52 protein-coding genes, 1 pseudogene and 1 riboswitch (1 of these 54 running past the window's edge) are annotated in these 57,671 nt (G+C 52.2%); of the genes and pseudogenes, 21 read left to right on the top strand and 32 right to left on the bottom strand.

The genetic code is table 11. The annotated features are described in order from the left end of the window. Together ftsI and rlmA are read left to right on the top strand one after the other, a co-directional pair. Window positions 1–1,121: the 3' portion of a peptidoglycan glycosyltransferase FtsI gene (gene ftsI / locus M2374_RS04150; RefSeq protein WP_181689011.1), read on the top strand. The gene continues 625 nt to the left of window position 1, outside the view; only the last 1,121 of its 1,746 coding nucleotides appear in the window; its start codon lies beyond the left edge, outside the window; it ends in the stop codon at window positions 1,119–1,121. Between the two features lie 63 nt (window positions 1,122–1,184). Further along, on the top strand, window positions 1,185–1,994 hold the full coding sequence (gene rlmA / locus M2374_RS04145; RefSeq protein WP_181689012.1) for a 23S rRNA (guanine(745)-N(1))-methyltransferase: 810 nt from the start codon (window positions 1,185–1,187) through the stop codon (window positions 1,992–1,994). On the opposite strand, the gene mntP is transcribed toward rlmA, so the two are convergent. From mntP to manX, 5 genes are all read right to left on the bottom strand, one after another. Continuing rightward, complete coding sequence (mntP, locus tag M2374_RS04140) at window positions 1,991–2,557, bottom strand: manganese efflux pump MntP (protein ID WP_181689013.1); 567 nt, start codon at window positions 2,555–2,557, stop codon at window positions 1,991–1,993. The two genes, rlmA and mntP, sit on opposite strands and share 4 nt — an antisense overlap. 116 nt (window positions 2,558–2,673) lie before the next feature. Further along, a riboswitch (yybP-ykoY riboswitch) is annotated at window positions 2,674–2,774 on the bottom strand. A gap of 197 nt (window positions 2,775–2,971) precedes the next feature. Then, window positions 2,972–3,430: a DUF986 family protein gene (locus tag M2374_RS04135; RefSeq protein ID WP_115258242.1), complete on the bottom strand. Its 459-nt coding sequence runs from the start codon at window positions 3,428–3,430 to the stop codon at window positions 2,972–2,974. A 61-nt stretch (window positions 3,431–3,491) separates the two neighbouring features. Next, window positions 3,492–4,343, bottom strand: coding sequence for a PTS mannose transporter subunit IID (locus tag M2374_RS04130; protein WP_096756708.1), 852 nt, complete (start codon window positions 4,341–4,343; stop codon window positions 3,492–3,494). Between the two features lie 12 nt (window positions 4,344–4,355). Continuing rightward, entirely contained in the window at window positions 4,356–5,156 is an 801-nt protein-coding gene (locus tag M2374_RS04125; protein WP_096756709.1) for a PTS mannose/fructose/sorbose transporter subunit IIC, read from the bottom strand. A 58-nt stretch (window positions 5,157–5,214) separates the two neighbouring features. Further along, a complete protein-coding gene (gene manX, locus M2374_RS04120) occupies window positions 5,215–6,177 on the bottom strand; it encodes a PTS mannose transporter subunit IIAB (protein WP_096756710.1) in 963 nt (320 codons plus the stop codon). Window positions 6,178–6,440: 263 nt separating this feature from the next. Here manX and M2374_RS22315 point away from each other — a divergent pair, with 263 nt between their 5' ends. After that, window positions 6,441–6,650, top strand: coding sequence for a protein YoaL (locus M2374_RS22315; protein ID WP_115258243.1), 210 nt, complete (start codon window positions 6,441–6,443; stop codon window positions 6,648–6,650). Further along, window positions 6,638–8,197, top strand: a complete 1,560-nt coding sequence (gene yoaE / locus M2374_RS04115) for a CNNM family cation transport protein YoaE (RefSeq protein ID WP_181506903.1) — start codon at window positions 6,638–6,640, stop codon at window positions 8,195–8,197. The genes M2374_RS22315 and yoaE overlap by 13 nt, the downstream gene beginning before the upstream one ends. Before the next feature lie 6 nt (window positions 8,198–8,203). Here the strand turns inward: yoaE and M2374_RS04110 are convergent, their stop codons facing one another. The 4 genes from M2374_RS04110 to pabB form a co-directional block, all read right to left on the bottom strand. After that, entirely contained in the window at window positions 8,204–9,805 is a 1,602-nt protein-coding gene (locus M2374_RS04110) for an EAL domain-containing protein (protein WP_115258244.1), read from the bottom strand. A gap of 130 nt (window positions 9,806–9,935) precedes the next feature. Continuing rightward, window positions 9,936–11,300, bottom strand: coding sequence for an L-serine ammonia-lyase (gene sdaA, locus M2374_RS04105; RefSeq protein ID WP_115258245.1), 1,365 nt, complete (start codon window positions 11,298–11,300; stop codon window positions 9,936–9,938). A 183-nt stretch (window positions 11,301–11,483) separates the two neighbouring features. Beyond that, entirely contained in the window at window positions 11,484–12,062 is a 579-nt protein-coding gene (locus M2374_RS04100) for a CoA pyrophosphatase (protein ID WP_115258246.1), read from the bottom strand. 3 nt (window positions 12,063–12,065) lie between these two features. Then, window positions 12,066–13,427: an aminodeoxychorismate synthase component 1 gene (gene pabB / locus M2374_RS04095; protein ID WP_181689014.1), complete on the bottom strand. Its 1,362-nt coding sequence runs from the start codon at window positions 13,425–13,427 to the stop codon at window positions 12,066–12,068. A gap of 83 nt (window positions 13,428–13,510) precedes the next feature. Here pabB and M2374_RS04090 point away from each other — a divergent pair, with 83 nt between their 5' ends. Beyond that, window positions 13,511–13,696, top strand: a complete 186-nt coding sequence (locus M2374_RS04090) for a YoaH family protein (protein WP_135322157.1) — start codon at window positions 13,511–13,513, stop codon at window positions 13,694–13,696. A gap of 6 nt (window positions 13,697–13,702) precedes the next feature. Here M2374_RS04090 and M2374_RS04085 read toward each other — a convergent pair whose 3' ends face one another. Next, a complete protein-coding gene (locus tag M2374_RS04085; RefSeq protein ID WP_096756718.1) occupies window positions 13,703–14,047 on the bottom strand; it encodes a RidA family protein in 345 nt (114 codons plus the stop codon). Window positions 14,048–14,189: 142 nt separating this feature from the next. Here M2374_RS04085 and M2374_RS04080 point away from each other — a divergent pair, with 142 nt between their 5' ends. The 5 genes from M2374_RS04080 to rnd all read left to right on the top strand — a co-directional run bounded on the left by M2374_RS04080 (window position 14,190) and on the right by rnd (window position 20,634). Further along, complete coding sequence (locus tag M2374_RS04080) at window positions 14,190–16,100, top strand: ATP-dependent DNA helicase (RefSeq protein WP_096756719.1); 1,911 nt, start codon at window positions 14,190–14,192, stop codon at window positions 16,098–16,100. Window positions 16,101–16,158: 58 nt separating this feature from the next. Further along, window positions 16,159–16,854 carry a tRNA (adenosine(37)-N6)-threonylcarbamoyltransferase complex dimerization subunit type 1 TsaB gene (tsaB, locus tag M2374_RS04075; RefSeq protein WP_115258249.1) on the top strand — a complete coding sequence of 232 codons (696 nt, stop codon included), beginning with the start codon at window positions 16,159–16,161 and terminating at the stop codon, window positions 16,852–16,854. Between the two features lie 105 nt (window positions 16,855–16,959). Then, window positions 16,960–17,544: a Slp family lipoprotein gene (locus tag M2374_RS04070; RefSeq protein ID WP_096756721.1), complete on the top strand. Its 585-nt coding sequence runs from the start codon at window positions 16,960–16,962 to the stop codon at window positions 17,542–17,544. 204 nt (window positions 17,545–17,748) lie between these two features. Then, window positions 17,749–19,434, top strand: coding sequence for a long-chain-fatty-acid--CoA ligase FadD (fadD, locus tag M2374_RS04065; protein WP_135911878.1), 1,686 nt, complete (start codon window positions 17,749–17,751; stop codon window positions 19,432–19,434). An 84-nt stretch (window positions 19,435–19,518) separates the two neighbouring features. Continuing rightward, complete coding sequence (rnd, locus tag M2374_RS04060) at window positions 19,519–20,634, top strand: ribonuclease D (RefSeq protein ID WP_137362925.1); 1,116 nt, start codon at window positions 19,519–19,521, stop codon at window positions 20,632–20,634. A gap of 134 nt (window positions 20,635–20,768) precedes the next feature. Here rnd and minE read toward each other — a convergent pair whose 3' ends face one another. Genes minE through minC form a run of 3 tightly spaced genes read right to left on the bottom strand, consistent with a single transcriptional unit; the run spans window position 20,769 to window position 22,582 of the window. After that, complete coding sequence (minE, locus tag M2374_RS04055) at window positions 20,769–21,035, bottom strand: cell division topological specificity factor MinE (protein ID WP_003833739.1); 267 nt, start codon at window positions 21,033–21,035, stop codon at window positions 20,769–20,771. A gap of 3 nt (window positions 21,036–21,038) precedes the next feature. Next, complete coding sequence (gene minD, locus M2374_RS04050; protein ID WP_096756725.1) at window positions 21,039–21,851, bottom strand: septum site-determining protein MinD; 813 nt, start codon at window positions 21,849–21,851, stop codon at window positions 21,039–21,041. A 23-nt stretch (window positions 21,852–21,874) separates the two neighbouring features. Beyond that, the gene (gene minC / locus M2374_RS04045; protein WP_096756726.1) at window positions 21,875–22,582 is read right to left on the bottom strand and encodes a septum site-determining protein MinC; all 708 of its coding nucleotides are present in this window, start codon (window positions 22,580–22,582) and stop codon (window positions 21,875–21,877) included. Between the two features lie 126 nt (window positions 22,583–22,708). Here minC and M2374_RS04040 point away from each other — a divergent pair, with 126 nt between their 5' ends. From M2374_RS04040 to M2374_RS04030, 3 genes are all read left to right on the top strand, one after another. After that, window positions 22,709–23,002, top strand: a complete 294-nt coding sequence (locus M2374_RS04040) for a YcgL domain-containing protein (protein WP_096756727.1) — start codon at window positions 22,709–22,711, stop codon at window positions 23,000–23,002. A 68-nt stretch (window positions 23,003–23,070) separates the two neighbouring features. Next, complete coding sequence (locus tag M2374_RS04035; protein WP_181689015.1) at window positions 23,071–23,730, top strand: fumarylacetoacetate hydrolase family protein; 660 nt, start codon at window positions 23,071–23,073, stop codon at window positions 23,728–23,730. Between the two features lie 92 nt (window positions 23,731–23,822). After that, window positions 23,823–24,269 (top strand): YcgN family cysteine cluster protein, encoded by a 447-nt coding sequence (locus tag M2374_RS04030; RefSeq protein WP_220133089.1) that lies wholly within the window; start codon window positions 23,823–23,825, stop codon window positions 24,267–24,269. A 26-nt stretch (window positions 24,270–24,295) separates the two neighbouring features. On the opposite strand, the pseudogene M2374_RS04025 reads toward M2374_RS04030, so the two are convergent. Continuing rightward, window positions 24,296–24,847, bottom strand: a pseudogene (locus tag M2374_RS04025) (site-specific integrase); the annotation flags it as partial. Window positions 24,848–25,010: 163 nt separating this feature from the next. Here M2374_RS04025 and M2374_RS04020 point away from each other — a divergent pair. After that, window positions 25,011–27,263, top strand: coding sequence for a phage tail protein (locus M2374_RS04020; RefSeq protein ID WP_249418303.1), 2,253 nt, complete (start codon window positions 25,011–25,013; stop codon window positions 27,261–27,263). A 28-nt stretch (window positions 27,264–27,291) separates the two neighbouring features. On the opposite strand, the gene M2374_RS04015 is transcribed toward M2374_RS04020, so the two are convergent. The 5 genes from M2374_RS04015 to nhaB all read right to left on the bottom strand — a co-directional run bounded on the left by M2374_RS04015 (window position 27,292) and on the right by nhaB (window position 32,673). Then, window positions 27,292–29,253 (bottom strand): acyltransferase family protein, encoded by a 1,962-nt coding sequence (locus M2374_RS04015; RefSeq protein ID WP_181689016.1) that lies wholly within the window; start codon window positions 29,251–29,253, stop codon window positions 27,292–27,294. A gap of 152 nt (window positions 29,254–29,405) precedes the next feature. Beyond that, window positions 29,406–29,609 (bottom strand): hypothetical protein, encoded by a 204-nt coding sequence (locus M2374_RS04010; RefSeq protein ID WP_181689017.1) that lies wholly within the window; start codon window positions 29,607–29,609, stop codon window positions 29,406–29,408. A 398-nt stretch (window positions 29,610–30,007) separates the two neighbouring features. Next, window positions 30,008–30,349, bottom strand: coding sequence for a DUF1971 domain-containing protein (locus M2374_RS04005; protein WP_096756729.1), 342 nt, complete (start codon window positions 30,347–30,349; stop codon window positions 30,008–30,010). Between the two features lie 110 nt (window positions 30,350–30,459). After that, window positions 30,460–30,990: a disulfide bond formation protein DsbB gene (dsbB, locus tag M2374_RS04000; protein WP_137362922.1), complete on the bottom strand. Its 531-nt coding sequence runs from the start codon at window positions 30,988–30,990 to the stop codon at window positions 30,460–30,462. Between the two features lie 141 nt (window positions 30,991–31,131). Further along, window positions 31,132–32,673 carry a Na(+)/H(+) antiporter NhaB gene (nhaB, locus tag M2374_RS03995; RefSeq protein WP_137399979.1) on the bottom strand — a complete coding sequence of 514 codons (1,542 nt, stop codon included), beginning with the start codon at window positions 32,671–32,673 and terminating at the stop codon, window positions 31,132–31,134. 237 nt (window positions 32,674–32,910) lie between these two features. Here nhaB and fadR point away from each other — a divergent pair, with 237 nt between their 5' ends. Continuing rightward, window positions 32,911–33,630 carry a fatty acid metabolism transcriptional regulator FadR gene (fadR, locus tag M2374_RS03990; RefSeq protein WP_096756732.1) on the top strand — a complete coding sequence of 240 codons (720 nt, stop codon included), beginning with the start codon at window positions 32,911–32,913 and terminating at the stop codon, window positions 33,628–33,630. Between the two features lie 102 nt (window positions 33,631–33,732). On the opposite strand, the gene M2374_RS03985 is transcribed toward fadR, so the two are convergent. Next, window positions 33,733–35,265, bottom strand: a complete 1,533-nt coding sequence (locus M2374_RS03985; protein ID WP_096756733.1) for a SpoVR family protein — start codon at window positions 35,263–35,265, stop codon at window positions 33,733–33,735. A gap of 322 nt (window positions 35,266–35,587) precedes the next feature. Here M2374_RS03985 and M2374_RS03980 point away from each other — a divergent pair, with 322 nt between their 5' ends. Then, entirely contained in the window at window positions 35,588–36,886 is a 1,299-nt protein-coding gene (locus M2374_RS03980; protein WP_115258254.1) for a D-amino acid dehydrogenase, read from the top strand. A gap of 12 nt (window positions 36,887–36,898) precedes the next feature. Beyond that, a complete protein-coding gene (gene dadX / locus M2374_RS03975; RefSeq protein ID WP_115258255.1) occupies window positions 36,899–37,969 on the top strand; it encodes a catabolic alanine racemase DadX in 1,071 nt (356 codons plus the stop codon). A 154-nt stretch (window positions 37,970–38,123) separates the two neighbouring features. On the opposite strand, the gene M2374_RS03970 is transcribed toward dadX, so the two are convergent. Then, window positions 38,124–39,857: a potassium/proton antiporter gene (locus tag M2374_RS03970; RefSeq protein ID WP_096756736.1), complete on the bottom strand. Its 1,734-nt coding sequence runs from the start codon at window positions 39,855–39,857 to the stop codon at window positions 38,124–38,126. A 97-nt stretch (window positions 39,858–39,954) separates the two neighbouring features. Further along, entirely contained in the window at window positions 39,955–40,869 is a 915-nt protein-coding gene (gene ldcA / locus M2374_RS03965) for a muramoyltetrapeptide carboxypeptidase (RefSeq protein ID WP_259153947.1), read from the bottom strand. Between the two features lie 98 nt (window positions 40,870–40,967). Here ldcA and emtA point away from each other — a divergent pair, with 98 nt between their 5' ends. Then, entirely contained in the window at window positions 40,968–41,579 is a 612-nt protein-coding gene (gene emtA / locus M2374_RS03960) for a membrane-bound lytic murein transglycosylase EmtA (protein ID WP_096756738.1), read from the top strand. An 11-nt stretch (window positions 41,580–41,590) separates the two neighbouring features. Here the strand turns inward: emtA and M2374_RS03955 are convergent, their stop codons facing one another. Continuing rightward, entirely contained in the window at window positions 41,591–42,325 is a 735-nt protein-coding gene (locus M2374_RS03955; protein ID WP_115258258.1) for a flagellar brake protein, read from the bottom strand. A 198-nt stretch (window positions 42,326–42,523) separates the two neighbouring features. On the opposite strand from M2374_RS03955, the gene M2374_RS03950 reads away from it, so the two are divergent. Next, a complete protein-coding gene (locus tag M2374_RS03950) occupies window positions 42,524–42,778 on the top strand; it encodes a GlsB/YeaQ/YmgE family stress response membrane protein (protein WP_115259931.1) in 255 nt (84 codons plus the stop codon). A 48-nt stretch (window positions 42,779–42,826) separates the two neighbouring features. On the opposite strand, the gene M2374_RS03945 is transcribed toward M2374_RS03950, so the two are convergent. The 9 genes from M2374_RS03945 to M2374_RS03905 all read right to left on the bottom strand — a co-directional run bounded on the left by M2374_RS03945 (window position 42,827) and on the right by M2374_RS03905 (window position 54,345). After that, a complete protein-coding gene (locus tag M2374_RS03945) occupies window positions 42,827–44,515 on the bottom strand; it encodes an alpha,alpha-trehalase (protein WP_181689019.1) in 1,689 nt (562 codons plus the stop codon). A gap of 171 nt (window positions 44,516–44,686) precedes the next feature. Next, window positions 44,687–46,117, bottom strand: coding sequence for a dihydroxyacetone kinase phosphoryl donor subunit DhaM (dhaM, locus tag M2374_RS03940; protein ID WP_135911885.1), 1,431 nt, complete (start codon window positions 46,115–46,117; stop codon window positions 44,687–44,689). A 10-nt stretch (window positions 46,118–46,127) separates the two neighbouring features. Continuing rightward, the gene (dhaL, locus tag M2374_RS03935; protein ID WP_181689020.1) at window positions 46,128–46,760 is read right to left on the bottom strand and encodes a dihydroxyacetone kinase subunit DhaL; all 633 of its coding nucleotides are present in this window, start codon (window positions 46,758–46,760) and stop codon (window positions 46,128–46,130) included. A gap of 11 nt (window positions 46,761–46,771) precedes the next feature. Further along, window positions 46,772–47,842, bottom strand: a complete 1,071-nt coding sequence (gene dhaK, locus M2374_RS03930) for a dihydroxyacetone kinase subunit DhaK (protein ID WP_135911887.1) — start codon at window positions 47,840–47,842, stop codon at window positions 46,772–46,774. Between the two features lie 325 nt (window positions 47,843–48,167). Continuing rightward, window positions 48,168–49,442: a Glu/Leu/Phe/Val dehydrogenase gene (locus tag M2374_RS03925; protein ID WP_096756744.1), complete on the bottom strand. Its 1,275-nt coding sequence runs from the start codon at window positions 49,440–49,442 to the stop codon at window positions 48,168–48,170. 318 nt (window positions 49,443–49,760) lie between these two features. Beyond that, a complete protein-coding gene (locus M2374_RS03920) occupies window positions 49,761–50,729 on the bottom strand; it encodes a spore coat protein U domain-containing protein (protein ID WP_117342920.1) in 969 nt (322 codons plus the stop codon). Between the two features lie 13 nt (window positions 50,730–50,742). After that, window positions 50,743–53,106, bottom strand: coding sequence for a fimbria/pilus outer membrane usher protein (locus tag M2374_RS03915; protein WP_181689021.1), 2,364 nt, complete (start codon window positions 53,104–53,106; stop codon window positions 50,743–50,745). Then, a complete protein-coding gene (locus tag M2374_RS03910) occupies window positions 53,078–53,800 on the bottom strand; it encodes a molecular chaperone (protein ID WP_135911891.1) in 723 nt (240 codons plus the stop codon). Before M2374_RS03910 ends, M2374_RS03915 begins: the two co-directional genes overlap by 29 nt. 14 nt (window positions 53,801–53,814) lie before the next feature. Further along, the gene (locus tag M2374_RS03905) at window positions 53,815–54,345 is read right to left on the bottom strand and encodes a spore coat protein U domain-containing protein (protein ID WP_096756748.1); all 531 of its coding nucleotides are present in this window, start codon (window positions 54,343–54,345) and stop codon (window positions 53,815–53,817) included. Between the two features lie 1,060 nt (window positions 54,346–55,405). On the opposite strand from M2374_RS03905, the gene M2374_RS03900 reads away from it, so the two are divergent. Next, a complete protein-coding gene (locus M2374_RS03900) occupies window positions 55,406–56,035 on the top strand; it encodes a hypothetical protein (protein ID WP_181689022.1) in 630 nt (209 codons plus the stop codon). Beyond that, on the top strand, window positions 56,032–57,671 hold a 1,640-nt coding region (locus M2374_RS03895), incomplete at its 3' end, for an autotransporter outer membrane beta-barrel domain-containing protein (RefSeq protein WP_259153944.1). The genes M2374_RS03900 and M2374_RS03895, both read left to right, overlap by 4 nt.

Below are 57,671 nucleotides of genomic sequence, written 5' to 3'. Positions count from 1 at the left end.
ATGTGATTGAGAACATCACGGAAGTGATGCCGGTACCCGCACATGAGTTACAGCTCAGTATCGATGAACGCTTGCAGACGGTCACCGAGGATGCGCTGGACAATGCCGTGACGTGGAATAAAGCCGAGTCAGGGGCGGCGGTACTGATCAACATCGCCACTGGGGAAATATTGTCGATGGCGAGTTTCCCGGATTTCAACCCCAATAACCGCGACGGTGCGGTGCTGGACGATTTTCGTAACCGCGCGATCAGCGATACCTTTGAGCCAGGATCTACCGTTAAGCCGTTGGTGCTTATGACTGCCCTGCAACAGGGAATTGTACAGCCCGACAGCGTGATTGATACCCACCCCTTTAATCTTGACGGGCACCGTATTCGCGATGTTGGCTATTATCCTGAGTTGTCGCTGACCGGTATTTTGCAAAAATCGAGCGATACCGGCGTGTCACATTTATCATTAGCTATGCCCATTCAGCGATTGTTGGACACCTACAAGAGCTTTGGTTTTGGCGAACCGACAGGTCTAGGGTTGACTGGCGAAAGCAGCGGCTTAATGCCTCAGAGACGTTACTGGAGCAGTTTGGATCGCGCAACCTTTGCCTTCGGCTACGGATTAATGGTCACGCCGCTACAGTTGGCGCACGTTTACGCCACCATTGGCAGTTTTGGCATCTATCGACCGCTGTCCATCACCCGTATCGATCCGCCGGTAATAGGCCGACGCGTCATGTCTGAGGCGTTAGTTCATCAGGTTGAGCATATGATGGAAAGCGTCGCGCTGCCCGGCGGTGGGGGAACAAAGGCTGCGGTACGAGATTATCGCGTGGCGGTAAAAACCGGGACGGCAAAGAAAATTGGCGATGACGGCAAATATGTCGATAAATACGTGGCATACACGGCGGGCGTGGCTCCGGCAAGCGATCCGAAGTTTGCGCTGGTTGTGGTTATCAACAACCCGCAAAATGGGGCGTATTACGGTGGTGCCGTATCGGCCCCCGTCTTTAGTCAGATAATGGGGGATGTGCTGCGTCTGGAAAACGTTAAACCGGATGGCATGCCCGCTGACTCGGAACACTTGCTGGTAATGCAAGGTAATAACGGCGTCTCTCCGGCGCTGTAAGTTATTTTCCCAGGGCGCAATTCGCGTTACACTTGCGCCCTGAAGCCATCTGCCGGAGTTGTCATGTTGTTTTCCTGTCCCCTTTGCCATCAGCCTCTTACTCAAGATAACAGCAGTTTTGCCTGCCCTGGGCGGCATCAGTTTGATGTGGCGAAAGAAGGGTATGTCAACTTACTGCCTGTTCAACACAAACGCTCGCGCGATCCAGGTGACAGTGCGGAAATGATGCAGGCACGTCGGGAATTTCTCGATGCCGGCCACTATCAGCCGCTGCGTGAGGCGATTGTGAATGTTCTCCAGGAAACGTTAACGCCAGGTGACGCGGCGATTCTCGATATCGGCTGTGGGGAAGGGTATTACACGCACGCGTTTGCCGATGCGCTGGCAGGAAGTATGACCTTTGGTCTGGATGTCTCGAAGGTGGCGATCAAGGCCGCAGCAAGGCGTTATCCGCAGGTGACATTTTGTGTTGCGTCAAGTCATCGACTGCCTTTTGCTGATGCTTCAATGGATGCCATTGTCAGGATCTACGCTCCCTGTAAAGCTCTGGAGCTGGCGCGCGTGGTGAAGCCGGGTGGATGGGTGATAACGGCCACGCCGGGCCCGCGCCATTTAATGGAGCTGAAAGGGCTGATTTACGATGAGGTGCGTTTGCATGCGCCACACACGGAACAGCTGGAGGGCTTTGCTCTGCAGCAGAGTATCGCGTTGGGCTATCAGATGCAGCTTAGCGGTAGCGAGGCTGTGGCATTGCTGCAAATGACGCCTTTTGCCTGGCGGGCAAAACCGGAAGTCTGGGAAACGCTGGCGGGGAAAACGACATTTGACTGCCAGACAGACTTTAGTATTCATATCTGGCAGCGTGTGAATTAACCGTGGAAATGTGCCCAGAGGATCTGGGCACCGATACCAATTAGCACCACCCCGCCGAGAATTTCAGCACGTTTACCCAGCATGGGGCCGATAAAACGGCCGATCATCATCCCCAGCGTGGACATAATTAGCGTGGTGCAGCCGATAGCCAGCGCGGTGGCAATAATGTTCACCTGCAGGAAAGCCAGACCGACGCCGACGGCCATCGCATCGAGGCTGGTGGCAATGGCGGTGGTCACCAACAGCCAGAAACCGTGGCGACGCTGCGGCTCTTCATCTTCATCACCGTTATCACGGAAACCTTCGATTATCATTCGTCCACCGAGAAAAATCAGCAGGATGAAGGCAATCCAGTGGTTCCACTCGAGTACGAATTTACTCGCCAGCATGCCCATACCCCAACCAATCAGCGGGGTCAGCGTTTCGACAGCGCCGAAAATTAAGCCAGTGCGCAGAGCTTCAGAGAATTTAGGTTTGTGTAGCGTAGCACCTTTACCAATTGATGCGGCGAATGCATCCATCGACATGCCGAAAGCGAGAAGAACAGTAGCGGTGAGATTCATAACAGCGTCCTGACCGGGGTATCCATTAAACACATCACTGCCCCCAGTAACCATGCACGCCCGAACACGCAGTTCAGGAGACATGCATTGCAGTTGATGTGTCTATGGTCTCGCCTGACTGTATGTTTACAGTCCGTACGCGCCACGCCTTGCGACGAGTATGTTGACACGTACATTTCCGGAGTCTGGAAATCGGCTACTCCCCAATGACGGGCGCAACCTTAACATATTTTGAGAATATAAAACAAGAAACGGGGGGATATTATTTGACTTCTAATTGAAAACGATTTTCATTTAGATTTAATTGTCGGTAATGCGTTAAATTAAATTACAAAAAGAGAACGTGAATATAGCCTGTGCTATGTTTGTTTTACGTCAATATACAAATAACATAGTGCAGGCTATGTTTCTATATCATTGATTTGATATGAGAAGTTTATATATTCTCTCAAGGTCGTCTATATTTCGTACGCGGATCAGCAATCGCCGATGTTCTAATTGCATCACCAGTACGCCATCTTCCGACAAATTCATCTCTTTAATCCGGCTATATTCCACCCAAACATTGGCGAAGAAAAACCCTTTCTGTTTAAAGATGATTTTTGGCGTGCGGATCCAGAACAAATATATTCCCATCAATATCAGCGCACACAATAACCAGGTAGTGAATTGCGCCCCATGGCTGGTGACGTTGTTGTAGATGAGAATCGCGATCAATCCAATGAAGATAACGCTATCGACACGACTACGGGGCAGCAGGGGAACAGCAAGCAGAGTAGGGCCATTACGGCGGGGCATGATGAACTGATCGTAGATGGCAAACGCCAGCAGCGACAGGATAAAAAGAACCAGCACCAGGTCCGTGATAGTCATGAATCCTTAACCCTCTAAATAGAAAAACCGGGAGCAGAGCCCCCGGTATGGTATAGCAGTCTTACAGGCCGAGCAGGCCGACAGCGTAACCCGCGATACCGATGACGAAGAAGCCAACGATAATCCACAGAGCGTTCACTTTCTTACGCAGCAGCCACATACAGGCGAAGGTCAGCAGCAGCGGTACCAGGCCCGGCATCAGCTGGTCAAGGATGGTCTGCACGGTGGTTACGCGAGTCTGACCATCCTGACCGGTGATGGTGGAAACCACCAGCGGGATGTTCACGTGCGTCCACTTATTCACCAAGGCCCCCATGACAAACAGGCCGAGGATTGACGCCCCCTCAGTCAGTTTCTGTAGGAAGCCGCCGCCCATATCTTTAACGATATCGACACCTTTACGATAACCGTAGGCCACACCGTAGTAGCGTGTTGCCAGACGTACCGCGTTGAACAAGATGAAGAACAACAGTGGGCCTAGCAGGCTGCCACTCATCGCGATACCCGCACCGAGGGCGGCAAATACCGGACGCACGGTACCCCAGAAGATCGGGTCACCTACGCCTGCCAGCGGACCCATCAGACCGACTTTGATACCGTTGATGGCACCATCGTCAATCTCTGCACCGTTAGCACGCTGTTCTTCCATCGCCAGCGTTACGCCAAGAACCGGTGCCGCAACATAAGGATGGGTGTTAAAGAATTCCAGGTGACGCTTAATAGCCTGCTTACGCGCGTCGTTGTTCTCCGGGTACAAACGGCGAATTGCCGGTATCATGGAGAAGCAAAAACCCAGCGCCTGCATACGTTCGAAGTTCCATGAACCCTGGAACAGGTTAGAACGAAGGAACACGCCACGAATGTCACTCGGAGTGAGTTTTTTCTCGGTGGTAGTTTTAGTCATATCAACCATTTCGCTCACCTGCTAGTCCAGTTCGTTATCAAGGTCATTGTTGCCAGCAGCTTGCGCTGGCGCACCCGCTACGCGGTTATATTTCGGGCTCAGCTGAATGTAGAGGATGGCCATAACTGCGCCAATCACACCCAGTGCAACCAGGTTAAAGTTGGTAAATGCCGCGGTGACGAAACCGAGGTAGAAGAACGGCATCAGGTAGCCTGCGCGCATCATATTGATGACCATCGCATAACCCACGACGACGATCATACCACCCGCGATGTTCAGGCCGCCGGTGACCACTTCAGGGATGGCGTTGAGCAGGCCCTGGACTTCACTGGTGCCGACAGAAATCGCCACGATAACCGCAGGGATCGCGATACGCATTGCCTGCAGGAACAGCGATGACACATGCAGCCAGGAGAGCGCCGTCAAGTTGCCGCTCTCAGCCGCCTTATCCGCAGCGTGCTGGAAGGCGACGGTGATGGTACGAACGATGATAGTCAGAACCTGGCCAGCTGCTGCCAGCGGGATAGCCAGCGCGATACCGGCACCGATGCTTTGGTGACCTGCGATAACCAGAACGGTAGAAATAATTGAGGCCAGTGCGGCATCTGGTGCAACGGCGGCACCGATGTTCATCCAACCCAGCGCGATCATTTCCAGGGTACCACCGATGATAATACCGGTTTTCATGTCCCCGAGAACGGCGCCAATCAGCGTACAGGCCACCAACGGACGGTGGAACTGAAATTCATCGAGTACCGACTCCATACCCGCGATACATGCGACGATGAACACCAGCACAATCTGAAGAGTGGTAATCTCCATTGTACTTCTCCTATTGCTATACAGACTTAAGTGTGAAAACTAAGTAAATGCCAGCGGGTTATTTCGCTTTGGCAATCAAATCCATCATTTTCAGTTTCTGATCGGTAGAAACCTTACGGGCTTCGAGTTCAATGCCGCGTGCGTTGAGTTTCTTGAAGGCTTCGATGTCTTTTTCATCAACGGAAATCGCGTTGTTAACCTGCGTTTTACCCTGACGGAAAGCCATGCCACCAATGTTTACCGAGGTGATTTTTACGCCACCTTCCACGACACGTTCAACATCGGTCGGGTTGGTGAACAGCAGCATCACACGATCGCCTGCATATTTCGGGTTGTTGTAGACGCGGATCATTTTCGCGACATCCACCACGTGCGCCGTTACGCCTGGAGGCGCAACCTGCGTCAACAGCGTTTTACGCACCGTATCTGCGGCAACTTCATCGCTGACGACGATAATGCGCGTGACGTTGGTTTCTTTGGTCCAGCGGGTGGCTACCTGACCGTGGATTAAGCGGTCATCGATGCGTGCGAGGCCGATGTGCATATAATCGTTCGGACCCATCGGTTTAGCCGGTGCCGCTGCTTTTGCTGCAGCAACTGGGGCCGGAGCGGCTTTTTCTACCGGTTTTGCTTTCAGCGCTTTCACGCCTTCGCTACCGGTTTCTACTGCCAGTGCGACTAATTCATCAAAGCTTGGGTTGTCATCACGCGCCATAAAGGTTTCGACCAGCATGGGAATGTTCACGCCAGCGATCACTTCGTAATGCTCTTTGTCGACGACAATGCGGCTCGCAGCGTTGAACGGGCTGCCTCCCCATGTATCAACGAGAAATAGCACGCCTTTACTGGTATCGAGTTTTGCCAACTGAGCGTTGTACTTTTCGATCAGCGTTTCAGCATTTTCGCCTGGAACGAAATCGATCCAGCCGACGTTTTCCTGCTCGCCTAACAGCATTTCTGCTGTTTTAAGTAACTGCTCTGCAGCCCAACCATGTGTGCCTATTACAATAGCAATGGTCACTTGCTACCTCCTTTATTATCGTTAACACATCGACAACGAGATGTATTTTGAATCGTCGTCCGCAAGCGAATCGATTCAGATAAGGGTTACAATGAAAAACCTATGATTTTCGTGAATTATTTTAGATATCGAAAAAAATAATTTATGTGATGAAGATCCGTAATTTAACTTCCGATTAAAAGAAATTTCGAAGAGTAAAATATCTCCGACACAACTTATTGCAAAGGAAGGTAAATCTTTGCTAAAAACCGGTTGTGTCTGTTATGTTTAGCATATATTTAATTAATCAGGAGTATAGGGCAGTAGCCCACCGTATGGATCGTCACCGACGTCATTTCACCTCGAGGCCGCTTAGCGCCTGTCAGTTTGGCACTTTTTGCCACACACTTTATCTGCATATTGCTTCAACGCCTGAGATGTCCAGGGCGCAGTTTAGCCATTCTTTGAGCAGGAGCTTGTCATGGAATTCTTAATGGACCCGCAGATTTGGGTGGGTTTGCTCACGCTTGTTGTTCTCGAAATTGTTCTGGGTATTGATAACCTGGTCTTTATTGCGATTCTGGCCGATAAGCTGCCGCCTAAACAGCGGGATAAAGCGCGTCTGATCGGGTTGTCGCTGGCGCTGATTATGCGTCTGGCACTGCTGTCCGTGATCTCGTGGATGGTGACGCTGACGAAACCGCTGTTCACGGTGATGGACTATTCGTTCTCGGGGCGTGACCTGATTATGCTGCTGGGAGGTATCTTCCTGTTGTTCAAGGCTACCACCGAACTGCATGAGCGGCTGGAAAACCGTGAGCATGATACCGGCCAGTCAAAAGGCTATGCGAGCTTTTGGGTTGTCGTGACGCAGATTGTGATCCTCGATGCGGTCTTCTCCCTGGATGCGGTGATTACAGCCGTCGGTATGGTGAACCATCTGCCGGTAATGATGGCGGCGGTGGTGATTGCGATGGCGGTAATGCTGCTGGCGTCCAAGCCGTTGACGCGATTCGTGAACCAACATCCGACGGTCGTGGTGCTGTGTCTGAGCTTCTTGTTGATGATCGGTTTGAGCCTGGTAGCCGAAGGGTTTGGCTTCCACATTCCGAAAGGTTATCTGTACGCTGCGATTGGCTTCTCGATTATTATCGAACTGTTTAACCAGATTGCTCGTCGTAACTTTATTCGCCACCAGTCGACGCTGCCGCTGCGTGCACGTACCGCCGAGGCCATTGTGCGCCTGATGGGCGGTAAACGTCAGGCCGGTGTGCAGATTGAGTCTGACAACCCGGTGCCGGTACCCGTTCCGGAAGGGGCATTTGTTGAAGAAGAACGCTATATGATCAACGGCGTGCTGTCGCTGGCCTCACGTTCTTTGCGCGGCATTATGACGCCGCGTGGCGAAATCAGCTGGGTGGATGCAGATCTGAGCGTGGCAGAAATTCGTGAACAGCTGCTCTCTTCCCCACACAGTCTGTTCCCGGTGTGTCGTGGTGAACTGGACGAAATTATCGGTATCGTGCGGGCAAAAGAACTGTTAGTGGCCCTCGAAGACGGCGTAGATGTGGCAGCAATTGCCTCAGCGTCACCGGCCATCGTGGTCCCAGAAACGCTGGATCCGATTAATCTGTTGGGCGTGTTGCGTCGTGCCCGGGGCAGCTTCGTTATCGTTACCAACGAATTTGGCGTTGTTCAGGGTCTGGTGACCCCGCTGGATGTTCTGGAAGCCATTGCCGGTGAGTTCCCGGATGCTGATGAAACACCGGAAATCATCGCCGATGCGGGTGGCTGGCTGGTTAAAGGCGGCACCGATCTGCACGCTCTGCAGCAGGCGCTTGACGTTGATACGCTGGTGGACGAAGACGAAGACATTGCGACGGTGGCGGGGCTGGTTATCGCGGCTAACGGTCACATTCCGCGTGTTGGCGATGTGATTGAGGTTGCACCGCTAAGCATCACCATTGTCGAAGCGAACGACTATCGTGTGGATCTCGTTCGTATTGTTAAAGAGCAATCCGCTCACCACGAAGACGAATAATTTGACCTACCGAAACGGCATAGCAGGCATGATATGCCCGTTATGCCGGGCGGGTGGTGGTGTACTACTGCCCGCCAGCCATTGAGGAAAATCGCGCAGCGGCATCGGCTTGGCATAGAGAAATCCCTGCAATACATTCACGCCATGTCGCCGTAAATGCTGGGCCTGCGCCTGCGTTTCAACCCCTTCAGCTACCAGTTCAATATTCAGTTTTTTCCCCAGTGCGATGATGATGTCAGTAACGGTCGAATTGACGGCATCAGTCCCGATCGCAGAGGTAAAGGATTTATCAATCTTCAGTACATCCGGGCGCAACTTTTCCAGCCACGAGAGCGAGCTGTTGCCGGTACCGAAATCGTCAATGGCCAGTTTTACCCCCAGTCGATGAAGTTCATGCACCAGTCGATAATCGACATCCAGCAGCGCATCGCGCTCGGTCAGTTCAATCACCAGTTGCTGGATGGGATGCTGACTGAACCAGTACTGATTAAGGTCTTTTAACAACATACCGTCACGAAAATGGCTGGCGGCGACGTTGATACCAATATGAAACTGGCTGCTCATTGGGAAAACGTGCCGTTGCTGAATGGTTTCTGCGATGACGTGACGAGTCAGGGGGACAATCAGGTTGTGCTCTTCCGCGATAGGGATGAACACTTCAGGTGAAATCCAGCCTTGGCGCGGGTTATTCCAGCGTAAGAGAATTTCAACGCCCGTACACTGCTGGGTGCTGGCGTTCAGTAGTGGCTGGCAAAATAGCTCAAACTCCCGCTCGGCGAGGGCCAGATTAATCTCCCAGGAAAAACTCATTCTGTTAGCGGTCGCCAGCCAGGCCAGATACCCCACTAATAAGCTGAGCATGACCGCTAACGGTAACTGGGTGGGCAGGTGTCTTAACGCCAGTTCGCTGGCTCCTGGTCCGCTAACGCTGATGGCAAAGGGGAAATGTTGTGATGAAAGTTGGTAGCGTTGTTCGCCGTCACTCTCTGGTAGCTTGTCGACGACGCCTTGTCCGTACAGCAGATGCCGCTTACCGATGGTTAAACTGGCATGTGTAATTTGCGGAGGCTGTGGTTCAAGCAGCATGCCCGACAATAATTCAATATTGACGATCTCCAGCACCCCATCTTCGCCATTGGCAGACGACGGATACCACTGCGTCAGAATAGGGCTGCCCTTAATGAGCGAATGATCGGTGGATAACAGTAGCTGCGGTTCGCGGCTGGGCAATTCAGGTTGCAGCTGCTTGATGGGCACATTGCGATAGCCAAAAATACTCGAACAATAGAGGATGCCACCCTGAACCAGGTTAATAGAGCGCACAGTTTGCAGTCTGGCGGCGTGCTTGCTCAGGGCTAAGCGCGCCACCGAGCAGGGCAGGCCAATTAACGGCAGCAGCACATCACGTCCGGTCCGCAACGGCAGCAGGATATCATCCAGCTCTTCTACAGCATGGTTAGCGAACGTGACGGTGGAGTGATGATTTAAATTACGCTCCGAAATAAATCGGACAGATAATGTAAGAATGAGCGTCAGTAGCGCACAAACTGTGCAGACGATTAAGCGATTACGGCGATAATTTTTGATGATCCGTTGTGCTGTTTGCATGCGGGCCGCCCGATAAGCCGTTGGTCACAGAAGCCAACAGCAACAGAGCAAGTGTAGTGGGGAAAATTACCGTAGACGAGGGAGGGGAAGCAAATTCGCCCATCCGTCGCAGATGGGCGAAAATTAAGTATTAGTCACACTGAACTTTGATCGCCAGGCCACCGCGGGAGGTTTCGCGGTATTTGGCGTTCATGTCCTTGCCGGTTTCGTACATGGTCTCGATGACTTTATCCAGTGAGACGCGCGGGGCGCTGGTACGACGCATGGCCATACGTGCCGCGTTGATCGCCTTCACGGAAGCAATGGCGTTACGCTCAATGCACGGCACCTGGACCTGTCCGGCAACCGGATCGCAGGTTAAGCCGAGGTTGTGTTCCATACCGATTTCGGCAGCCACACATACCTGCTCCGGGCTCGCACCCAGTAACTCTGCCAGACCTGCTGCGGCCATGGAACATGCCACACCGACTTCGCCCTGGCAGCCCACTTCTGCGCCAGAGATAGAGGCATTCATTTTGTACAGCGCGCCAATTGCACCGGCCGCCAGGAAATAGCGGGTATAGATATCCGGGCTGACGGGCTCAATGAAGTGATCGTAATAAGCCAGAACCGCAGGCACGATGCCGCAAGCACCGTTGGTCGGCGCTGTCACAACGCGACCACCCGCGGCGTTCTCTTCGTTTACGGCCAGCGCAAACATGTTCACCCAGTCGATCACGTTCATCGGATCGTTGGAGAGTTTGTCGCTGGAGACCAGCATACGACGCAGGGCAGAGGCACGACGAGGCACGCGCAGCGGCCCCGGCAGAATGCCTTCGGTGTTCATCCCACGATCGATACAGGCCTGCATGGTTTGCCAGACGTTACCAAAATACTCTTCAATTTCTTTTTTGCTGTGCAGCGCAAGTTCGTTCTGCATCACCATGCCAGAAAGCGACAGACCGGTGCTGTTGCAGTACTCCAGCATTTCAGCGGCAGATTTGAACGGATAAGGTACGCTGACCTCATTCGCCGCGTCCTGACCAAAGTGTTCTTCATCAACGATGAAACCACCGCCAATGGAATAATATGTTTTGCTGTAAACAACGGTGTCACCGTTGTAGGCATGAATTTGCATACCGTTTTCATGCAGCGACAGGTTGCTGTTGCGAAAACGCATGCCGTCGTTTTGCGGGAAGTCGACTTCGTGTTGGCCCTGCGCAAGCAGCAGGCGTCCACGCGTTTCTACATCGCGGATAAATCCGGGAATGCTGTCGATGTCCACGGTCGCAGGCTCATAGCCTGCCAGACCCATAATAATGGCGATATCGGTGTGGTGACCTTTACCCGTGAGCGACAGTGAACCATACACGTCGACGGCGACACGAGTAACGCTGTCCAGTAATCCTTTTTCGACCAGGTCATCGACGAACTGTTTACCCGCCTTCATAGGCCCTACGGTATGGGAAGATGAGGGACCGATCCCCACCTTAAACATGTCGAATAGACTAATCACGATAATACTCCTACAGGGCGACTGGGCTTTCCAGTAACGATGTTATAACTGCGCATAGTGTAAGAGGGAACGCGGCGATCGGCTTAACTATTCACATGAATTAAACTAATAGATAACCGCGGTTTTACTAATGTTGTGACCGGCGTTTCAGGTTGTGTCTGCGGTGCGTAAAGATAAGTATAGTCAGGGCTTCACGCCAATTTGCAGCGCCAGCTCACGAATTATCCCGGCGGTCATTCCCCAGACGAAATAATGCTCATACCAGGAAAGCCAGACGCGATGCGAGTCACCCCGACGGTAGATATCTAAGGGGTGATAACGACCCAGATGCAACGCCTGCGCCAGCGGCATTTCGAATACTGCAGAGACTTCATCTTCGCTTGCACGATAGGGCAGATTAGGTGGGATAATACCCACCACTGGCGTGACCTGAAAACCGGTGACGCTATCTACCGGCGGCAGGACGCCAATCACCTCAACGCACGAAGGGGGAATGGCCACTTCCTCCTCGGCTTCTCGCAGCGCGGCGGCAATCAGCGACGCGTCGCTGCTGTCTACAGCTCCGCCCGGGAAGGCAACCTGTCCGGCGTGTTTACGCAAATGCACCGAGCGTTGGGTTAACAGCAATCCCGGCTGTGGGCGGCGAACGACCGGGATCAGCACGGCGGCCTGGCGCTGGTTTAACGCTTCATGATTGACCTGCGGGCGCAGGAGAAGAAAGCGCGATAAAAAGTCATCAAGCGTCAGGCTGCTGTTTTCCACGGTTCAGTTCTCCAGTTGGTGCAAAATACGGTTCACTTTATCAAACGTTTCCTGATATTCCGCGTCTTCCTGACTGTCCGCAACAACTCCACCGCCAGCCGAACAGTAAAGCTGTCCGTCGGTGGCCGTCAGGGTGCGGATGGTAATACTGGTATCCATATTGCCGCAAAAGCTCAGATAGCCGACGCTGCCGCACCAGGCGTTACGTCTGTGTGGTTCCAGTTCGTCAATAATTTCCATCGCCCGCACCTTTGGCGCGCCGGTAATGGAACCACCAGGGAAGGCGGCGCGCAGCAGATCCGTGGCGTGCAGCGATTCCGGCAAACGCGCCGTAATGGTGCTGACCAGATGGTGCACGGCAGGGAAGGGTTCGACAACAAACAGTTCGGGAACCTTGACCGAACCCGGCACGGCAACGCGACCAATGTCGTTACGCATCAGATCCACGATCATCAGGTTTTCAGCACGATCTTTAGGTGAGTTTGCCAGTCTTTGCGCCTGCTGACGATCGGCATCTGGCGAGTCCAGTCGCGGCAGGGTGCCCTTGATGGGGCGCGTCTGGATCTGCCGATTTTCCAACTGAATAAACCGCTCTGGCGACAGGCTGAGGATTGCGCCTTCCTCAAGGCGGATAAATGCACTGAACGGGGCGCGGTTGGCCTGGTTGAGTCGCTCAAAGGCGAGCCACTCATCCCCCTGATACTGCGCCTGAAAACGCTGGGCAAGGTTGACCTGATAGCAGTCCCCGCTGTGAAGATAGCGCTGTACCTGGCGAAACTTTTTGCCGTACTGCGCGCGGCTCATATTGGATTGCCATGTTGACGTTAGCATAAAAGGCTCACGTGTTGGCGCGCGCTGGCTTTCCAGCCAGTGGCGGCGGGCCTGCACATCACCGTGGCTGAGCAGCGACACGGTTTGCCGCTGGTGGTCGACAATCAGTGCCCAGTCGTAAATGCCAACCGCCATATCCGGCAGGGTGATATCACGTTCAGCGACATTTGGCAGCGCTTCGAAGCGTCGGCCCAAATCGTAGCCAAACAGGCCCAGCGCCCCTCCCTGGAAGGGAAGAACGGGATTATAATCGGGCCGTATTGCCAGTGAAGTTAGCGCCGAGCGTAACACCGTCATCGGGTCATCAGGCGTGTGCGTGATTCCATTTTTGTCATGCACTGCGGTGTCTGCATCTCGCGTGACCAGCGTCATCACAGGGTCGGCGACCAGAATATCAAAGCGATTATGCGGGTGGTCGGCGTGCCCCGAATGTAACAGCATCGCCCACGGCAGATGGCTTAAGGTCGAGAAATAGCGTTCAGCGGCGTCCTGACGCCAGGGTAATGTAATTACTGCGGGAGATAACGTTTTCATCAGTCCTGACTCGTTACTACTTTACTGGCTTACTGCCCGGTAGCATGGGATAATTAGCGCAGACAATTTAGCAGGAGTTAACAATGTTTGCAGGTTTACCTTCACTCAGTCATGAACAGCAGCAAAAAGCGGTTGAGCGTATTCAGGAACTGATGTCACAGGGGATGAGCAGCGGCGAAGCGATCACTCAGGTTGCGGCTGAAATTCGCGCCACTCATACCGGCGAACGGATCGTGGCGCGTTTTGAAGACGAGGACGAAGACGAGTAACGCTCGTTACACCGCGGCGATAATCTTGATCTCGACTTTGTATTTCGGGTTCATCAACCCGGCCTGTACGGTACAACGCACGGGCGCGTGACCGGCAACGACCCACGCGTCCCAGGCTTTGTTCATGGCGGCGAAGTCGCTTTTGTCCGTCAGGAAAATGGTCGCGTCAAGAATACGTGACTTGTTGCTGCCCTGTTTTTCCAGCACCGCATCAATTTGTGCCAGCGTGTTGGCCGTTTGTTCAAACGCGTCAGCATCCAGGTTTTCCGGTACGCCGGTGTAATACAACGTGTTGTTGTGAATCACCACGTCTGACCAACGATCCTCGGCATCAATGCGCACGATAGTCATAAATTATTCCTCATTTACGTTTTTATTTAATCGGTTTCTGCTGGCGACAAGACTGCCATAATGTTGTGCCCTCGTCACCTCTTCAACTGGCGAAAGACCCGCTGGCCTGACATAATCCCTGTTCAAATGAACAGGGGGTAGTGTGACGGACGATTTTGCAGCAGACGGTCAATTGGCTAAAGCGATACCGGGTTTTAAACCGCGTGAACCACAGCGACAGATGGCCGTCGCCGTCTCGCATGCCATTGAAAAATCACAGCCGCTTGTCGTCGAAGCCGGGACCGGGACCGGGAAAACTTACGCCTACCTTGCGCCTGCACTGCGCGCCGGTAAGAAAGTGATCATTTCTACCGGATCGAAAGCGCTGCAGGATCAACTCTACAGCCGCGATCTCCCTACCGTGGCAAAAGCGCTGAAATTTACCGGCAAACTGGCGTTGCTGAAAGGGCGCTCTAACTACCTGTGTCTGGAACGCCTTGAACAACAGGCGCTGGCGGGCGGTGACCTGCCGGTGCAAACCTTAAGCGACGTGATCCTGCTGCGCTCGTGGTCGAATCAAACCGTTGATGGCGATATCAGCACCTGCGTCAGCGTGGCGGAAGACTCGCACGCATGGCCGCTGGTGACCAGTACCAACGACAACTGTCTGGGCAGCGACTGCCCACTGTATAAAGACTGTTTTGTCGTTAAAGCGCGTAAAAAAGCCATGGATGCCGATGTGGTGGTAGTTAACCATCATCTGTTTCTCGCTGATATGGTGGTGAAAGAGAGCGGGTTCGGGGAGCTGATCCCGGAGGCAGACGTGATGATCTTCGATGAAGCCCATCAGCTACCGGATATCGCCAGCCAGTATTTTGGTCAGTCGCTTTCCAGCCGCCAACTGCTCGATCTGGCCAAAGACATTACCATTGCCTATCGCACCGAGCTAAAAGATACCCAGCAACTACAAAAGTGCGCTGACCGTCTGGCGCAAAGCGCGCAGGATTTCCGCCTGCAACTGGGCGAGCCGGGCTATCGCGGTAACCTGCGTGAATTGCTGGCCGATCAGCGCGTCCAGCGGGCATTTTTGCTGCTCGATGACACGCTGGAACTGTGCTACGACGTAGCGAAGCTGTCGCTCGGACGTTCAGCGCTGCTGGATGCCGCATTCGAGCGCGCCACGCTGTATCGCGCCCGCTTGAAACGCCTGAAGGAGATCAACCAACCGGGATTCAGCTACTGGTATGAATGCACTTCACGGCATTTTACGCTGGCGCTGACGCCACTCACCGTAGCGGATAAATTCAAAGAGGTGATGGACCAAAAGCCGGGCTGCTGGATTTTTACTTCCGCTACGCTGTCGGTCAACGACGATCTTCGCCACTTTACCGCGCGACTGGGCATTGAACAGGCTGAATCAATGTTGTTGCCGAGCCCCTTTGACTACACGCGACAGGCGCTGCTGTGCGTGCCGCGCAATCTTCCGCAAACTAACCAGCCGGGGGCGGCGCGTCAGCTGGCCGCCATGTTGCGCCCCATTATTGAAGCTAACAATGGGCGCTGCTTTATGCTGTGTACCTCGCACGCAATGATGCGCGACCTGGCGGAACAGTTTCGTGCCACCATGACGCTCCCGGTCCTGCTACAGGGAGAAACCAGCAAAGGGCAGCTATTGCAGCAGTTTGTCAGCGCGGGCAATGCCCTGCTGGTGGCGACCAGCAGCTTCTGGGAAGGTGTGGACGTACGAGGTGATACGCTGTCGCTGGTTATTATCGACAAGCTGCCGTTTACCTCGCCGGACGATCCGCTGTTAAAAGCGCGTATGGAAGACTGTCGGCTGCGCGGCGGCGACCCGTTTGACGAAGTCCAGCTCCCGGATGCCGTGATCACGCTTAAGCAGGGGGTGGGGCGCTTGATTCGTGACGCTGACGATCGCGGCGTCCTGGTGATTTGTGATAACCGGCTGGTCATGCGACCTTACGGTGCGACATTCCTGGCCAGCCTGCCACCGGCACCCCGCACGCGTGACATTGCCCGCGCGGTTCGCTTTCTTGCCATACCAACGACTGAGTAATTTGTTACAGACTGTGCTAAGATACGCGCCAAATTTATTGATCTGATCACGAAGACCCATGCGAATTCTGGCTATCGATACCGCCACAGAGGCGTGCTCTGTCGCCCTGTGGAATGACGGTAATATCACATCTCATTTCGAGCTTTGCCCTCGAGAGCATACCCAACGCATCCTGCCGCTGGTTCAGGATATCCTGACTGCTGGCAATGTCACATTAACGGATATCGACGCTCTGGCGTTTGGCCGAGGTCCCGGTAGTTTCACCGGCGTGCGTATTGGTATTGGTATTGCTCAAGGGTTGGCGTTAGGGGCGAACTTGCCAATGATCGGCGTGTCCACGCTGGCAACTATGGCGCAGGGGGCCTGGCGCAAAAACGGCGCAACGCGCGTGCTGGCTGCAATTGATGCGCGCATGGGTGAAGTCTACTGGGCCGAATACCAGCGTGATGAGAACGGTATCTGGCACGGCGAAGACACCGAAGCGGTATTAACTCCGGAACAGGTTCATGAGCGACTGCTGCAGCTTTCCGGTGATTGGGTAACGGTCGGCACGGGCTGGCCTGCATGGCCTGAACTCGGTAAAGACAGTGGCCTGATGCTGCGCGATGGCGACGTTTTGCTTCCGGCTGCTGAAGATATGTTGCCTCTCGCCACCCAACTGTTCGCCTCTGGAAAGACGGTAGCGGTTGAACATGCTGAACCGGTTTATTTACGTAACACCGTGGCGTGGAAGAAACTTCCCGGAAAAGAATGAATCTTAGTAGTACATCCCCCGATGCTTTCAAACGGGCTCAACGCGATGAATGCGCAGCAGTTTGAAACTCACCGGGGACAGGCGCTGAGATAAGGGAGTCGCAACATGGCGGTTCAGAAATGGGTATTAAAAGGCGTGTTGACGGGCGCATTGGCGTTCATGCTAAGCGGTTGCGTTACCATTCCTGATGCGATTAAAGGTTCAAGCCCAACACCGCAACAGGATCTGGTACGGGTCATGAATGCGCCGCAACTGTATGTCGGACAGGAAGCACGCTTTGGCGGCAAAGTGGTGGACATTCAGAATCAGCAGGGGAAATCCCGACTGGAAATTGCCACCGTGCCTCTCGACAGCGGTGCGCGTCCGATTCTGGGTGAAGCCTCACGCGGGCGTATTTATGCCGATGTTAATGGCTTTCTCGATCCGGTGGATTTCCGCGGACAACTGGTCACCGTCGTAGGGCCTATTAGCGGCACGGTGGACGGTAAAATTGGCAGTACGCCGTATAAGTTCATGCTGATGCAGGTAACCGGTTATAAACGCTGGCATATTACTCAGCAGATCGTGATGCCTCCGCAGCCCATCGATCCCTGGTTCTACGGTGCGCGTGGCTGGCCATACGGCGGCTACGGCGGATGGGGATGGTACAATCCAGGTCCGGCACAGGTTCAGACGATAGTTACAGAATAACTCTTTGATTTATGTATAAAAGAAGCAGCGGCGCGTCCGCTGTTTCTGCATTTATGTGGCTATAAAAAAAATAAATAGTGACGTGCTTCGCAACCTTGTCGTTGTGTAATAAACAAACTGGTACGCTGAGTTAATATTATGTTAACAGTTTGTTTATTGTCTGGGGTTGTGATGACGACGAATACGCATTTTAGAGGTGATGTATTGAAAAAGGTTTGGCTTAACCGTTATCCCGCAGGTGTTCCCGCGGAGATCAATCCTGACCGTTATCAATCCCTGGTGGAACTGTTTGAACATTCAGTCAGGCGCTATGCCGATCAGCCCGCGTTTGTGAATATGGGGGAGGTGATGACCTTCCGCAAACTCGAAGAGCGTAGCCGCGCATTTGCGGCATATTTGCAAGAAGGGCTGGGGCTGAAAAAGGGCGATCGTGTCGCACTGATGATGCCGAACCTGCTGCAGTATCCGGTGGCGCTGTTTGGCATTCTGCGTGCCGGCATGATTGTAGTAAACGTGAACCCATTGTACACACCGCGTGAACTGGAGCATCAGCTTAATGACAGCGGCGCGGCAGCGATTGTGATCGTGTCCAACTTTGCCCACACGCTGGAGAAAGTGGTCGATAAAACATCGGTTCAGCACGTGATCCTGACGCGAATGGGCGATCAACTATCAACCGCCAAAGGAACGCTGGTTAACTTTGTTGTGAAGTACATCAAGCGGCTGGTACCGAAATATCACCTGCCTGATGCCATCTCGTTTCGCAGTGCGTTACAAAACGGGTATCGCATGCAGTATGTGAAACCTGAAGTGGTCTCTGAAGATCTGGCCTTCCTGCAATACACCGGGGGGACAACCGGTGTGGCAAAAGGTGCAATGCTCACCCACCGCAATATGCTGGCGAACCTCGAGCAGGTCCATGCTACTTACGGTCCGTTGCTGCATCCGGGTAAAGAGCTGGTGATCACCGCGCTACCGCTGTATCACATTTTTGCTTTAACGATGAACTGCCTGCTGTTTATTGAGCTTGGCGGTCAAAACGTACTGATCACTAACCCACGTGATATTCCGGGCCTGGTAAAAGAGCTGGCGAAATACCCGTTTACCGCCATGACCGGCGTCAATACGCTGTTCAACGCCTTGTTGAATAACAAAGACTTCCAGCAACTGGATTTCTCGTCGCTGCATCTTTCTGCGGGGGGCGGTATGCCCGTCCAGCAGGCGGTTGCAGAACGTTGGGTGAAGCTGACCGGCCAATATCTGCTGGAAGGCTATGGCCTGACCGAGTGTTCGCCGCTGGTGAGCGTCAATCCGCATGATATCGACTATCACAGCGGCAGTATTGGCCTGCCGGTTCCCTCCACTGAGGTTAAGCTGGTGGATGATGACGATAACGAAGTCCCGCCGGGCGAGCCGGGTGAACTGTGCGTGAAAGGCCCGCAGGTGATGCTGGGTTACTGGCAGCGCCCGGATGCGACCGATGAAATTGTTAAAGATGGTTGGCTGCACACCGGGGATATTGCGGTCATGGACGACGAAGGCTTCCTGCGTATCGTCGATCGCAAAAAAGATATGATCCTGGTCTCCGGTTTTAACGTTTATCCGAACGAAATTGAAGACGTGGTGATGCAACATCCTGGCGTTCAGGAAGTAGCCGCGGTGGGCGTGCCCTCGGGCAGCAGCGGTGAAGCGGTGAAGATTTTTGTCGTGAAGAAAGACGCGTCACTCACCGATGAAGCGCTGATTACGTTCTGCCGCCGTCAGTTGACCGGCTACAAGGTCCCGAAGCTGGTGGAATTCCGTGATGAGTTACCAAAATCTAACGTCGGCAAAATTTTGCGACGAGAATTGCGTGACGAAGCCCGTAGCAAAGTGGACAATAAAGGCTGAGCGTTAAGTCAGTCATCAGAAAGCGCCGGTTAATCCGGCGTTTTTTTTGGCGCAAACCTGAGAGAGCACGATTTGAATTACCAAATGATTACCACGGACGACGCGTTGGCCACGCTGTGCGAAGCCGTTCGTGAGTTTCCGGCGATTGCCCTGGATACTGAGTTTGTTCGCACGCGTACCTATTATCCGCAGCTGGGACTCATTCAGCTGTTTGACGGCAAACACGTTGCTCTGATTGATCCGCTGGGGATCACCGACTGGTCGCCGCTGCGCGACATTTTACGCGACACCACGATAACCAAATTCCTGCACGCGGGAAGTGAAGACCTGGAAGTGTTTCTCAACACCTTTGGCGAACTTCCGCAGCCGCTGATTGATACGCAAATTCTGGCCGCGTTTTGCGGTCGCCCGCTGTCTTGGGGATTTGCCGCGATGGTGGAAGAGTTTACGGGGGTGGCGCTGGACAAAAGCGAATCCCGTACGGACTGGCTGGCCCGACCGCTGACTGAGCGTCAGTGTGAGTATGCTGCCGCGGACGTCTGGTATTTATTACCGATCACCGCAAAACTGATGGCTGAAACCGATGCCTCTGGCTGGCTACCGGCCGCGCTGGATGAGTGTCGTTTAATGCAGCAGCGTCGCCAGGAAGTACTGGCGCCTGAGGACGCGTGGCGTGACATTACCAACGCCTGGCAGCTGCGTACCCGTCAGCTTGCCTGCCTGCAACTGCTGGCTGACTGGCGACTGCGTAAAGCGCGTGAACGCGATCTGGCGGTGAATTTCGTGGTACGCGAAGAGCACCTGTGGTCAGTGGCGCGCTATATGCCGGGTAGTCTGGGTGAGCTGGACAGCCTCGGTCTTTCCGGGAGCGAAATTCGCTTCCATGGCAAGACACTGATTTCATTGGTAGAAAAAGCGCAGGCCCTGCCGGAAGCATCGTTGCCTGAACCACTGCTGAACCTGATGGATATGCCGGGCTACCGTAAAGCCTTCAAAGCCATTAAGGCGTTGGTGGCTGACGTGAGCGCGGAACACAATCTCAGCGTGGAGCTGCTGGCCTCCCGCCGTCAGATAAATCAGTTGCTTAACTGGCACTGGAAATTAAAGCCGAAGTCTTCCTTGCCGGAGCTTATTTCCGGCTGGCGTGGCGAGCTGATGGCCGAGCGACTTAACGCCCTGTTGCTGGAATATCCACAATAAGCGAGTGTCTGGTGGTTATTCTGGAACCCTATCTACTGTTTACTCGGTAATAACGCTATTCAGGACGGGTCACTGAAAATAAAAAAGGCAGAATATTCTGCCTTTTTTCGACCACAACTTTTTTACCAAAGCGCTTATTTCGACTCTTCTGCTTCTGGTAATGTCACGTTAAGTTCGAGGATAGAAATATCGCCGTCTTTTTGTTCAAGTTGTACAGTGACCATCTCTGGATCGATTTGTACATACTTACAGATAACGTCGAGAATATCTTTCCTCAACTGCGGTAAATAATGCGGTTCGGCGTCACTACGACGACGTTCCGCAACAATGATCTGCAGTCGCTCTTTAGCGATGTTTGCTGTGCTCTTTTTCCGCGAGAGAAAAAAATCCAGTAATGCCATAACTTATCCTCCGAACAGGCGTTTGAGGAAACCTTTCTTCTCTTCTTCAACGAAGCGGAAAGGACGTTCTTCTCCCAACAGACGGTCTACGGTATCTGCATAAGCTTTGCCAGCATCCGCATTGATGTCGAGGATCACCGGCTCACCCTGGTTAGATGCGCGCAGGACTGACTGATCTTCCGGAATCACACCAACCAGTTTGATGCGCAGAATTTCCAGTACGTCTTCCATGCTGAGCATGTCGCCTCTGTTTACGCGGCCAGGGTTGTAGCGCGTAAGCAGCAGATGCTCTTTAATCGGATCTTCACCATTTTCCGCGCGACGAGATTTCGACGCCAGAATGCCCAGAATACGGTCAGAGTCACGTACTGAAGACACTTCCGGGTTGGTGGTAATAATCGCTTCATCGGCAAAATACAGTGCCATTAGCGCACCGGTTTCAATACCGGCCGGGGAGTCGCAGACGATGAAGTCGAAGTCCATCGATTTCAGATCATCCAGAACTTTTGCGACGCCTTCACGCGTCAGCGCGTCTTTATCGCGAGTCTGTGAGGCCGGAAGAATAAAGAGATTTTCAGTACGCTTATCTTTGATTAACGCCTGATTTAACGACGCATCGCCCTGAATAACGTTGACGAAGTCGTAAACGACGCGGCGTTCGCAACCCATGATCAAATCGAGGTTACGCAGGCCGATATCAAAATCAATAACGACAGTTTTCTTTCCCTTCTGGGCCAAACCTGTAGCGATGGCCGCGCTGGAGGTGGTTTTGCCAACGCCCCCTTTACCCGAAGTAACAACAATAATGCGTGCCATAGAAATTCCTTGTTAAAAAGGGATCAATTCAACGGTTGAACTGTCAAAGCGTTCTCTGCTAATTGCAGACGCGCCGCTTTGCCATAAAATTCTGCTGGGATTTTATCACTCAGCCAATAAACACCTGCGATAGACACCAGTTCTGCCGTCAGGTGGGTACAAAAAATCTGTGCTTCTCGATCGCCGCTTGCACCCGCCAGTGCACGGCCTCTCATCATGCCATAAACGTGAATATTGCCGTCAGCGATGAGTTCTGCGCCCGCGCTGACGTGGTTTGTAACAATCAGATCACATTGTGGTGCATAAATGCGCTGACCGGAACGAACCGGGACATTTATTAATCGTGTTTTTGTGATGGGAGTAACGTTTTGTACCGGCGCGGCAGGTGCGGGTTCAGCAATGGGGGCAGGGCGCAGCGCTTTTTCTTTACCTTCAGTCAGTAAAGGCAGGCCCATTTCGTCGATCTCTGCTTTGAGTCTGGCATCTTTGCAGCCGCTAACGCCGATAATGCGCAGACCGGTAGATGCGACAACTTTCTGCAGCGTTGGCCAGTTTACCGGGCTTTCAAGGCCACTGACGTTGATCACCACGGGAGCATGTTTTAAAAAAGCAGGAGCCTGCGCGATTTTGTCTTCCAACGCCTGACGAATAACCTCGGGTTCTGACTCGTGCAAGTGAACCACAGATAAGGTGAAGCTACTGCCTTTAAGCTCGATTGGCGTGTTTGACATCCTGGCCTTACTCAATTTGCTATTTATCATCCCCAGCGCGGGGTGATATTCCGAAGACTATAAGGCATGTTATAGTCAGTATTATATTGAGGCAAGCCACCATTCCGTGAATTCAGAGTAAAAGATATGTTTTGTGTGATCTACCGAAGCAGCAAACGTGACCAGACCTATTTATATGTCGAAAAAAAAGACGATTTCTCTCGCGTTCCTGAAGAACTGATGAAAGGTTTTGGTCAGCCGAAACTGGCAATGATTTTACCACTTGATGGTCGCAAGAAACTGGTGAACGCTGACCTTGAAAAAGTAAAACAGGCGTTAACCGAGCAGGGCTATTATTTACAAATCCCGCCACCGCCAGAAGATTTACTCAAACAGCATCTGTCTGTGGCAAAACAAAATATACCAGACGCTAAAGGTTAACTGTATCCGGCAGCCGCATGTCCCGTCGATGCAGTTCCTGAAATCGAAGACGACGTTAGGGGAAAGTCATGTATCAACATCACAACTGGCATGGTGCTCTGCTGGATTACCCAGTGAGTAAAGTGGTTTGCGTGGGCAGTAATTACGCAAAGCACATTAAGGAGATGGACAGCGCAACGCCAGATGAACCCGTGCTTTTTATCAAACCGGAAACGGCATTGTGCGACCTGCGCCAACCGCTGGTTATCCCGGCGGATATGGGGGCGGTGCACCACGAAGTTGAGCTGGCGGTGCTGATTGGCGCGACCCTGCGCCAGGCAACGGAAGATCATGTGCGTAAAGCCATTGCCGGTTATGGCGTGGCGTTGGATCTGACCCTGCGCGATATTCAGGGCAAAATGAAGAAAGCGGGGCAGCCGTGGGAAAAAGCGAAGGGATTTGATAATTCCTGTCCGCTGTCGGGCTTTATTCCGGTGTCGGAGTTTAACGGCGATCCGCAAAATACGCCGCTCAGTCTGACGGTAAACGGTGAAACACGTCAGCACGGTTCTACGGCGGACATGATCCATCACATTATTCCGTTGATTGCCTACATGAGTCGTTTCTTCACCCTCAAAGCGGGGGATGTGGTACTGACAGGAACGCCAGAAGGTGTAGGGCCGTTACACAGTGGTGATGAGCTAGCGATCGGTTTTCACGGTCAAACGCTGACGACGAGAGTACTGTAATCTCTTCTTGCCGCCTTTTCGGGCGGCAAAACTTGCATCAACGTGCCAGACTGGTTATAAGGTGCAGCTTTATTGCAATAGCGGATACCCTGATGAGCGACATACCTTTCTGGCAAAGCAAAACCCTGGATGAAATGACCGATGCCGAGTGGGAGTCATTATGCGACGGATGTGGTCAATGCTGCCTGCATAAGCTGATGGATGAAGACACCGACGAAATCTATTTTACCAACGTCGCCTGTAAGCAGCTCAATATTAAAACCTGCCAGTGCCGTAACTACGAACGTCGTTTCGAATACGAGCCTGATTGTATCAAGCTGACGCGTGACAATTTGCCAACTTTTGAATGGCTACCGATGACCTGCGCGTATCGTCTGCTTGCGGAAGGGAAAGGGCTGCCGGACTGGCACCCGCTACTGACTGGCTCGAAAACCGCGATGCACGGTGAGCGTATTTCAGTCCGTCATATTGCGGTGAAAGAATCAGAAGTACACGACTGGCAGGATCACATTTTGAACAAACCTTCATGGGCGGATTAACGTCATGAGGTTAAAGGAGTTTGTGTTTACTCGTTTTGGGCGTGGGGCATCTGTGGGGCATCACCTCCGAAATTAGCATTCAATATTGCCAGTTGATTATCATTGTTGTCTGTCATCCATTTACCGTAAACGCTGTAAACCATCTGTGCCGATGTATGACCCATTTGAGCTGCAATGAAGTTGGGGTTGACTCCGGCACTTAATGCCAAACAAGCATATGTGTGTCGAGACTCATATGACTTGCGGTGCGGAATGCCGCTCCTTCTTAATATGTTGTTCCACGTTCCTGAGAATGACCCTGGTGAGTACCATTTACCTCCCTTGCCATTCCTTGCAGTTAGCCTGGGAACAAAAACAAATGTGCATTCATCCCGGCGAGTTCTGCCAAACTCTCTGAGGTGAACGTCTATTTGATGTTGTTTCCCCACCCTGGTGTAGGCCATCTGGCTTTTTAGTGCCTCGATAGCCGGAGTTGTAAGGTTAATTGTCCGGTTCCCGCTTTCTGTCTTTGGCGGCGTGAAATGATTGGATATGGCAAGGTTCCTGCTGATACGAATCGTCCAGTTTTTAGTGTCGATAGGGGAGTTGGACAGTCAACTATGGACAGTCAACAGCATAAAACCCAACACAGATAACACGGTATCTCTGACCGTCGCAGAGTACAGCGACGCTATCTACCAATAAGAACCGTCCCCGACCAACCTGACCCGGCCACTGTGCCGGGTTTTTTATGGAATAAATATGGCTACTACACCAACCAATAATTCAGTACCAAGCGAATCGCCGATTGACCTGAAATTCAACGCGGGGAAAATTGACGAGTTTGTTACGTCAATGGCTCGACAATACATCGATCGTTTTGGTCAGGCCCACTACACCATCGAGGGTCTTCGCTGGGTAGCGCAACAGGCTATTTCGGCATTTGGCTATATTACGCTGGACAGTTTCGAAGACGGAAACACACTGACACTGCCAAATCAGGTTCTGCGCCTAGAAGCTACTGGCGAATATTACCGCTGGGATGGTGTATTGCCTAAAACCGTTCCTGCCGGTTCAACGCCAGACAGTACTGGTGGAATTGGAGATGGTGCGTGGGTTGCGGTAGGTGCTGCGGCCTTTGGCCAGAGCATTGCTATCGTTGATTCAGTCAAAGACCTGATGGCTGTAGGTGATAAATCAGCAAATAATGTTCGCCATGTTACTGGTTATGTCCCGGGTACGGATTTTGGCGGCGGCGAGTTCTACTGGAATCCACTGACACCAAAATCTCAGCATAACGGTATCACCATATTCAGCCCTACGGTGCCGTGGGATGGCTCTTATGCTGGTCTGTCCGCGTTCCTTGCTGGAACTGGCGAGACTGACAGTAGTGGTTCTGGTTGCTGGATTCGTGTTAATTCACCACTGGATGCAATCCACACTGAGTGGGCTGGTCATGATGTAACTGGGGTAAATGATTCAACCGCACCGGTAAACGCCTGTATCAATAAATTTGGTGGTGTCAGAAGCATCAGGTTGAGCCCTGGAACACTAAAAGTTAGCTTCCCAACTACCTATCAATATCACGATTTATTCAGCGTTGCTCGTAAGACTGCGTTCGTCATTAATGGGAAGGACAACCTGACAATATTTGCTGAAAACGATGTGAATATTAACACTGATGGAGGCGGGGAGAGCGAGCGCGTTTGCTTTGGTTTAATTGGATGCATTAATTACTCATTCTATGGATTTAAATTCAATCAGACATGCACAAATTTTTCTACTGGTTCAACAGATACAACCTTTAAGCCTCAGGAAGATTGGTTCGGTTTCATATGTGAAGGATCAAGTGGTTACATAGATGATATGGATGCTTTGGCTTGCAGGGTATTCTGCATGGCAGATACTGCTGGCGCCGGATCTGTACACAACAAGGACATAACACTAAACCGGATCAGAACCGACCTGATAACAAACTACACTTTCATAACCAGATTCCTTGAAGGTGTTGCCACACTTTCAAATAGCTTTATGAAAAGAACTGGTCGTACATGGCACACGTACGGTGAAGATTTTGCATGCGCTGATGGAACATGGCATGGTAAATCTATCAATAACCATTTTGTTGACCCAATTAGCCTTCAGTCAAGAGTTGGTCCTTGGGGAGTTCGCAAAAGCATGACGATCACCGGCGACACAAAAAACGGCGGTGGAATTTTTGTAGAGATTGGAGGGACATCAGGCTCAGTTGCATCTCAAAATGTCACAATTACTAACTGCGTGAGCGATGGAGCAATAAACGCTGATGGAACACAGTCAACGCACATACTAATTATTGGTGACGAAGGGGATTACGCTACATCATTTAATTCAATTAGGATAATTAATAATACACTCAGGGGAGGAGGAAGGGCTATACAGGATTATAATGTTGGCCTTCTTGGGAAGAAAGCAACTGGACTGGTTATTGAAGATAACAATCTTGACAGGACTGATCGCGTCACAATAACAAGCTCGGCATGGGTTGGCACTGTCTATAGGAACAATAAAACGCACATACAGTTCGGGAATCAAGGCTGTATTATTGCAGGTCAGTATCCAACGATTTCCGGAAATAACTTTGACAGCACATCTCTGCTGGCTGTTAACCTAGGCTACCGGATTGATGGGGCTAACGTCGAGGATAACAATTTCTCTAACAACCTAAGCAACCCAATATCACGCATAATGGACTGGGATAACTTCTCTGCAATGACATACAGGAATAACAGATATATTGGATTAACTGGTGTTGGCGTATTCAGGGGAGTGGCAGACATCATCCAGTGCGGATGGAAACACGCTGATGCAACTGCTGGGCTGACAAGTAAACCAACAGATATCTACCCTGGGAAAGTGTCTCAAAGTATTGGTGATGTAGTTTATAATTCAAGTCCTATACCAACCAACTTTGATTTCTGCTACGTTGCAGCCTCAGGTACAACGTGGGGGAAAGTGGCATTAGTAAATCCATAAAATCAGGCCTCCGGTGGAGGCCTTTTTTTTACTCTAAGAAATCAAGAATCTTATCTTTAGATTTCGACCATACTAATTCAGCACCTGATTTAGATAGGTGTACAGCGTCTGAATAAATGAATTGATAATCATTAGTCATGGTTGAGCACTTGCCATCTTTGCAAAGGATATCATATGGATCAATAAACAATACATTTCCATACCCTGCAAACTCATTTTTAATGGCAATGTTTATCCTTTTATTTATAGTGTCCCTATTTTCTGTTTCAAGGTATTTTGTACATGCCAATGGAAGATATGAAGGTCGGTTCACGCACTTTTCAACACCACCAACTCCTTCAGTTCCTGGAGGAGCTCCAAGAAGAACAACCTTGCGGCCTTTAAATGCCTCAATATTATTTTTAATGTTTTCTATGCTGAATTTAATAAATTCGCTTTCATTAGTAAATTTCTTCTGGTTGCCTTCTGTATCACTTATCATAGCTTCATATCCAACCCAACGCATCCCAAAAATAACGGGAACATTAAATTTGTTTGAATAATCAATGGCGAAGTTTAATCTTTGCTGGCATTTTGGATCCGGCAAACCCGCATAGAATGTTGTGTAATTACGCGAGAAAAAACAACCGTCATTCATTGAGGTTATGAATTTATATCCTTTGCTATCTACATCTATTGCATGTGCATATTGCCTTGCAAAGCTGTCACCCATAATTACCGCAGATACTTTAGCTGCAGTCTTGTCACCAATTATATGTGCTCCAGCATAATAACCATTCCCGCCATACTGCTGTAGATGGAATGCTCCAGCATCATTCATCTTCTCTTTAAAGTATTCATTAACGCGGAATGAGAAACCATCGTATCTATAAATCATGGTTGATGAGAAAACTACCAAAGCCAGTATAGCAATGAAAGATGTACTCATTACATTTATGCTAGATAAGTTAATTCTTCTGAACTTGTTCTCAATTAGCATATAGCTTACATAGGCAAGCAGCAGAGACATAATTACTAATGAGATTTTTTCAAAAGTATATAACGGTCTAAATATATAATATTTGTAGAAAACTAATAAAGGCCAGTGTATTAGATATACTGAATATGAAACAAGGCCAATACTTACGAACATTTTGTTTCTCAGCAGGTAACCAGCTGGAGTATGTTTTGAATAAATAATGCATAGACACGCACCAATAACTGGTAACATGGCGTTTACGCCTGGGAATGCTGTGTTTTTATCGAAGTGAAATGCAGCGTAAATAATCAATGAAATACCAATGATAAACATCAAAGTACTTAGTAGTTTATTACGGCATTTACTATTTGGTATGAAGAATAGTAATCCACCTGCTGCAAACTCAAATATACGGTATTGAACCATAAAATAGTTTTGAGTGGGGTCAGTATGGGTCATATACTGAGATGCCATCAGTGATGCTATGCCTGATGCGGCGATCATGGCTATAGCTAGTTTACGACTTGCTTTCATTGATAGCCATATAACAATGGGCCATACTAAATAGAATTGCTGCTCGACAGCTAACGACCAAGTGTGTAAAAGCGGATTAATCTCAGAAGATGTATCGAAATATCCAGCACCTAGCATGAAATGAAAATTTGATGCAGAAAGCGCAGAATAAAAAGACGTAACACCAAGTTCTTTGAAGTCTCCTGGTGTATAAATTAAAAAACCAAAAGCAAGAGTTAATAAAATTATTGCCAATAGGGTTGGGTATAATCTTGATACCCTTGATAGCATAAACGTGATGTAATTAAATTTTTTCTTCTCTACGCTAGACACCAATATCCCGGTAATAAGGTAACCTGATATAACGAAGAAAATATCTACACCGATAAATCCACCGCTTAATGATGTAAATCCAGCATGAAAGAACAGCACAAGAAGAACCGCTACAGTTCTTAAGCCATCAACATCAGGTTGGTAATATCTTGATGTAGTCTTCTGAGTTTCAGATAAAGCGAACATTCCATGACCTATTAATTTAAAAGTTTAGAATTATTTATCTAGATGAGTGTATCAGGTGTGATAATCATGATCATTCATAACACTTACAATATGTTAAATAATATTTATTTTTGCATATAAATCAATAAACTACTAAGTGGTATGCGTGAAAATTAATCCAAAAATTTGTCACCTGCGTCGGCTAATTTAGCCTTTATTTTTGTTGCCAAATTCTTCAGGTTGTGCATGTCTGTTAGTAGCCATATGACAATCATCACCACCTCTACAAGTTGATGCGAGAAATTGTTAGCGCCGTACCCTGTAACCAGGCCTAAAAATGAGATTAAGGCTGCAAAACGTACAAGAAAATCAACCATTTTATAACCACTTTTTCGTTTCCGGATTAACTGGAAACATATTAACACTGTAAAAATCATTGATCGATAGTGACGGTAGATATCAACGATGCCATGACGGTAGAGCGGGGTGATAACCCGGTAAGGAGATACCAAAGTGGGACACACAAAGCTTTGCATCGGCCTGCAAGGCTTTGCATGTTTTTCGAAGATGGGAAGTGTGATGGGGCATGGATGGGGCAAAAAATTAGCGCAAAACAACTCAAAACCTCTGAAGGTGGTGATTCGTCTTGCGCTAACACTCTGCTTTATGACTTATTTCTTCTCACTTCGACGCACTATAAATTAATAGTGCCGCCTATTTTGAACAAACCTTCATGGGCGGACTGAGCCGCCCATCGGTTAACAGGCGCTAAAGATTAAGATTTTTTCGCCTGATACATCTCATCTGAGTGGTTGTCATCTTCAACCCAGAAATTAATGTTGAACTGCGCGTCGTCGCTTAATTCAACACGATGCCAGTACTGCGGTGGGCTGGTCGCAAACTGACCGGCATTTATCACCACTTTAACTTCAGGTTCTTTCGCTTCTTCATTCGCAAAGCCGTAATACGTTACCGTACCTTCCATCACGCAAAGCTGTCCAAAGACGCCTGCTGCGGTGTTATGGTGGGAAAGCAGTGCGGCTGGGACAGTGTCTTTTGTGAAAAAGGGAGTAGAGCGTTTAACTTTCCAGTTTGCCGGGATGCGTAAATGGGACATGGGACATCTCCTTGGTGTGGCATCTATAAGATGTATTTAATATACACCTTATAGATGCCACCAAGCAATGACATTATGGCAAAAAAAACGCTCCCGAAGGAGCGTCTCTGTTAGCGACCGAAGAGGTCGCGTTTTTTCGGTTTAAACGGTTGGGCAATGACCACCAGCACGGCGACCACCAGGTACGCAGCAAAGATCCCTAATAGCCACTGTGGCATTTCAAGGGTTAAAAAAGACCACTGACGCTCGGCGCAGTCGCCGGATGCCAGGAAAACCTGAGGCAGCCATTTGTCCAGCGGTAACCAGCTTGGAAAGCGCGCCGCAAAATCACAGGTCATGAACGGAGACGGGTAAAGCTGGATCATGGTGTGCTCATACGCTAACTGCAGACCGCGCCAGGCGCTGTAAATCCAGATAACCATCGCTACATAACGCAGCGGCGTTTTTGGCGCGATAGCACCCACCAGCCCGGCACCCATTACGCCGAATAACGCACTACGTTCGTAAATACACAACACGCAAGGTTTAAGCAGCATCACGTGCTGGAACCACAGCGCAACGAGTTCCAGCGCCAGGGCGGTTAGCGCCAACAATAACCATGCTCCGCGACCGCGGGAGCACTGGTTTAAAAATCGCAACATAATAAATTCCCTGCAACATGCGTAGAGAGCGCAGTTTAAACCAATTCAATTTATGCGCCACTAGCAGCTATTGAAATATTGTGTAATCGGATAATTATCATGCAAAAAGTCAAACCGGGCAGTGATTTGCCCGGTAAGTTGTTATGAAAGTGTAGCTAACCAGCCTATTTGCGTCATCCACTCGGTCACCGGGACGAGGGTGAATTCCACGCACAAAAGACCGACCAGCGTCAGTACGAGGGTATACGGCAGCGCCATCCATACCATGCGGCCATAGGAGAGGCGAATCAACGGTGCCAGTGCGGAAGTCAGCAGGAACAGGAATGCGGCCTGGCCATTCGGAGTTGCGACGGAAGGCAGGTTAGTCCCGGTATTAATCGCCACGGCTAACAGTTCGAACTGGTTCAGGCTGATGGTCCCGTGCTCCATCGCCGCTTTGGCTTCGTTAATGTAAATCGTGCCTACAAAGACGTTATCGGAGATAGAAGAAAGCAGACCGTTAAAGAGGTAGAACAGAGTGAGCTGGGCATGCTCTGAAGCCTGTAAAACAAAATGAATAATCGGAGCGAACAATTGCTGATCGATAATTACGGCCACAATTGAGAAGAACACGGTCAGCAGCGCGGTGAACGGCAGTGACTCGGTGAACGCCTTGCCGATAGCATGTTCATCAGTGACCCCCGTTAAGGACGTCGCCAGGATGATAACCGACAGGCCTATCAGTCCAACTTCGGCCAGATGCAGGGCCAGGGCGATAACCAGCCAGACGCCGATAATCGCCTGGACAATCAGTTTGATCTTGTCCTGGCGGGTGCGCTGCTGGCGGCTTTGATCGTCATATTGCTGCAGAACGTCACGTACCTTTTCAGGCAATGTTTCACCATAGCCAAACCAACGTAATTTCTCGACCAGCATGCAGGTTAGCAGTCCGCAGATCAGCACCGGGACGGTGACCGGGGACATCCGCAGGAAGAAATCCCCGAAATGCCAGCCCGCCGCTTTGGCGATAATCAGGTTTTGCGGTTCACCAACCATGGTCATCACGCCACCTAACGCCGTGCCGACGCCGGCATGCATCATCAGGCTGCGCAGAAAACCGCGGAACTGCTCGAGCACGGCTTTATTGTGCTGATCAATATGGCTGTCATCGAGCATATTATCTTCCCCACGGGAAGAGGCGATGCGGTGGTAAATGCCATAAAAACCGACCGCCACGCTTATCACGACGGCGACCACGGTCAATGCATCGAGGAATGCGGACAGGAAGGCGGCGGCTACGCAGAAGGACAGCGACAGCAGCATTTTAGAGCGAATGCTCAGCAGCAATCGGGTAAAAATAAACAGCAGTAACTGCTTCATAAAGTAGATGCCCGCCACCATAAACATCAGCAGCAATAACACCTCAAGATTGGCGGCAATCTCTTCACGCACGTGCGTGGCGCTGGTCATGCCAATGACGACGGCTTCAATCGCCAGCAGGCCACCCGGCAGCAGCGGATAACACTTGAGCGCCATTGCCAGCGTAAAAATGAACTCAGCCACCAGCAGCCACCCGGCAACGAACGGGTTGATGAAGAAAATAATCGGGTTAACGATTAAGAAGGATAATAATGCGAGTTTGTACCAGTCCGGCGACTGGCCTAAAAAGTTGCGCCACAGCGCGCGACCCCAGGATAGCTCCATGGCAGTTTCCCTTACCTGTAAAAATGAAATCATGTTTTTATGTTTGACGGCAAAGCTTAGCGGGAGGAGGGAACGCAGGCAAGCTCTTCACGTGCTTCGTCGCGCCAATTGCGCCCCAGCGTTATCTGGAAAATGAAGCCTTGATCCACTTTTTCTTCATTGCCTCAGCTATCAGCTATCAGACCCGTCTGGTATGATGTGTGTAACTATGTTTTGCTGTGTAATGGAATTATTACTATGGTCATTAAGGCGCAAAGCCCAGCGGGGTTCGCGGAAGAGTACATCATTGAAAGTATCTGGAATAACCGCTTCCCCCCAGGCACTATTTTGCCCGCTGAACGTGAACTCTCTGAACTTATCGGAGTAACACGCACCACGCTACGCGAAGTGTTACAGCGCCTGGCGCGGGACGGCTGGTTGACCATTCAGCACGGCAAACCGACGAAAGTGAATAATTTCTGGGAAACGTCAGGACTGAATATTCTTGAAACGCTGGCGCGCCTCGATCACGAGAGCGTTCCGCAGCTCATTGATAATCTGCTGTCGGTGCGTACCAACATCTCAACAATCTTCATTCGCACCGCATTCCGCCAACATCCGGACAAAGCGCAGGAAGTGCTGGCGACGGCAAATCAGGTAGCCGACCACGCTGACGCTTTTGCTGACCTGGACTACAACATTTTCCGCGGCCTGGCATTCGCGTCCGGCAATCCGATTTACGGCCTGATCCTCAACGGCATGAAGGGATTGTATACCCGTATTGGTCGTCATTATTTCGCCAATCCGGAAGCCCGCGGTCTGGCACTGAGCTTCTACCGTAAGCTGTCATTGCTCTGCGAGCAGGGTTCCCATGACCAGGTGTATGAAACGGTGCGCAGTTACGGTCACGACAGCGGCGAGATTTGGCATCGCATGCAGAAAAACCTGCCCGGCGATTTAGCCATTCAGGGCCGTTAATCGCTCAATGCCGGATGGCGGTGTGAACACCTTATCCGGCCTACGTGGATGTCTAGTGTAGGCCGGATAAGACGCTTTCGCGTCGCTATCCGGCAATAAGATTCACAGACCGTTCATTCTCGGCGGGCAACGTTCCAGCAGTTCCACGCTGCCATCCTCATTTTGTTGCTCCAGCGTTACGTCAAAACCCCATAACCGATGGACGTGCTTCAGCACCTCTTTGCGGCCCTTATCCAGCGGGGCGCGATTATGCGGGATATAACGCAGTGTGAGAGAGCGATCGCCGCGCAAATCGACATTCCATACCTGAATGTTTGGCTCCAGGTTGCTCAGGTTATACTGCGACGACAGCCGGTTACGAATTTCACGGTATCCCTCTTCGTTATGAATTGCTGAGATTTCCAGATAATTATGTCTGTCATCGTCCAACACGGTGAACAGGCGGAAATCACGCATCACCTTCGGTGACAGGAACTGGCTGATAAAGCTCTCATCTTTAAAATCACGCATCGCGAAGTGCAGGGTTTCCAGCCAGTCAGAACCGGCGATATCCGGGAACCAGTATTTATCTTCCTCGGTCGGAGACTGACAAATACGTTTGATGTCCTGGAACATGGCGAATCCGAGCGCATAGGGGTTTATCCCGCTATACCACGGGCTGTTGTACGGCGGCTGGAACACCACATTGGTATGGCTGTGTAGAAACTCCAGCATAAACCGCTCGGTGACTTTGCCTTCATCGTACAGGTGGTTAAGGATGGTGTAATGCCAGAACGTCGCCCAGCCTTCGTTCATCACCTGGGTCTGTTTCTGCGGATAAAAATACTGGCTCACTTTGCGCACGATACGCAGCACTTCACGCTGCCAGGACTCCAGCAGAGGGGCATTTTTTTCCATAAAGTACAGCAGGTTTTCCTGGGGTTCAGAAGGATAACGCCGCGCTTCAAACACGGTTTTCTCTTCCTCTTTTTTCGGCAAGGTACGCCACAGCATATTTACCTGACTTTGCAGATATTCTTCGCGGCTTTTTTGCCGCGCTTTCTCTTCCTGCAATGAAATTTTTTGCGGGCGTTTATAGCGATCGACACCGTAGTTCATCAGTGCATGGCAGGAATCGAGCAGTTTTTCGACTTCGTCGACGCCGTAGCGCTCTTCACACTGGGTAATGTAGTTTCGGGCAAAAATCAGATAATCAACAATGGAGCTGGCATCCGTCCAGCTACGGAAAAGGTAGTTGTTCTTGAAGAAGGAGTTATGCCCATAGCAGGCGTGTGCCATCACCAGCGCCTGCATGGTGATGGTGTTCTCCTCCATCAGATACGCGATACATGGGTTGGAGTTGATGACAATCTCATAAGCCAGCCCTTGCTGACCGTGCTTATACAGACGTTCGGTTTCAATAAATTTTTTACCAAACGACCAGTGGGTATAGTTAATCGGCATCCCGACGCTGGAGTAGGCGTCCATCATCTGCTCGGAGGTAATGACCTCGATTTGGTGCGGATAGGTCTCCAGTCGGTAGAGTTTTGCCACGCGGTCTATTTCCGCCAGATAGACATCCAGCAGATCAAACGTCCAGTCGGGTCCATCGCTCAACCGTGTGGTGTCCTTGTTCATGGAATCAATCGTAGCCATTCGCGCACCCTCATTGTTGGCGGCACTCTCTGTCTGGAGTACCTCATTTCAAGCATAGAACACGGTGTTAAAAAACGTGCTGCGGCAGAAAATTTTTCTTTGCGATATCACGTTAATCCAACATCGAAAAACAGGATGTTCACGAAATTTTATGCTGGATAAAAATGACGCACAGCAGGAGATCCTAAAGCAGAGACATCCCTGTCGTTACCGCTATGTGTGAGATACATCACCATAAAAAAGCCATATGTTGAATAATATTTTCAACTGAGTTATCAAGATGTAATTAGATGATTATTCTTTTACTGTTAACGGAGTGGCTATGCGAGTTGTCATACTGGGAAGTGGTGTCGTTGGCGTGACCAGCGCCTGGTATTTAAGTCAGGCTGGACACGATGTCACCGTCATTGATCGTGAGCCCGGTCCGGCGCTGGAAACCAGTGCGGCGAATGCGGGGCAAATCTCTCCAGGCTATGCAGCACCGTGGGCGGCACCCGGCGTACCGCTAAAAGCGATTAAATGGATGTTTCAACGCCATGCGCCGTTGGCCGTTCGCCTTGACGGCACGCAGTTCCAACTGAAATGGATGTGGCAGATGCTACGCAACTGTGACACCAGTCATTACATGGAAAACAAAGGTCGTATGGTGCGTCTGGCGGAATATAGCCGTGATTGCCTGAAGGCGCTGCGAGCCACTACCGGCATTGAATATGAAGGTCGTCAGGGCGGGACGCTGCAGCTATTCCGTACTGCGCAGCAGTATGAGAACGCCACGCGCGACATCGCCGTTCTGGAAGATGCGGGTGTGCCATATCAACTGCTGGAAGCCCATCGCCTCGCGGAAGTGGAACCGGCGCTGGCCGAAGTGGCGCATAAGCTGACCGGCGGGCTGCGTCTACCGAATGACGAAACCGGCGACTGTCAGCTGTTTACCCAACGCCTGGCACAAATGGCGGAGCTGGCAGGGGTTAAATTCCGCTTCAACACACCGGTTGATAAGCTGCTGAGCGATGGCGAACAGATTTATGGCGTGCAGTGCGGTGAGGAAATTATCAAAGCCGATGCTTATGTGATGGCGTTTGGCTCTTACTCCACGGCTATGCTGAAAGGGATGGTCGATATCCCGGTTTACCCACTCAAAGGTTATTCGCTGACCATTCCGATCGCGGAGGACGACGGCGCGCCGGTGTCGACTATCCTTGATGAAACCTACAAAATTGCCATTACCCGTTTTGATAACCGTATCCGCGTGGGCGGCATGGCGGAGATCGTGGGCTTCAATACTGAATTATTACAGCCGCGACGTGAAACGCTGGAAATGGTGGTGCGCGATCTTTTCCCGCGCGGGGGGCATGTGGAGCAGGCCACCTTCTGGACCGGGCTGCGACCGATGACGCCAGACGGCACGCCGGTAGTCGGGCGTACCCGTTTTAAGAACCTGCTGCTCAACACCGGTCACGGTACGCTGGGCTGGACCATGGCCTGTGGATCGGGACAGTTGCTGAGCGATATTCTTTCTGGTCGCACGCCCGCCATCCCTTACGATGACCTGAGCGTGGCGCGTTACAGCCCAGGATTTTCGCCGTCACGTCCACGACATTTACACGGCGCACATAGCTGAGAAGGACGCGAGATGACCCGCCCAATACTGGCCAGCATTGACCTGCAGGCGTTGAAACAAAATTTAGGCATTGCACGGCAGGCCGCACCGGACGCCCGCGTCTGGTCGGTGGTAAAAGCCAATGCTTATGGACATGGCATTGAGCGCGTCTGGAATGCGCTGGGGACCACCGACGGTTTCGCCATGCTGAATCTGGAAGAAGCGATAACGCTGCGCGAGCGTGGCTGGAAAGGCCCGATCTTAATGCTGGAAGGTTTTTTCCACGCCGTCGATCTGACGGTGTATGACCAATATCGTTTAACCACCTGTGTACACAGCAACTGGCAGCTCAAAGCGTTACAAAATGCCCGACTGAACGCTCCGCTGGATGTATACCTGAAGGTTAACAGCGGCATGAACCGTCTGGGCTTTTTGCCTGAGCGGGTGGCAACCGTCTGGCAACAGCTGCGGGCGATGCCGAATGTGGGTGAAATGACGCTGATGTCGCACTTTGCTGATGCCGAACATCCGGACGGTATTCAGGACGCGATGGCGCGTATTGCACAGGCGACGGAAGGGCTTGAATGCCGACGTTCGCTGTCAAACTCCGCCGCCACGCTGTGGCACCCGGAAGCCCATTTCGACTGGGTACGCCCGGGTATTATTTTGTACGGCGCCTCTCCGTCAGGGCAATGGCGGGACATCGCCAACACTGGTCTCAAACCGGTAATGAGCCTGAACAGCGAGGTCATCGGGGTGCAAACGCTGAAGGCCGGTGACAGGGTCGGCTACGGTGGGCGTTACACCGCACGCGGTGAACAACGTATCGGGATTGTGGCGACCGGCTATGCCGATGGATATCCGCGCCATGCACCGAGCGGCACGCCGGTGCTGGTAGACGGTGTCCGTACCGGGACGGTCGGCACGGTGTCGATGGATATGCTGGCAGTGGATCTGACGCCATGTCCTCAGGCAGGCATTGGTACGCCGGTAGAGCTGTGGGGCAAAGAGATCAAAATCGACGATGTGGCTACCGCGGCCGGTACGGTGGGGTACGAATTGATGTGCTCGCTGGCGCTGCGCGTACCGGTTGTGACGGTGTAACTTTTGTAAAGTTGCCTGATGGCGCTGCGCGTACCGGTTGTGACGGTGTAACTTTTGTAAAGTTGCCTGATGGCGCTGCGCTTATCAGGCCTACAATAGCTGTACATTTGTAAGCCGGGTAAGGCGCAGCCGCTACCCGGCAAAAACACCACTATTATTCATCCTCATCTTCTGCCACGCGAACGCCGACTTTCAGCACCGAATTATCTTCTTTCTCGGCCACAGTCCAGATCATCCCGGCAAATTCGACCTGGTCGCCGACCACCGGTGCGGCGCCTAACAATTGCTGGACGATCTCACCCAGTGTCTGCTGCTTATCGCGATATTCAGTGCCATCTTCCAACCCGTAAATCAGCGCCACGTCGGCGTATTTGGCGCTGGCTTCGAGAATAAAGTCACCAAAGAAACGCTGGTCTAACGCGACCGGCGGCGACTGGCTGAACAGCTTGCCTAATGCGGGAAGATCGCGCTCGCGACCAATAACGCACAATACGTCACCTTCACGCAGGCGGGTGCTGCCCGACGGATGAAACAGCACGTTGTCACGAAACAGCGCGGCAATTCGCGTCTCGTCTGGCATATGCAGGTCGCGTAGTGCGGCCCCCACACACCATTTATCGGCACTCAGTTGATAAACAAACTGCTCCCAGGGATTGTCAGGATGAATATCCAGACCAATGCGCGAAACGGGCCAGCCGACCGGTGGAACCACCACTTTGGCTTTTTTGGCAGCCCAAGAGAGCGATGTCCCCTGAAACAACAGCGAAATCAGGACGACGAAGAACGCCACGTTAAAGAACAGACGGGCATTGTCCAGCCCGGCCATCATCGGGAAGACGGCGAGGATGATCGGCACCGCACCGCGCAAGCCGACCCAACTGATGAAAATGCGCTCACGCAGATTAAAACCCCGGAACGGCAGCAGCCCGGCGAACACCGACAGCGGGCGGGCAACGAAAATCATCCAGGCAGACAAAATCAGCGCCGGAATGGCAATGGGCAGCAGGTCGGATGGCGTCACCAGCAGACCCAGTACCAGGAACATGGCGATTTGCGCCAGCCAGGCCAGGCCGTCAAAGTTTTGTAGAATACCGAACCGGTTGCGAATGGGGCGATTACCCAACAGGAAACCACACAGGTAGACCGCCAGAATACCGCTGCCTTCCAGCGCGGTGGTGAGGGCAAAAATCAAGATCCCGCCGCTTAACGCCAGCAGTGGATACAATCCGGCAGGCAGCGAAATCCGGTTAATCATTTGCTGGAGCAGATAACCGCCACCCAGACCCAGCGCAATACCCAGACCGAACTGTTGAATAATATGCACCGCGAACATCCAGCTTAAGCCGGTCTCGTGGTTTTGGATCATTTCAATTAGCGTGATGGTCAGAAACACCGCCATCGGGTCATTGCTGCCCGATTCTATTTCCAGCGTCGAGCCGACACGTTCGTTCAGACCCTTCCCACCGAGCAGGGAAAATACCGCCGCGGCGTCGGTTGAGCCAACAATCGCGCCAATCAATAAACCCTCGATGAGATCCAGATGAAACAGCCACGCGGCCATCATGCCGGTTAAGCCGGAGGTGATCAGCACGCCCACGGTCGCCAGTGATAATGCCGGACCGAGCGCTACGCGAAAGGAACTGGCCTGGGTACGCATCCCGCCATCAAGCAGGATAACCGCCAGCGCCAGGTTACTCACCATGTAGGCGAAAGGGTAGTTATCAAAAGGAATACCGCCAATGCCATCTACGCCCGCTAACATACCGATCGCGAGAAATATCACCAGGATCGGGATACCAAGACGTGATGAGAATGAACTGAGTAAGATACTGCAGGTGACGAGAACGGAACCCAAAATAAAAAGGCTAATAATTGCTGCGGCATCCAACGTTCGGTTACTCCTGAATTACGCTGTTTCGTATTAACAAACCCTAACATATTAGCGGCAGAAACAGCGTTTTACTTAGCCCTGTTAGCGGCTTTTTTTACGATTTCAGCACCGGATGCCCGGTTAAGGTGAGCTGGCTGCTATTTTTCACGTTTTTCAGCACCGCTTTTGCCCCGAGCGGGAGCGTGACGGTACGCTGTTCGTGACCAAAATCGAGACCGCTAATCAACGGTACCGACAGTCTGGCATGTAGAAATGTGCAGACTTCCTCTAGATTGTAGCCAGCGTCGTAATCGTTTGGTGCGCTGCCGCTAAAACTGCCGAGAATAATGGCGTTCTGACGGGCTAAAATGCCCGCGTGGTACAGCTGCAACAGCATGCGCTCGACGCGGAACGGATGCTCATTAATGTCTTCCAGCACCAGAATACCGTTATCAATGGCGGGCATATACGGGGTGCCAATCAGCGAAATGAGCATCGCCAGATTACCGCCCCACAGCGTGCCTTCGGTGGCGCAGTCCGGACCATCACCTTGCCAGTCGATAGTAAATTGCGCATTGCGTAATGCCTGCCAGAAATGGTGTTCGGTAAACGCGTTCATTTCTTCGGCACCAAAATTGGCCGCTAACATCGGGCCGCTGAAGGTAATGACGTTGCCTTGTGCCAGCAGGCCGCACTGGATTGCCGTAAAGTCGCTGTGTCCGCAAATGAGCAGTGGGTCGTGTTGCTGGCGGGCGGTCAGTGCCTGCCAGTCAATAGCATCCAGTAAACGGCTGGCGCCATAGCCGCCGCGCACCGCCAGTACAATGGTATCGTGCGTTTTCAGCTCAACCAATGCATTCACATCCGCCAACCGTTCGGTTTCCGTCCCGGCAAAACGCTGGTAGCGACGTGCAATAACCGCCGAGTTTGTGACCTGATGACCGGCCTCAGTAAGGCGCGAAAGCCCGCGCAATGCCGCTTGCTGGTTGATACAGTAGCCCGAGGGGGCAATTAAGTGAAACCGGGACATGGCATTTCCTTGCTACAACTAAAACCAAATGTATATCATGCCGCGTAGGTATGTCGTTGTCACCTCAGCGACAGGTTCCGGCTATAAGGATAGATGACGTGAAATTGAGATGGTTTGCTTTTTTGGTTGTATTACTTGCGGGCTGTAGTTCAAAACAGGATTACAAAAATCCGCCATGGAATGCTGAAGTTCCGGTTAAACGCGCAATGCAATGGATGCCGATCAGTGAAAAAGCCGGCGCGGCCTGGGGGGTAAGCCCACAATTGATTACGGCCATCATCGCCATTGAATCAGGCGGAAATCCGAATGCGGTCAGTAAATCTAACGCCGTTGGGCTGATGCAGCTCAAAGCCTCTACCTCCGGACGGGATGTCTACCGTCGGATGGGCTGGAGTGGCGAGCCGTCAACCAGTGAGCTGAAAAACCCTGAGCGCAATATCTCAATGGGTGCCGCGTACCTGAATATTCTCGAAACCGGACCATTGGCCGGCATCGAAGACCCACAGGTGATGCAATATGCGCTGGTGGTGTCATATGCCAACGGTGCGGGGGCGTTGCTGCGGACATTCTCCTCCGACAGGAAAAAAGCCATCAACAAAATCAACGATCTCAGTCCGGATGAATTTATTGAGCATGTGGCTGATAATCATCCGGCGCCGCAGGCTCCGCGTTATATCTGGAAGCTTCAGCAAGCGCTGGATGTGATGTAGTTCGCGTGAGGTTACTCGCGTACCTTGTTGGATTTTTCCCGGGCCTCACGTTCGAGTGAAAAAATAATCCGCTGTAAGTTCCGCTCCACCGCCGGGCTGACGTTGAGAAAACGGAAGCTCAGGCGGGGAGTAGTGATGGTTTCATTTTTCCCGTCGATAACTTTGCGCTCGCTGATGGAAATAAGCTGGGCGTCAACGTGGTACACTCCCCATTGTTCCATGTTGATTTCAACCTGCGAAAAGCGCATGCCCTCCACCAGTCCTTCTGGTTTTGCCTCTTCTAACAACGCGCCCATCCCGCCGAGCGATAAATCGAACAACCGAAAACGTAAAATGCTGTTGTCCGGCATTTTTGCCGTGCAGTGATAGGGCGGATGCAATGGGGCACCAATACGGAAATATTCCCGGCGCTGGACAAACCACAGCGCGGGCGGCAGCGACGAGATAAATGCCGGCAACCGTTGAAATTCCCCTTTTTTGAGCTGAGGCAGGGTGAACTCGACCTTGGCGCCCTGCGTTTCAGCGATGACAGAGACGTGGTTTGCCCGCTGAACGGCCTGGTTTTCATATTCCTGGCTGCCAAAATCCATAACTAATTCATCCGGGCTCACCGCGAGAATTTTGCTGATGAATTGCCCTCCTGACCAGGAGATTCGCAGGGGGATCTGCTGTGAATTTAAGTCGCGGAGAACGCCTAACACCGCCAATGGATTTTGCTTCAGGAACTGCTCATGGTAGTTGCTCACACCTAATGACTCCTGGATGCCTGGTTTGTCGTTGGATTATCGGCATCGCGCGACAGAACTTAATACAAATGGATGAAATTTTTTATTAAGTCCGCTGAACGCAAGCTGTAGAAAAACGCCGGGCGACGGCTTGCCTATACTTAACGTACTGGCGCAGGAATGGCTTGCGCGTGCGTTCATTGGAAAGAGGGCCTGAAAATGGGAATTATTGCCTGGATTATTTTTGGTCTGATTGCGGGTGTTATCGCTAAACTGCTCATGCCGGGGCGCGATGGCGGAGGATTTATTCTGACCTGTATTCTCGGCATTGTCGGGGCTGTGGTTGGCGGATGGCTGGCAACCATGTTTGGTATCGGGGGAGATATCAGCGGGTTTAATCTGCACAGTTTCCTGGTGGCCGTCGTCGGTGCCATTCTCGTGCTGGGGATTTTCCGGTTGGTACGGCGAGATTAATTCAGCGGCCCCTGCGGGGGCCGCCTCTCATGGCTAATCTGGTGTGATTTATTGCACGGTCTGCGTTGTTTTTTCAGTTACTGGTCGTGTCGACGGGACGCTATCACAGGGTTTTTCTTTGGAGCAAATCAGGTCGAGCATTTTTAAGGTGACGCCGTTGGTCCAGCCAAAGCCGTCCTGTAACGGGTACTCGCCACCGCCACCGCCGGTTCCTGTGCTGCTGACGTCGTATTTTTCAACCAGCTTTTTCTCCCGGTCATAGGTATGCTGCACGTTGGTCAGGAAGCGCCAGGTGACCTCCATGGCGACCTTATCCTGGCCGTAGTTTTGTAACCCGGACGCTGCAACCCACTGGAGTGGTGCCCAGCCGTTCGGGGCATCCCACTGTTGACCGCTTTTCACCGACGTTGTGGCAAGACCGCCGGGTTGCAGCAGATGCGCCTGGGTCGCCGCAGCCACCTTGCTGGCGCGATCGTTGGCCGCCGCATTGACATACAACGGGAACAGGGCGGCGGCGGTCAGTTGATTGCGTACTTTCTGACTTTTTAAATCGTAGTCGGCATACCAGCCCTCTTTATCGTTCCACAGGTAGCTTTCAATCCCTTTTTGTCGCGCATTAGCGAAGCCTTCGTACTGTGTAGCTTTGGCTTCATCCCCTGCGGCTTTGCTGGCAAGCGCAATCATTTTTTCCATCTTGTACAGCAGCGCATTGAGATCGACAGGGACGATGCTGGTGGTGTGCAGGGTGCTTAACTGGTTCGGGTTGTCCATCCAACGTGAGCTAAAATCCCAGCCCGAGGCGGCGGCCGAACGCAGGTCGCGGTAAATGTCGGTGGCCGGACGGTTCGGATTGCTTTTGGCGGTGGCAATATCTTCAACCCAGGACTCGGGTCTTGGCGTATCACGGTCATCCCAGTAGCGGTTTAACACCGTGCCGTCAGCCAGTTTGACTACCCGTTTGTTCTGCTGACCTGGCTTAAGCGTTTCGACGCCCTCCATCCAGTAGCTGTACTCTTTCTGCATCTGCGGCAGGTATTTTTTCAGCGCATCATTACCGTCGTGCTGCGCCAGCAGTTCAACCATAAAGGCGAAGAACGGCGGCTGGGAGCGGCTCAGATAATAGCTGCGGTTACCGTTAGGAATGTGTCCCCAGGCATCAATCTCGTAAGCGAAGTTCGCCACCATGTCGGAGACCTTGTCCCAGTGGTTGCTCTCGGCAAGCCCCAGCATAGTGAAATAGCTGTCCCAGTAATAAATTTCGCGAAAACGCCCGCCGGGCACCACATACGGCTCCGGCAGTGGCAGCAATGAGTCCCATTTTTCCACGTCAGTCGTCGAGCGCGTTAGCACCGGCCACAGCCCGTCGATATGCTCACGCAGCGACTGCCCGGCGGGCGGTACGTATTTCTCACCCTCTTTGGGCAGCGTAAAATTCACACCGACGAAATGACGAAGATCGAAGCCGGACTGGTTTTTTTGCATCCGATAATCAGCAAGGATCATCAGCGGATCGCTATTGGGCACTGCATCGGCAAAGGTTTTCTGATCCGGGAACAGCTTGGCGGTTTGCACATCATTAAACAGAGGGCCGAGCAGGATATCAGGGGGCTGCGGCGTTGCGGCGGGCTGTTCCTCGGCGTGGGCGCCGAATGAAGCAAGGGCCAAAAGGGTACTTGCGAGCGTGAGTTTTACTGTAACAGAGAGCAGGCCAGGATGGCGAATTGCTGGCGTTATCATCGGGTAATCTCCTTAGCGGCGTGCCGAAGTTGCGGCATTTACCATGAGAAAACCTTAGTCCAGGATCGACCGTTACGCGTTATAGGGACCCTATTTTGCGAACAAACAGACGTTTCTGCACGTGATGTGAAAGCTGCACGCCCTTTGTGATAACAGGACGTGCAGCGGCGTTTAGCCCACGCGGATGACCTGATGTGCCGCGCAGTCAAGGGTCAGGGTGTCCCCCATTTTGATGGCGTCGAGCGCTTCACCCTGCTGGCATACCCAGCCGATCCCCATCTCGCGGGCAATGATTGCCGAATGGGACGCCTCGCTGCCCGCGCGCAAACAGATGCCTTTGATGGTCAGCGGATCCAACTGCAGTACGGTGGACGGGTAAATGACGTCTGCCACCAGGATTGTCGGGCGAATAAAGGTCGGGATTTGAGCGGGTATTCCGGTCAAATGCCGCAGCGAGCGGTACAGTAAATCGTCAATATCGATATACCGCGCCTGCAAATAAGGGTCGTCGAGCTGGAGATACTGCTGACTCAGGTCGCTCAATACCGTATGCCAGGCATGTTCGGCGCGACACTGTTTTTCGCGCATGATAGCGCAGGCCATGTCATATAACTCGGTATCGTCCAGCAGCGTGTGGTGGCCGGAGAAAATCGCGGCGATATCGGCGGAGTATTTCTCTTCGGCAAGCGCTGTTAAACAGTTCAGATCCTCCAGCGTATTGCGGATTGCCGCCTGTAACCGCTGCTGTTCGTACGGTAAATCGGTGGCAGGCTGCGGGGCTACCTCTGCGGCGACCGGCGTATAGCAAAAGGCCATCCCTGTTGCTTGTATCGGCGCTGAGTTGGTGATGCCGCCGGTATGTGGTTGTTCAACGGACTCACCAAAGTTCTGCGCAGCCAGCTGTTTGAATGCCGCCAGCGCGTCGTCGGCCTGTTCACCTTTGGCAATTAAGCGCAGCGTGTCATTACAACGCACCTGCAGCAGCGCGATTTGGTTCAGGCTGTCCGGGACCACGCACTTACCGTTTTTCTCAAGCAGCATGTCGGCGCGAAAGCCAGACAACGTGGAGACCAGCCGTGACGCGGGGCGAACGTGGATGCCGTTGGGGTTTTTGACCACCACGGCAACAGAGCGGGCCTCGTCATCAGCAGAGAGGCCTTCCGGCGAGGTCACGACCGGGGACGACGGTGGTAAACCCAGTTGCGCATATTTGGCATCGAGGGCGCTCATGGCATCGCGAATGACGCGGTCGATATCGGCACCTGCTGCGGCGCTGACCGTTGCGGCCAGGGTGCCTTCTACCAGCGGGGCTGCGCACAAGCGTACCTTCGCGGCGATCGTCGGATCGAGCAGTTCCAGGGCGGTTTCCGCACTTAATAACGCGCTGCCGATATCCATCATCACCAGCACGTGATCCGTGTCTGCGACGGACTCAATGGCTTCCATCACTTTAATTGGATCGGTGCCGATAGGATTATCGGGATCGTCAATGCCCGCGGCGATTGCTAGTTTGCACCCTTCGTCCATTAACATCTGTCGGGCTAACTCGCCGACGCCTGCGCCCAACTGCGCGCTATGAGACACAATAACCAGGTTTACCATCGCTTTATCCTTACTCTCTGGCGGCCTGAACCAGCATTTGCATCATAAACATCACCGACGTTGCGCCGGGATCCTGATGCCCGATACTGCGCTCACCCAGATAGCTGGCACGACCTTTACGTGCCTGCATGGTGATGGTGCTTTGTGCAGCCGCTTCTGCTTGTTGACTCGCCGCGTCCAGCGCCGCCTGTACATTCAGTTTTTGTTCGCAGGACTGACGTAGCGACTCGACCACCGGTACCCAGACATCACACATGGTTTTGTCCCCGGGCTCGGCTTTACCTCGGCTAATCACGCCTTCTGCGCCATCGCGCATCATCTGATACAGCTCGTCCAGCGTCAGGCTCTGATGGGCCTGAGTCACCTGTGCGGCGCGGATGAAGAAGGTGCCGAACAGCGGACCGCTGGCCCCGCCGACGCTGGAAAGCAGCACCATGCCGGTGTTTTTCAAAATGAAACCGATGTCTTTATCCGCAATGGACGGCAGTTTTTCGACCACTTTACTGAAGCCACGGTGCATATTCAGGCCGTGGTCGGCGTCGCCAATTTCCCGGTCCAGACCGGTCAGAAAATCACTTTCGGTGGTAAATATTTCACCGCAGCGATAAAGCCAGTTAACGATTTGTGTTCTGTTGAGGGACATTATGAATCTCCTTATTTACCCCAGTTGAGAGCAGGGGTGTGCACCGGTGCATCCCACAGGTTCAGCGTTTCGTCATCGACCTTTAACAGGGTGATGGAGAAGCCGGTCATATCCAGAGAGGTACAGTAAGAGCCAATCAGATTGCGTTCGATGATGATACCCGCATCCTGACAGCGGCTTTCAAGACGGTTATAGACGCCGAACAGCTCGGATAGCGGCGTTGCGCCAAGGTTATTGACCAGCGCAATGACGCGGTCGCCCTGTTGCAGCGCTTGTTTGGTTTCTTTACCTTCCTGCCAGGCACCCTGGATGTTGTCCCAGTGGCGCAGCGTACGGCTGTAATGACCGTTTTCCAGCAGGGTGTCGAACATTTCATCCACGGTCTGGTCGAGGGAAGAGAAGGCGCGTCGGTCGATCCCCGGCTCCCCATGAATGCCGACGCCAAACTCCATTTCGTTATCCTGCAGCGTAAACGAAGGTTGCCCTGCGGCCGGGACAGTACAGGCGCCGATAGCAATGCCGATAGAGTGACCGAGGTTATTCAGTTTGCGACCCAATGCGGCACACGCTTCCAGCGAGTCTCCGCGCTCGGCAGCCGCGCCGACCAGTTTTTCAATCAGCACGGTATTCGCAACACCGCGACGTCCGGCGGTATACAGGCTATCTTTTACCGCTACGTCGTCGTCAACAACCATGGTCGTGACCTTGACGCCGCTTTCGTGCAACAGCTCGGTAGCGGTTTCAAAATTCAGAATGTCACCGGTGTAATTTTTGATGATTAGCAGCACGCCTTCGCCACCGTCAATTTGCATGGCGCATTCGAACATTTTGTCCGGGGTTGGCGAGGTGAAAATCTCCCCCGGACAGGCACCGGAAAGCATGCCCTGACCAATATAGCCGCAGTGCATTGGTTCATGCCCGCTGCCGCCACCTGAAAGTAGCGCCACTTTACCCATCACCGGCGCGTCAGCACGAGTGACGTATACCGGGTCCTGATGCAGCGCCAGAGAAGGGTAGGCTTTTGCCAGCCCGGCGAGTTGTTCATTCAGTACGTCTTCAACACGGTTGATCAATTTTTTCATTTTTATGCTCCGTAGACAGTCCTGAGATGGCTGCAAAAAACGGCAGACATCTGGTGTAGGGTATCGGTGATGTACAGCGCCACGGCGACCTCTCGCTGCCGATAAGGTAATTTTGCATATGGGTTGTCAAAAGAAAATTGCCGTAATGAGCGTTTCAATACGGAACATCTTCGCTGATAAATGTTCCGTATTGAAACGTAGTGGTGCATAAAACAGCGGAAATGAGAGATGCGGCAGGTTTAGCGCAAAACGCCTCAGCGTGGGGAGGTGAAGTAAAAACCACCTGCATTGCAGGTGGTTTTGTTCGCAAGAGCGGAGTCCGGTCTTAGCCCGGATAGATACCACGATCTTTACGCGCCAGCAGAATACGCTCACAGGCGACAATGTAGGCGGCAGTACGCAGAGAGCAGGATTTCTCCGCGGCTTTTTCCCACACGTGGACCATTGCGTCGGTCATGATCTTATCCATGCGCGCGTTGATCTCTTCTTCGCTCCAGAAGAAGCTTGCCATGTCTTGTACCCATTCGAAGTAGCTGACGGTAACGCCACCGGCGTTACAGACCACGTCAGGTACCACAACGATACCGCGGCTGGCCAGTACGTCATCGGCATCCGGGTAGGTTGGGCCGTTTGCGCCTTCGAGCACCAGCTTACAGGTCAGCGTCTCCGCGCGATGACGGGTGATCTGGCCTTCAAGCGCAGCCGGGATCAGAATATCCATCTCCACGCTCCAGAACGCTTCGCTGGCGATGGTTTCAGCACCCGGGAAACCGGCAATTTGTTTGTGCTCTAACTGCCATGCAGTCAGCGCAGTCATGTCGATCCCGGTGGTATTAAACAGGGTGGCGGTATGATCCTGAATAGCGACCACGCGTGCACCCGCACCGGCGAACAGGCGAGCTGCTTCACTCCCCACGTTACCAAAACCTTGCACTGCCACGCGAGCGCCTTCAACGGCGATGTTGGCACGGCGCGCTACTTCCAGACCGCTGACGAATACGCCGCGACCGGTGGCTTTATCACGACCCAGAGAGCCGCCAAGATGGATTGGTTTACCGGTGACCACGCTGGTCACGGTAGTGCCGTGGTTCATGGAGTAAGTATCCATCATCCACGCCATGACTTTCCCGTTGGTACCGACATCCGGGGCAGGAATATCTTTCTGCGGTCCGATGATAATGCCGATTTCACTGGTATAGCGGCGGGTCAAACGCTCCAGTTCGCCTTCAGACAATGAGAAAGGATCGACGCGAACGCCACCTTTCGCACCGCCATATGGCAGGTTAAGCGCGGCGCATTTGATGGTCATCCACGCAGAAAGAGCCATCACTTCGTTAAGATCAACATCAGGATGATAACGCACGCCGCCTTTACCTGGGCCTCGGGAGAGGTTGTGCTGCACGCGGTATCCTTCGAAATGGCGGATGGTACCGTCATCCATTTGCACCGGGATATCGACAATCAATGCGCGTTTTGGGTGACGCAGGGTATCCACCCAGTGGGAAAGTTCACCCAAGTACGGGGCCACACGCTCGATTTGTTGCAGGTAGGTATTCCAGGCAGATGTGCTGCTATCTGAAGCGTAAGATAACTTATCCATGATAAACCTTAGTTATAAAAGTAATATGTGCTTAATTTCGCCGTGGTATACAGTGGATCTCACCATATAAACGTAAATTTAACATTTTTTTCAAACAACGGCCTGCCTTCAGGGCACGGATTGTCATGTCTGTGGGTTAGGTTTTTAGTTGGAATGTGAATAATTATCCGGGATTCACAGGGTTTTGGGCGGTTTTTTTGATAATAAACCAGTTGCAGTGCATAAGATGTGCGGCTTGCTATTTGTCAGATTTATGACGCACCTCTAAAAGTAAAGAATATGATAATAAATTGTATTTTCCTTATTGCATTTCTGCTCTCAGTAGGTCACCGAGATGGTCACCGTATCGGCATAGTTATCAGGGGTAAAATTGCTGCTCGGAACGGTGGCATACACCGGATAATCGGTGGTTAACCCCGTACCTGTGCCTGCTACTGCATTAAGCGACGTATTTCCCCAGATAGTCCCCGTCGGGCCAGGTGTTGAACTTAGCTGATACGGCACTTTATCCTGATTGGCCCCGGTTCCTTTCAATACACCATAACCTGATGTATTCCCATTGGAAGGCTGCAATCCAATGGTATAGGGAGTGTTATTGGTGCAGGCGACCCCGAGTGCACTGCTTGCCGTGACGTTGCGGTCAGTGGCTTTAGACGGGTTAAAGGTAATGTTATTGGCGTAGCCGATCGCACACTGTTTTGTGACGTTGGCCGAGACGGTGAAGGGTAGCCTGGCTGCGACGGTATCACCACAGGTCGTGGGTGGCAAAACCAGACCGGGATTGAGCGTCACCAGAGCTGTTGCCGTCGTATAGCTATCCTGATAGTTTCCCGGCACGGCGGTCGTTTGCGGGGTGTTGAGCTTCGCGTACACCGTCAGCGTACCGGTCACCGGTGTCAGGTTAAGTAAGTTGAGCTTTACCATCGGGAAGGTGGCGCCCGACTGATACTGACTTCCCCATATTTTGCTATGTCCCGCGTCCTGGTACAGCTGATAGGTCAGCGTTCTGGCTGGCGTACCACTCAATGACATATTCCTGGTGGTGACCTGGCCGCTGACGCCGGAGATGCCAATATTAAAGCACAGATTAATCCCCGCCAGCACGTCACCCAGCTCTTTAGCACAGCTGTAGTTAAAGGTCATCGCGGATGTTACAGCTGACGTTGGCAGTGGATTGACGGCGCCAAAATTAACCGGCTGCACGTTGCTTACCGAACAGGTGACCGCGTAAACGAATCCTGGGTTTACGAGTAATCCGCTAATCAGGGTCAGATTTCTTAGCCACATAAAATTACTCCTGTTATCGGCATACCAGTGGGCCAATTTGCACGATGCCTCGCGCTGAGGCCGGGTAGTCAAATTTGACGCTGCAGGTACCGGTTTCTGTCTTAATACGCAGAGCGTTGTGCTGTTCCAACGTGTCGAACCAGGTCATCCCGTCAAACCCAACAAGTGATGACTGGCCCGCGCCAGTGGTGGCAATGGCCATGCTGCCTTCGGGGATAGCCTGCCCCTGTTCATCGACGAGGATCACCTGCGCGGCGCGTACTGGCGTAATGCCAAAACTGACCAGCGTGCCGGAACGGTCTGCAGGGGTGGCATTCGCCTCGACGTGGGTGATGCGCATATTGGCGGGCAGGTCCATCGGGTCAATGCTGATCTGGTTTTTTTGATAGCTGTTCAGGGAGGTAACCAGCAGCAGGCCATTGTCATCACTGCTGCCGATCACGTTGTTTTGTAGCTTGATGGGAACGTCGGGAATGCCGTCGGTCGACACCACGGCAAAGCCATTGCTAATTTCACGCGCGGCAAACAGGCCGCCGCCCATCATCACCACGGACCCGGTCGCACCGGCATAGCCATAGTGGTTATCCGGCAATTGGCTGAAGCCGGTGTACGCTTTCCCGTAACGGCCTAAATAACCTACTTCCCCCTGGCCGCTTTGTTGAGATGCTTGCTGGCTGGCGGCGACGTTCCAGCCCCAGCCCCCGTCAGCTGGCGGCGTCTGGCTGGCATTCAACTGGTAGCCGGTTTCGTCATTCGTACGCTGGATGGTGCTGCTGACGCTCAGATTACGAGGAGTGGTGACGGTCACCATCAGGTAGACGCTGCGGTCGCGGTTGTCATCAACGTTCTGGTTGAACCCTGCGTTAAGGGACACGGTATCAGTAAGGGACTTGTACCAACTGGCGTTGGCATAGCGCACGGCGCTTTCATGCGGGTAGCGAAATTGCAGGTAGCTCAGGCTGATATTTCCGGCGGACGCCAGCGAATAGCCCACCACCGTGTTGCTGCTAAGCGTCGGTGGTGGTTCGCCATAATGGGTCGCCACATCACGATAATCGCCGGAGGTGGCGGTAGTACTGGTGCTGAAATTGAATTTCTCTCCGGACCAGCGGTATCCTACGCTGTATAAAAAACCGTTTTTCCCGGCGTCCGCACTTGCCGCCAATGCCGTAGAGAATGTGCCGCTGTGGATATCTGGGATCCAGTCGTTGCTGAAACCGGCATTAATCAGCCCGTCGCTGGTTTCGGCGTGCGCACCTGCGGTGAAGTTACTGCTGAATCCCCGACGCCAGGTCCCGCTGATCGCCGGGGCGCTGGCATACTCAAATGAAGCGTACCCGTAGTTTTCGCGCACCACCCCAATCTCGGCTGACCACGAGGTCAGACCTTCGCGCAGCAGCTGTTGATCGTTGTAAAAAGAGAAATTTTGCACCGTCGTTCTGCCCAGCGCATCTGTCATCATCACTTGACCCGTCCCCGCACCGCTGATATTTGGCAAGGTGTTGATCTGAAAACTGCCCGCCGGGACTTCACCGTTGTAGTACCTGACCCCGTCGACATACAACTCTACGTTGGACGGCAACGTTGCGGAGCCGAGATACGCGGGAAGCGGGGTGGTTGGCATATACGGCTGCAAACCAAAATCGGTCCCAATTTGAATCCCGCCGATGCGGGTTGGGCGGGAGCCGGTGAGCGAACTGGTCAGCGTATCCCCCACGGTCAATGCCAGCATCGTTTCCGGGAATGATGAGCGCCAGCTGGTATCCAGTCGGTAAAAGGCGTTATCGGCATCGGTTTCAGTGGAGTACTGGGTGAGTTGAGTGGTACTTAACACCCCTGAACCATTAAAAGCGCGCAGTTCGCTAAACGTATTAATGCTGCTGGCGTCACCCTGCTCTGTGTAAATATCATAATTGAGCAACGCGCCGCCCGCGGAGGAGGCCATCGGGGCAGTTTCTGCGGGTGGGTTAAGCTGGGTGGTGGCAAGGTCGAGTTCACTTAGTGGTACGGTTAGCGCCAGCGTTTGCAGTTGTTTATTGTAGTCAACGTTCAGCTGCGCAATATCATACAGCCCGACAGGCTGAGTAGTTTCCTCTGGTAGACGAAAACCCAGCGTGCGTAGGGTATTGGCACTGGCGTACAGCTTTTCGTTTTCATAGCCAAAATGAACCAATCCAGCGGCATTGCCGTTGACCGTCACGTCGAGATATAAATCGACTCCGGGCAAGGGGGACTCATCACGAATAATGCCCGTGTCCGTTGGGGTGTTTGTCTGTGCGTGCACGCAGGCCATTCCCGAGAGTAAGGCCCCATTAATTACGCCATATTTCACCACAAGCCAGAGCCAGTCAGAGTTCTTGTACTGTTTTTTGGCCATTGACCGTGACTTCAACTTTTCCGCCGTAATGAGTATCACTGGCTGACGGGGAGACTATCCACCGCATCGTTGAACCTGGAAGAACGTAGCCTAGCAGTCCTGGACTGATCACTTTTTTCGCGCCATTTCGTTGTATAAATGTGGCGGCGGATAATTGGGCATGAGCGTTTCCCTGATTACTGACTTCAAGAAAGTGTTTGCCGTCACGCTGTTGCAGTTTCCACTGTAATTTTGCCGCTGTGTCAGCCTGCGTTGTGGGTTGAATAAACACGGGCACGGAATAATGCATCACAAATTGCAGTTTATTTTTTTGTAATTTTGCAGGGGGTAATTCATCAATGGATAAGCGATAGGCCTCTTCAACAGACGCTGATGGCGGCGCGGTTCGTATCACGCGGATGAGCTGGCGTTCACCCGGGGCTAATGCCAGCATTGGTGGGCTGATGACCAGTCCCTGAGAGGGGGACAACGTATCGCCGTCTGCTCCCTGACGCCAGTGGAAAACGCGTACCTGTGCATTCAGCACGTTTTCACCTGCGTTGCTTAACCAGATACCGTCGGCATTTTGCGTCGCCTGCAGTGTCAGCGTAACCGGCGCTATTTGCAGCCCGCTTGCCGCCGCGATATTAATGCTCATGGCTATTCCTGACAGACACGCGAAGGCGCACCGCTGCACAGGCAGTTTCAATGTCATGGGTCGTCCTGAGGTTAGTAGTTAACGTTAACCGTTACGAGATCGGCATAGTCATCAGGCGTGAAGTTGGCGCTCGGAGCGGTGGCATACACAGTGAAGCTTTGTCCCAGCCCGGTTCCGGTCGAGGCCACCCCATTTCCCACGCTTTCCGCAGTGGCTGTATTACCCCAAACCGGACCCGTTGCAGACGTTTGGTTCAACTGGTACGGCACTTTATCCGTGTTGGTTGCTGCGTTGGCCACCGAGGACATTGCCCCTCTGCCCGTGGTATTCCCGCCGTTAGCGACCGAAGGTGCCAGACCTATAAAATAAGGTGTCGTCTTGGAGCAATTAATGGAAATGGTATTACTGGCCGATGTATTTGTCGCAGTGGCATTGACCGATCCCAGGGCAATATTTGACCCTGAACCTGCGGTAACGGTACAGGCTTTTTGAATCGTCATTAGCACCTGAAACGTGCCGTTTGCGGTAACAGCATCAGCCGCTGAAATGATGGAAAAGGCGCTGCAACAAAGAATTAAGCGAGTGACGATAACTGGAGCCATATTCTTTACCTTTTTCAAATAACCACATTTTTTACTTTAAAAATACAATAATGCGGCATATGGAGACATATTCTAACCCTAGGATAAGTATGAGTCGTACGCCAGTTGGTCTAATGAATTTTACTTAGGAAAAAGGTGATGGCGTCGACAAAAAATAGTACCAACAGGTGAGTATATTGTTTCATTTTATAGGCTACTTAAACGTGTGTTGATGGCAGACTCTTTCGGTGGGTATAGCGGTTGAAGAGCTATAACCACTGATTGCTGGTATTTGTTCTTGTTATTAATGTTTATTTTTATATGTTATTTGAATTGCGTTAAACTTTTTAATATTTTTAAATAATTAATTTTTATCAAGATGATGTTTATAATTTTTTACCGAGGTGCGAATTTATTGGCCTGAGGATTTGATTGTGAAATGTCAAAGCAAAAACATTTAAGTGCTTCTTGAAATTTGGCTGATTTGTTATTTTCTGCGTGTTACTATCTGTAAATATAAACTCGGGATGTGAATGACGGTGGCTTATGAAACATTAAAATAAGCTTGCTGTGACATTTTTTTGTCTTTCTCATTGGGTTTTTCTTGTAACTAATTGATATCTATTGATTTTGTGTTGAGGTGAAAGTTGCTGAGATGCAGGGTGATCTATTCCCTATTGTGTTTTATGAAAATCAATGAATACAGAGTTAGTCAATGTGAATGTATATGCAGTTGTATTTTGTTTTTGTCATAAAAAGACTTCATTTATCGAATGAACCGTGGAGCCATCTAAAAGATTAGCGCGCCAACTGTAACAGTCGGAACAGCATTATTTACCGCGCATTCAGCCGCGCAACGCTATTCACCAACAAACGCTTCGGTTGCTTGAAATAATCGATGTGCACATTTATGTGCTCTGTGGATGTGCACATCTATTGCTAAGAGCGACGATAACAACACCTCACAGGTAAAATAATGAATAAGACTTTATATATGATTCCCGCAGGCCGGGCCTATCGACAACACGGGAATATTACGCGATCCAGGAAATTTACGTGGCTGGGAGGGGTGTTTACCTTCATGGTCATCAGTACGCTGACGCTATCAGATGCTTATGCTGGAGGAAATGGTGCAACATCGGGTACCCCAGGGTCTGCAGGGAGTCAGGTCACGGGTGGCGGTGGTGGTGGCAGCGGTAGCGGTACGAATGATGGCGGTGATGGCAGCGTAACTGATGGAAAAGGCGCAGATGGACAAAACGGGAATTCTGCCGGGTTAGGGGGCGATCCTGGAATGCAGATAACGGCGTCACAGACGATCACTACCCGTGTCACCGGAGGAACGGGTGCTGACGATACCGGCGCTGCCGGTGGTGGCACCGGGATAATTGTGCGCAGTGGTGCATCGCTGACGCTCGACGGTGCAACGGTTACCGGAGGGAACGGTGGTACGGGGACGCCAAACAACCTGGACACTGGCAGCGGCGGCGGCGCCGGCATGCTGACAGATGGGAATCTGATCTTGACCGGGAGTGGTACGTCCATCACAGGAGGCGCCGGGGGAACCGGGAGCAGTTCGGGCGGCGGCGGCGGTACGGCGGTTGTGTTGACCGGTGGAACGGCGACTCACCTGACCAATGAAAGCGGCACGATAACCGGTGGCGTCGGTGGTCGAGGACGCTCGGCGGCGGTGGTGGCGCCGCCGTTGTGACCAATGCAAATGTGACCAACCTCGTCGGAGGTACGATCACTGGCGGTGATGGCGGCATTCGTCCTTCCGCCAGTATCACTGCAAGCGGTGGGGGTGGTGCGGGTATTTTGGTAGCGAATAATGGTCAAAATACGGTTTCTATTATCAACCAGGGCGTGATTTCAGGTGGTAACGGTGGCCCATCATTTGCGGCAGGCGGCAATGGGGAAGGCGGTGCGGGTGAAGGGGGCGCACAAGGCGGAAGCGCGTCAAATGGTCGGCTCGGCGATGGTGGGGCTGGGGTAAAAGGCGCATTCCTATCGATTATCAACGCTGGTGCTATTAATGGCGGAAAGAGTGGCGATCCGTTGTTTGGTGGACCGACATCACGACAGGCGAACGCCATTGAGTTTACCGGTGGTGACAATCGGTTGGAACTGCAGGCCGGATGGTCGTTTCTTGGCAAGGTCGTCGGTATGACCGGGTCAACAAATACGCTGGTGTTGGGTGGGGATACGACACAATCGCAGGGGACCGGGCCAACGGTCTTTGATGTTGCTCAACTTTCTGCCACCGGAGGTAATGGTCAGTTTCAGGGGTTCAGTACATTTCATAAAACCGGTACCAGCACGTGGCAGTTAACAGAGACCACCGCGCAGCTGACGCCGTGGACGGTAAGTAATGGCACTCTGTCGATTATCACTGATGAATCGCTGGGTGATGCGAGCGGCAATCTTACCCTGTTGAATAACGCCACGCTTGCCACCGGCGCCGATATTTCGACGGTGCGTAATGTGATGTTGGGGCAAGGTGGAGGAAAGTTTGATGTTTCACCGTCCACAACACTTGCACTCGCGGGGATGATCTCGGGGCCTGGAAGTCTGACCAAAGCCGGCGATGGCACCCTGACGCTGTCCGGCAACACCCTCTGGACCGGGGACACCCATATCGACGGCGGTGAACTGGTGCTGGATGGCAGCAACGGCGGCGCGCAGCTGGTCAGCAACGTCATCGGTCAGGATAACACCGCGTTATCCCTGCGTAACGGTGCCACCCTGACCGGCTGGATTGACCCGACGGACGTCAGCATTGACACCACCAGCCGCTGGAATATGACTGCGGACTCGCTGGTCGATGAAGTTAACCTTGCCGGGACCATTAATTTTGCGGCCCCGTCCTCTCTGCCCATGAACGCCGGACGGACCCTGACCGCGACCAGCTGGCACGGACAGGATGGTACGGTGGTGCTGAATACCGTGCTGGGTGACGACGCCTCGACGACCGACAAGATTGTGGTCAATGGCGATACCAGCGGCAACACCTTTATGAAGGTGAACAATGCCGGCGGTGGCGGCGCACAGACGGTGGAAGGTATCCGTGTGGTGGAGGTTCATGGGGCATCTGATGGCACCTTTACCAAATCCGGACGTATTGTGGCCGGGGCTTATGACTACAGCCTGGTGAAAAAAGGCACGGACTGGTTCCTGACCAGCCTGTATGTTCCGCCGCCGGTGGGGCCGGAAACGCCCGCAGAGCCGGGTACACCGGTAGTTCCTGTTACTCCACGCACACCTGATGAACCGGGTATCCGGGTGGTGCGCCCGGAATCGGCCAGCTATACCGCCAACCTGGCGGCGGCCAACACGATGTTCATCAC

This window comes from Citrobacter sp. JUb117 (assembly GCF_024809055.1).
Classification (GTDB): domain Bacteria; phylum Pseudomonadota; class Gammaproteobacteria; order Enterobacterales; family Enterobacteriaceae; genus Citrobacter; species Citrobacter gillenii.
The sequence above is the reverse complement of the archived record's forward strand: the minus strand, read 5'-3'. Positions and strand labels throughout refer to the sequence as shown.

Coding starts and splice junctions, on each gene's coding strand:
- rlmA (WP_181689012.1), top strand. CDS start 1,185: ATGTTGTTTTCCTGTCCCCTTTGCCATCAGCCTCTTACTCAAGATAAC.
- mntP (WP_181689013.1), bottom strand. CDS start 2,557: ATGAATCTCACCGCTACTGTTCTTCTCGCTTTCGGCATGTCGATGGAT.
- M2374_RS04135 (WP_115258242.1), bottom strand. CDS start 3,430: ATGACTATCACGGACCTGGTGCTGGTTCTTTTTATCCTGTCGCTGCTG.
- M2374_RS04130 (WP_096756708.1), bottom strand. CDS start 4,343: ATGGTTGATATGACTAAAACTACCACCGAGAAAAAACTCACTCCGAGT.
- M2374_RS04125 (WP_096756709.1), bottom strand. CDS start 5,156: ATGGAGATTACCACTCTTCAGATTGTGCTGGTGTTCATCGTCGCATGT.
- M2374_RS22315 (WP_115258243.1), top strand. CDS start 6,441: ATGTTTAGCATATATTTAATTAATCAGGAGTATAGGGCAGTAGCCCAC.
- yoaE (WP_181506903.1), top strand. CDS start 6,638: ATGGAATTCTTAATGGACCCGCAGATTTGGGTGGGTTTGCTCACGCTT.
- M2374_RS04110 (WP_115258244.1), bottom strand. CDS start 9,805: ATGCAAACAGCACAACGGATCATCAAAAATTATCGCCGTAATCGCTTA.
- pabB (WP_181689014.1), bottom strand. CDS start 13,427: ATGAAAACGTTATCTCCCGCAGTAATTACATTACCCTGGCGTCAGGAC.
- M2374_RS04090 (WP_135322157.1), top strand. CDS start 13,511: ATGTTTGCAGGTTTACCTTCACTCAGTCATGAACAGCAGCAAAAAGCG.
- M2374_RS04085 (WP_096756718.1), bottom strand. CDS start 14,047: ATGACTATCGTGCGCATTGATGCCGAGGATCGTTGGTCAGACGTGGTG.
- tsaB (WP_115258249.1), top strand. CDS start 16,159: ATGCGAATTCTGGCTATCGATACCGCCACAGAGGCGTGCTCTGTCGCC.
- M2374_RS04070 (WP_096756721.1), top strand. CDS start 16,960: ATGGCGGTTCAGAAATGGGTATTAAAAGGCGTGTTGACGGGCGCATTG.
- rnd (WP_137362925.1), top strand. CDS start 19,519: ATGATTACCACGGACGACGCGTTGGCCACGCTGTGCGAAGCCGTTCGT.
- minE (WP_003833739.1), bottom strand. CDS start 21,035: ATGGCATTACTGGATTTTTTTCTCTCGCGGAAAAAGAGCACAGCAAAC.
- minD (WP_096756725.1), bottom strand. CDS start 21,851: ATGGCACGCATTATTGTTGTTACTTCGGGTAAAGGGGGCGTTGGCAAA.
- minC (WP_096756726.1), bottom strand. CDS start 22,582: ATGTCAAACACGCCAATCGAGCTTAAAGGCAGTAGCTTCACCTTATCT.
- M2374_RS04040 (WP_096756727.1), top strand. CDS start 22,709: ATGTTTTGTGTGATCTACCGAAGCAGCAAACGTGACCAGACCTATTTA.
- M2374_RS04035 (WP_181689015.1), top strand. CDS start 23,071: ATGTATCAACATCACAACTGGCATGGTGCTCTGCTGGATTACCCAGTG.
- M2374_RS04030 (WP_220133089.1), top strand. CDS start 23,823: ATGAGCGACATACCTTTCTGGCAAAGCAAAACCCTGGATGAAATGACC.
- M2374_RS04020 (WP_249418303.1), top strand. CDS start 25,011: ATGGCTACTACACCAACCAATAATTCAGTACCAAGCGAATCGCCGATT.
- M2374_RS04015 (WP_181689016.1), bottom strand. CDS start 29,253: ATGTTCGCTTTATCTGAAACTCAGAAGACTACATCAAGATATTACCAA.
- M2374_RS04010 (WP_181689017.1), bottom strand. CDS start 29,609: ATGGTTGATTTTCTTGTACGTTTTGCAGCCTTAATCTCATTTTTAGGC.
- M2374_RS04005 (WP_096756729.1), bottom strand. CDS start 30,349: ATGTCCCATTTACGCATCCCGGCAAACTGGAAAGTTAAACGCTCTACT.
- dsbB (WP_137362922.1), bottom strand. CDS start 30,990: ATGTTGCGATTTTTAAACCAGTGCTCCCGCGGTCGCGGAGCATGGTTA.
- nhaB (WP_137399979.1), bottom strand. CDS start 32,673: ATGGAGCTATCCTGGGGTCGCGCGCTGTGGCGCAACTTTTTAGGCCAG.
- fadR (WP_096756732.1), top strand. CDS start 32,911: ATGGTCATTAAGGCGCAAAGCCCAGCGGGGTTCGCGGAAGAGTACATC.
- M2374_RS03985 (WP_096756733.1), bottom strand. CDS start 35,265: ATGGCTACGATTGATTCCATGAACAAGGACACCACACGGTTGAGCGAT.
- M2374_RS03980 (WP_115258254.1), top strand. CDS start 35,588: ATGCGAGTTGTCATACTGGGAAGTGGTGTCGTTGGCGTGACCAGCGCC.
- dadX (WP_115258255.1), top strand. CDS start 36,899: ATGACCCGCCCAATACTGGCCAGCATTGACCTGCAGGCGTTGAAACAA.
- ldcA (WP_259153947.1), bottom strand. CDS start 40,869: ATGTCCCGGTTTCACTTAATTGCCCCCTCGGGCTACTGTATCAACCAG.
- M2374_RS03950 (WP_115259931.1), top strand. CDS start 42,524: ATGGGAATTATTGCCTGGATTATTTTTGGTCTGATTGCGGGTGTTATC.
- M2374_RS03945 (WP_181689019.1), bottom strand. CDS start 44,515: ATGATAACGCCAGCAATTCGCCATCCTGGCCTGCTCTCTGTTACAGTA.
- dhaM (WP_135911885.1), bottom strand. CDS start 46,117: ATGGTAAACCTGGTTATTGTGTCTCATAGCGCGCAGTTGGGCGCAGGC.
- dhaL (WP_181689020.1), bottom strand. CDS start 46,760: ATGTCCCTCAACAGAACACAAATCGTTAACTGGCTTTATCGCTGCGGT.
- dhaK (WP_135911887.1), bottom strand. CDS start 47,842: ATGAAAAAATTGATCAACCGTGTTGAAGACGTACTGAATGAACAACTC.
- M2374_RS03925 (WP_096756744.1), bottom strand. CDS start 49,442: ATGGATAAGTTATCTTACGCTTCAGATAGCAGCACATCTGCCTGGAAT.
- M2374_RS03920 (WP_117342920.1), bottom strand. CDS start 50,729: ATGTGGCTAAGAAATCTGACCCTGATTAGCGGATTACTCGTAAACCCA.
- M2374_RS03915 (WP_181689021.1), bottom strand. CDS start 53,106: ATGGCCAAAAAACAGTACAAGAACTCTGACTGGCTCTGGCTTGTGGTG.
- M2374_RS03910 (WP_135911891.1), bottom strand. CDS start 53,800: ATGACATTGAAACTGCCTGTGCAGCGGTGCGCCTTCGCGTGTCTGTCA.
- M2374_RS03905 (WP_096756748.1), bottom strand. CDS start 54,345: ATGGCTCCAGTTATCGTCACTCGCTTAATTCTTTGTTGCAGCGCCTTT.
- M2374_RS03900 (WP_181689022.1), top strand. CDS start 55,406: ATGGTCATCAGTACGCTGACGCTATCAGATGCTTATGCTGGAGGAAAT.